The sequence below is a fragment of the Chryseotalea sp. genome (genome assembly GCF_057350905.1).
In genome coordinates this window covers 115,343-173,013 of record NZ_JBMRCF010000003.1, presented here as the reverse complement: position 1 = coordinate 173,013, position 57,671 = coordinate 115,343, and the positions used below count along the sequence as shown (strand labels likewise).

59 protein-coding genes (2 of these 59 running past the window's edge) are annotated in these 57,671 nt (G+C 40.1%); 11 read left to right on the top strand and 48 right to left on the bottom strand.

Features of this window, described 5'->3' with window-relative positions; translation table 11 throughout:
* Positions 1-1,245 carry the 5' portion of a hypothetical protein gene (locus ACO1XM_RS06585; RefSeq protein WP_486227094.1) on the bottom strand. The gene continues 636 nt to the left of window position 1, outside the view, so only the first 1,245 of its 1,881 coding nucleotides appear in the window; it begins with the start codon at positions 1,243-1,245; the stop codon falls past the left edge of the window.
* Positions 1,246-1,576: 331 nt separating this feature from the next.
* On the opposite strand from ACO1XM_RS06585, the gene ACO1XM_RS06580 reads away from it, so the two are divergent.
* Both ACO1XM_RS06580 and ACO1XM_RS06575 read left to right on the top strand, forming a co-directional pair.
* Positions 1,577-2,077, top strand: a complete 501-nt coding sequence (locus tag ACO1XM_RS06580) for a hypothetical protein (protein ID WP_486227092.1) — start codon at positions 1,577-1,579, stop codon at positions 2,075-2,077.
* Between the two features lie 5 nt (positions 2,078-2,082).
* Complete coding sequence (locus tag ACO1XM_RS06575; RefSeq protein WP_486227090.1) at positions 2,083-2,439, top strand: GerW family sporulation protein; 357 nt, start codon at positions 2,083-2,085, stop codon at positions 2,437-2,439.
* A gap of 194 nt (positions 2,440-2,633) precedes the next feature.
* Here the strand turns inward: ACO1XM_RS06575 and ACO1XM_RS06570 are convergent, their stop codons facing one another.
* From ACO1XM_RS06570 to ACO1XM_RS06480, 19 genes are all read right to left on the bottom strand, one after another.
* Positions 2,634-3,431 carry a hypothetical protein gene (locus tag ACO1XM_RS06570; protein ID WP_486227088.1) on the bottom strand — a complete coding sequence of 266 codons (798 nt, stop codon included), beginning with the start codon at positions 3,429-3,431 and terminating at the stop codon, positions 2,634-2,636.
* A 331-nt stretch (positions 3,432-3,762) separates the two neighbouring features.
* Positions 3,763-4,242, bottom strand: a complete 480-nt coding sequence (locus tag ACO1XM_RS06565) for a VOC family protein (protein WP_486227086.1) — start codon at positions 4,240-4,242, stop codon at positions 3,763-3,765.
* 325 nt (positions 4,243-4,567) lie between these two features.
* Complete coding sequence (locus ACO1XM_RS06560; RefSeq protein WP_486227084.1) at positions 4,568-5,242, bottom strand: DUF4272 domain-containing protein; 675 nt, start codon at positions 5,240-5,242, stop codon at positions 4,568-4,570.
* A gap of 194 nt (positions 5,243-5,436) precedes the next feature.
* Complete coding sequence (locus ACO1XM_RS06555) at positions 5,437-5,895, bottom strand: hypothetical protein (RefSeq protein WP_486227082.1); 459 nt, start codon at positions 5,893-5,895, stop codon at positions 5,437-5,439.
* A gap of 180 nt (positions 5,896-6,075) precedes the next feature.
* Positions 6,076-6,468, bottom strand: a complete 393-nt coding sequence (locus ACO1XM_RS06550) for a RidA family protein (protein WP_486227080.1) — start codon at positions 6,466-6,468, stop codon at positions 6,076-6,078.
* Positions 6,469-6,823: 355 nt separating this feature from the next.
* Positions 6,824-7,741: a hypothetical protein gene (locus ACO1XM_RS06545; protein ID WP_486227078.1), complete on the bottom strand. Its 918-nt coding sequence runs from the start codon at positions 7,739-7,741 to the stop codon at positions 6,824-6,826.
* Positions 7,742-8,110: 369 nt separating this feature from the next.
* Positions 8,111-9,217 carry a hypothetical protein gene (locus ACO1XM_RS06540; RefSeq protein WP_486227077.1) on the bottom strand — a complete coding sequence of 369 codons (1,107 nt, stop codon included), beginning with the start codon at positions 9,215-9,217 and terminating at the stop codon, positions 8,111-8,113.
* 100 nt (positions 9,218-9,317) lie between these two features.
* A complete protein-coding gene (locus ACO1XM_RS06535) occupies positions 9,318-9,812 on the bottom strand; it encodes a hypothetical protein (RefSeq protein ID WP_486227075.1) in 495 nt (164 codons plus the stop codon).
* 907 nt (positions 9,813-10,719) lie between these two features.
* Positions 10,720-11,559, bottom strand: coding sequence for a hypothetical protein (locus tag ACO1XM_RS06530; RefSeq protein WP_486227073.1), 840 nt, complete (start codon positions 11,557-11,559; stop codon positions 10,720-10,722).
* 462 nt (positions 11,560-12,021) lie between these two features.
* Complete coding sequence (locus tag ACO1XM_RS06525; RefSeq protein WP_486227071.1) at positions 12,022-13,005, bottom strand: hypothetical protein; 984 nt, start codon at positions 13,003-13,005, stop codon at positions 12,022-12,024.
* Positions 13,006-13,303: 298 nt separating this feature from the next.
* Entirely contained in the window at positions 13,304-13,990 is a 687-nt protein-coding gene (locus tag ACO1XM_RS06520) for a caspase family protein (RefSeq protein ID WP_486227069.1), read from the bottom strand.
* A 1-nt stretch (position 13,991) separates the two neighbouring features.
* Positions 13,992-14,330, bottom strand: coding sequence for a hypothetical protein (locus ACO1XM_RS06515; RefSeq protein WP_486227067.1), 339 nt, complete (start codon positions 14,328-14,330; stop codon positions 13,992-13,994).
* Between the two features lie 146 nt (positions 14,331-14,476).
* Positions 14,477-15,040 (bottom strand): hypothetical protein, encoded by a 564-nt coding sequence (locus ACO1XM_RS06510; RefSeq protein WP_486227065.1) that lies wholly within the window; start codon positions 15,038-15,040, stop codon positions 14,477-14,479.
* A gap of 328 nt (positions 15,041-15,368) precedes the next feature.
* Positions 15,369-15,680 (bottom strand): hypothetical protein, encoded by a 312-nt coding sequence (locus ACO1XM_RS06505; protein ID WP_486227063.1) that lies wholly within the window; start codon positions 15,678-15,680, stop codon positions 15,369-15,371.
* Between the two features lie 228 nt (positions 15,681-15,908).
* Entirely contained in the window at positions 15,909-16,457 is a 549-nt protein-coding gene (locus ACO1XM_RS06500) for a hypothetical protein (protein WP_486227061.1), read from the bottom strand.
* A gap of 79 nt (positions 16,458-16,536) precedes the next feature.
* The gene (locus ACO1XM_RS06495; RefSeq protein WP_486227059.1) at positions 16,537-17,208 is read right to left on the bottom strand and encodes a hypothetical protein; all 672 of its coding nucleotides are present in this window, start codon (positions 17,206-17,208) and stop codon (positions 16,537-16,539) included.
* A gap of 629 nt (positions 17,209-17,837) precedes the next feature.
* On the bottom strand, positions 17,838-20,192 hold the full coding sequence (locus ACO1XM_RS06490; protein WP_486227057.1) for an ABC transporter permease: 2,355 nt from the start codon (positions 20,190-20,192) through the stop codon (positions 17,838-17,840).
* A gap of 448 nt (positions 20,193-20,640) precedes the next feature.
* Entirely contained in the window at positions 20,641-21,081 is a 441-nt protein-coding gene (locus tag ACO1XM_RS06485; protein WP_486227055.1) for a nuclear transport factor 2 family protein, read from the bottom strand.
* A gap of 321 nt (positions 21,082-21,402) precedes the next feature.
* Positions 21,403-22,275 carry a helix-turn-helix transcriptional regulator gene (locus tag ACO1XM_RS06480; protein WP_486227053.1) on the bottom strand — a complete coding sequence of 291 codons (873 nt, stop codon included), beginning with the start codon at positions 22,273-22,275 and terminating at the stop codon, positions 21,403-21,405.
* Positions 22,276-22,389: 114 nt separating this feature from the next.
* Between ACO1XM_RS06480 and ACO1XM_RS06475 the strand changes: the two genes are divergently transcribed.
* Positions 22,390-22,869 carry a DinB family protein gene (locus ACO1XM_RS06475; protein WP_486227051.1) on the top strand — a complete coding sequence of 160 codons (480 nt, stop codon included), beginning with the start codon at positions 22,390-22,392 and terminating at the stop codon, positions 22,867-22,869.
* Complete coding sequence (locus tag ACO1XM_RS06470; RefSeq protein WP_486227049.1) at positions 22,866-23,378, top strand: nuclear transport factor 2 family protein; 513 nt, start codon at positions 22,866-22,868, stop codon at positions 23,376-23,378. Before ACO1XM_RS06475 ends, ACO1XM_RS06470 begins: the two co-directional genes overlap by 4 nt.
* 90 nt (positions 23,379-23,468) lie before the next feature.
* On the opposite strand, the gene ACO1XM_RS06465 is transcribed toward ACO1XM_RS06470, so the two are convergent.
* From ACO1XM_RS06465 to fabV, 11 genes are all read right to left on the bottom strand, one after another.
* Positions 23,469-24,575, bottom strand: coding sequence for a serine hydrolase domain-containing protein (locus ACO1XM_RS06465; protein ID WP_486227047.1), 1,107 nt, complete (start codon positions 24,573-24,575; stop codon positions 23,469-23,471).
* 82 nt (positions 24,576-24,657) lie between these two features.
* Positions 24,658-25,140 (bottom strand): nuclear transport factor 2 family protein, encoded by a 483-nt coding sequence (locus tag ACO1XM_RS06460; protein ID WP_486227045.1) that lies wholly within the window; start codon positions 25,138-25,140, stop codon positions 24,658-24,660.
* Positions 25,141-25,701: 561 nt separating this feature from the next.
* Complete coding sequence (locus ACO1XM_RS06455) at positions 25,702-26,733, bottom strand: hypothetical protein (protein WP_486227043.1); 1,032 nt, start codon at positions 26,731-26,733, stop codon at positions 25,702-25,704.
* Positions 26,734-27,005: 272 nt separating this feature from the next.
* On the bottom strand, positions 27,006-27,452 hold the full coding sequence (locus tag ACO1XM_RS06450; RefSeq protein ID WP_486227041.1) for a GNAT family N-acetyltransferase: 447 nt from the start codon (positions 27,450-27,452) through the stop codon (positions 27,006-27,008).
* A gap of 192 nt (positions 27,453-27,644) precedes the next feature.
* Positions 27,645-28,103, bottom strand: a complete 459-nt coding sequence (locus ACO1XM_RS06445; RefSeq protein WP_486227039.1) for a hypothetical protein — start codon at positions 28,101-28,103, stop codon at positions 27,645-27,647.
* Between the two features lie 116 nt (positions 28,104-28,219).
* Positions 28,220-28,834 carry a VOC family protein gene (locus ACO1XM_RS06440; protein WP_486227037.1) on the bottom strand — a complete coding sequence of 205 codons (615 nt, stop codon included), beginning with the start codon at positions 28,832-28,834 and terminating at the stop codon, positions 28,220-28,222.
* A gap of 4 nt (positions 28,835-28,838) precedes the next feature.
* Positions 28,839-29,363 (bottom strand): SRPBCC family protein, encoded by a 525-nt coding sequence (locus tag ACO1XM_RS06435; RefSeq protein ID WP_486227035.1) that lies wholly within the window; start codon positions 29,361-29,363, stop codon positions 28,839-28,841.
* 11 nt (positions 29,364-29,374) lie between these two features.
* Positions 29,375-29,803: a DUF1801 domain-containing protein gene (locus ACO1XM_RS06430; protein ID WP_486227033.1), complete on the bottom strand. Its 429-nt coding sequence runs from the start codon at positions 29,801-29,803 to the stop codon at positions 29,375-29,377.
* Positions 29,800-30,126 (bottom strand): ArsR/SmtB family transcription factor, encoded by a 327-nt coding sequence (locus tag ACO1XM_RS06425; RefSeq protein WP_486227031.1) that lies wholly within the window; start codon positions 30,124-30,126, stop codon positions 29,800-29,802. Before ACO1XM_RS06425 ends, ACO1XM_RS06430 begins: the two co-directional genes overlap by 4 nt.
* 254 nt (positions 30,127-30,380) lie before the next feature.
* Positions 30,381-30,878, bottom strand: a complete 498-nt coding sequence (locus tag ACO1XM_RS06420; protein WP_486227029.1) for a transposase — start codon at positions 30,876-30,878, stop codon at positions 30,381-30,383.
* Between the two features lie 550 nt (positions 30,879-31,428).
* Positions 31,429-32,622 (bottom strand): enoyl-ACP reductase FabV, encoded by a 1,194-nt coding sequence (gene fabV / locus ACO1XM_RS06415; RefSeq protein ID WP_486227098.1) that lies wholly within the window; start codon positions 32,620-32,622, stop codon positions 31,429-31,431.
* 337 nt (positions 32,623-32,959) lie between these two features.
* Here fabV and ACO1XM_RS06410 point away from each other — a divergent pair, with 337 nt between their 5' ends.
* Positions 32,960-34,822, top strand: a complete 1,863-nt coding sequence (locus ACO1XM_RS06410) for an ATP-binding protein (protein WP_486227027.1) — start codon at positions 32,960-32,962, stop codon at positions 34,820-34,822.
* Here the strand turns inward: ACO1XM_RS06410 and ACO1XM_RS06405 are convergent.
* Both ACO1XM_RS06405 and ACO1XM_RS06400 read right to left on the bottom strand, forming a co-directional pair.
* Positions 34,812-35,330, bottom strand: coding sequence for a SixA phosphatase family protein (locus ACO1XM_RS06405; RefSeq protein WP_486227025.1), 519 nt, complete (start codon positions 35,328-35,330; stop codon positions 34,812-34,814). The genes ACO1XM_RS06410 and ACO1XM_RS06405 overlap by 11 nt on opposite strands.
* A 15-nt stretch (positions 35,331-35,345) precedes the next feature.
* The gene (locus ACO1XM_RS06400) at positions 35,346-35,840 is read right to left on the bottom strand and encodes a nuclear transport factor 2 family protein (protein ID WP_486227023.1); all 495 of its coding nucleotides are present in this window, start codon (positions 35,838-35,840) and stop codon (positions 35,346-35,348) included.
* 134 nt (positions 35,841-35,974) lie between these two features.
* Here ACO1XM_RS06400 and ACO1XM_RS06395 point away from each other — a divergent pair, with 134 nt between their 5' ends.
* From ACO1XM_RS06395 to mnmA, 3 genes are all read left to right on the top strand, one after another.
* Positions 35,975-37,120 (top strand): tetratricopeptide repeat protein, encoded by a 1,146-nt coding sequence (locus ACO1XM_RS06395; protein WP_486227021.1) that lies wholly within the window; start codon positions 35,975-35,977, stop codon positions 37,118-37,120.
* 48 nt (positions 37,121-37,168) lie between these two features.
* Positions 37,169-38,377 (top strand): peroxiredoxin family protein, encoded by a 1,209-nt coding sequence (locus ACO1XM_RS06390; protein ID WP_486227019.1) that lies wholly within the window; start codon positions 37,169-37,171, stop codon positions 38,375-38,377.
* Positions 38,378-38,526: 149 nt separating this feature from the next.
* The gene (gene mnmA / locus ACO1XM_RS06385) at positions 38,527-39,717 is read left to right on the top strand and encodes a tRNA 2-thiouridine(34) synthase MnmA (RefSeq protein WP_486227017.1); all 1,191 of its coding nucleotides are present in this window, start codon (positions 38,527-38,529) and stop codon (positions 39,715-39,717) included.
* Here the strand turns inward: mnmA and ACO1XM_RS06380 are convergent.
* From ACO1XM_RS06380 to ACO1XM_RS06335, 10 genes are all read right to left on the bottom strand, one after another.
* Positions 39,714-40,085, bottom strand: a complete 372-nt coding sequence (locus ACO1XM_RS06380; RefSeq protein WP_486227015.1) for a hypothetical protein — start codon at positions 40,083-40,085, stop codon at positions 39,714-39,716. The two genes, mnmA and ACO1XM_RS06380, sit on opposite strands and share 4 nt — an antisense overlap.
* 4 nt (positions 40,086-40,089) lie before the next feature.
* A complete protein-coding gene (locus ACO1XM_RS06375; protein WP_486227013.1) occupies positions 40,090-40,779 on the bottom strand; it encodes a fibronectin type III domain-containing protein in 690 nt (229 codons plus the stop codon).
* A gap of 102 nt (positions 40,780-40,881) precedes the next feature.
* Positions 40,882-41,448, bottom strand: coding sequence for a DUF502 domain-containing protein (locus tag ACO1XM_RS06370; protein ID WP_486227011.1), 567 nt, complete (start codon positions 41,446-41,448; stop codon positions 40,882-40,884).
* Positions 41,449-41,641: 193 nt separating this feature from the next.
* Positions 41,642-42,256, bottom strand: coding sequence for an NADH:ubiquinone reductase (Na(+)-transporting) subunit E (nqrE, locus tag ACO1XM_RS06365; protein WP_486227009.1), 615 nt, complete (start codon positions 42,254-42,256; stop codon positions 41,642-41,644).
* Position 42,257: 1 nt separating this feature from the next.
* Positions 42,258-42,932, bottom strand: a complete 675-nt coding sequence (locus tag ACO1XM_RS06360; protein WP_486227007.1) for an NADH:ubiquinone reductase (Na(+)-transporting) subunit D — start codon at positions 42,930-42,932, stop codon at positions 42,258-42,260.
* Positions 42,933-42,939: 7 nt separating this feature from the next.
* Positions 42,940-43,644, bottom strand: a complete 705-nt coding sequence (gene nqrC, locus ACO1XM_RS06355) for an NADH:ubiquinone reductase (Na(+)-transporting) subunit C (RefSeq protein ID WP_486227005.1) — start codon at positions 43,642-43,644, stop codon at positions 42,940-42,942.
* Positions 43,631-44,833: an NADH:ubiquinone reductase (Na(+)-transporting) subunit B gene (locus ACO1XM_RS06350; protein ID WP_486227003.1), complete on the bottom strand. Its 1,203-nt coding sequence runs from the start codon at positions 44,831-44,833 to the stop codon at positions 43,631-43,633. The genes nqrC and ACO1XM_RS06350 overlap by 14 nt, the downstream gene beginning before the upstream one ends.
* Position 44,834: 1 nt before the next feature.
* On the bottom strand, positions 44,835-46,199 hold the full coding sequence (locus ACO1XM_RS06345) for a Na(+)-translocating NADH-quinone reductase subunit A (RefSeq protein ID WP_486227001.1): 1,365 nt from the start codon (positions 46,197-46,199) through the stop codon (positions 44,835-44,837).
* 108 nt (positions 46,200-46,307) lie between these two features.
* Positions 46,308-47,006: a (d)CMP kinase gene (gene cmk, locus ACO1XM_RS06340; protein ID WP_486226999.1), complete on the bottom strand. Its 699-nt coding sequence runs from the start codon at positions 47,004-47,006 to the stop codon at positions 46,308-46,310.
* Positions 47,007-47,153: 147 nt separating this feature from the next.
* Entirely contained in the window at positions 47,154-47,849 is a 696-nt protein-coding gene (locus tag ACO1XM_RS06335) for a hypothetical protein (RefSeq protein ID WP_486226997.1), read from the bottom strand.
* Between the two features lie 41 nt (positions 47,850-47,890).
* Here ACO1XM_RS06335 and ACO1XM_RS06330 point away from each other — a divergent pair, with 41 nt between their 5' ends.
* Positions 47,891-48,175, top strand: a complete 285-nt coding sequence (locus tag ACO1XM_RS06330) for a hypothetical protein (RefSeq protein WP_486226995.1) — start codon at positions 47,891-47,893, stop codon at positions 48,173-48,175.
* A gap of 240 nt (positions 48,176-48,415) precedes the next feature.
* Here the strand turns inward: ACO1XM_RS06330 and ACO1XM_RS06325 are convergent, their stop codons facing one another.
* The 3 genes from ACO1XM_RS06325 to ACO1XM_RS06315 all read right to left on the bottom strand — a co-directional run bounded on the left by ACO1XM_RS06325 (position 48,416) and on the right by ACO1XM_RS06315 (position 53,129).
* Positions 48,416-49,822: an MATE family efflux transporter gene (locus ACO1XM_RS06325; protein WP_486226993.1), complete on the bottom strand. Its 1,407-nt coding sequence runs from the start codon at positions 49,820-49,822 to the stop codon at positions 48,416-48,418.
* Between the two features lie 253 nt (positions 49,823-50,075).
* Positions 50,076-52,385 (bottom strand): beta strand repeat-containing protein, encoded by a 2,310-nt coding sequence (locus ACO1XM_RS06320; protein WP_486226991.1) that lies wholly within the window; start codon positions 52,383-52,385, stop codon positions 50,076-50,078.
* 36 nt (positions 52,386-52,421) lie between these two features.
* Complete coding sequence (locus tag ACO1XM_RS06315; protein WP_486226989.1) at positions 52,422-53,129, bottom strand: porin family protein; 708 nt, start codon at positions 53,127-53,129, stop codon at positions 52,422-52,424.
* Between the two features lie 288 nt (positions 53,130-53,417).
* Here ACO1XM_RS06315 and ACO1XM_RS06310 point away from each other — a divergent pair, with 288 nt between their 5' ends.
* Together ACO1XM_RS06310 and ACO1XM_RS06305 are read left to right on the top strand one after the other, a co-directional pair.
* Positions 53,418-53,993 (top strand): outer membrane beta-barrel protein, encoded by a 576-nt coding sequence (locus tag ACO1XM_RS06310; protein ID WP_486226987.1) that lies wholly within the window; start codon positions 53,418-53,420, stop codon positions 53,991-53,993.
* 72 nt (positions 53,994-54,065) lie between these two features.
* Complete coding sequence (locus ACO1XM_RS06305; protein ID WP_486226985.1) at positions 54,066-56,090, top strand: caspase family protein; 2,025 nt, start codon at positions 54,066-54,068, stop codon at positions 56,088-56,090.
* A gap of 137 nt (positions 56,091-56,227) precedes the next feature.
* Here ACO1XM_RS06305 and ACO1XM_RS06300 read toward each other — a convergent pair whose 3' ends face one another.
* Positions 56,228-56,926 carry a LytR/AlgR family response regulator transcription factor gene (locus ACO1XM_RS06300; protein WP_486226983.1) on the bottom strand — a complete coding sequence of 233 codons (699 nt, stop codon included), beginning with the start codon at positions 56,924-56,926 and terminating at the stop codon, positions 56,228-56,230.
* Positions 56,923-57,671 carry the 3' portion of a sensor histidine kinase gene (locus ACO1XM_RS06295; RefSeq protein ID WP_486226981.1) on the bottom strand. 298 nt of this gene lie beyond the right edge of the window, so 749 of the gene's 1,047 nt are visible here — the last part of the coding sequence; its start codon lies beyond the right edge, outside the window; the stop codon is at positions 56,923-56,925. Before ACO1XM_RS06295 ends, ACO1XM_RS06300 begins: the two co-directional genes overlap by 4 nt.

Genomic DNA, 57,671 nt, shown 5'->3' with positions numbered 1-57,671 from the left:
AATGGGGTCTGACCATGAATTTCCATCATCATCCGAATAAACGCAATACACTGAAAGTTCATCGCCCGTGTTCGTACCAGGTTCTCCTCGGTTGGTCCAAACCATCACTAGTCTTCCGGCATACAAACCAGCCTTGACAACAGTTAGTACAGGGTGACTATTGACACGAACAGGAAGGAGGCCATTCCATGCGGGATTAAGAGGATCGCTTCGTGTTCCCCTAACAAATCCATCTGCAAATATCCTAACCGGAGCTGTGAATGTGTTTCCACCGTCAAGTGATTTTGAAAAACCAAAATTATCTTCACCATCGTTAACAGGGCCATCGTAAACAGCCCAAACAGCAAAGATTTGTCCTTGAACACCTGTTTGAATGTTAACCCCTTGGTTCATGTCTCCCAAGTCCTGACTAATATTTAAACACTCGGTTTGAACAAGGTCTGAGCCTGAATGTGAAAGCCTTATAAAAAAAACGTCTTGAAACCCAGCATTAAACCCTGCTTCAACAAAATGAAAGAATGTAAATGCAGTGTAAATATTATCCTTGTATGGGCTCGATAAACTTTGATCGATTATAGCATGAGGTTTGTCCCATGACTTTCCATCCGTGCCTACATCGATCTCCACGCAGTTGTCCAGAGTTTTTGAAATCCATGTTGTGCCATTATCGTCTGAGTAGGAGATTCCTAGTATTACATTCTTATAAGGGCTTATTATACCGGATTCTTTCATGTAAAGCACATATAGCTTACCAAATCGATTAATCATCGCTACTGGGTCGCCCATGTTTTTCCCACCATCCAGTCCTACAAAATCATTGAGCCAAGATTGCCCCTCAGTAAAAGACTCTGCATGATTAGCACCTCGAGAATCGAGCACACCGCCATTTAGATAATAGGTTAAGCCTGAGTTAAGAACAACATCGGCACTTGCAAAAATAGACGGCTCTAGTTGAGCTACAATCTTTTTATCGGTAAGCGGAAAATCATGAGACCAGGGGAAAATCACATTGTGATCTCCAATAATCTGACTTCCCTTAAATTCAGTAGGACGAATGGGTACCATGGTGGGGTTTTGAATAACTCCTTTTGCTATTAAATCTTTCCAGTATTCAGGATTATCTATAGCCCATATTACTTTGCTTGAATCACCAATTCCAGGCGTTGTAGGCTCAATCGTCTGCGCAAATGAGACTATAGCATAGAAATGGAATAATAAGTGAATCGTATGATGTCTTGCTTTCATAGGTTGTCGGATTTTACGTATGCGCTAAAAGTAATGAGCAGAAAATAATCTTCGCATCTACCAAGGCTCTAACAGTATTCTATAAAGTTCTAGGTTAGTTATTTGAGTATTCAGATTCGGTCGAATCTTATTCAAATGCAAACTCGCTGTTTAACATGTTAGCGCAGCTAGGTCGAAGTTTAAATAAAGCGGATTTCTAATCCGTCTCTTCACACTTGCTGGTCAAATGTCCATCCATTTTCCGCATGATATAAATCAGCCTCATCCTATTCAGATGTCATTACTTCCCGTTTTTTCTCATCTTATTTTGGTATGTAAAATAAAAGGGAGTATGACTGTATTAGCCATTATACTCTTCGTTATCCTATTGATCGTTGGCTGGATTCTATTCATGCCGCTGGTGGTGGATATTGACACCACAGCCCCACGATACCGCGTATACCAGACCGGTACTTTTCAGATTTATCTTGAAAAGGATTTTCAGCCTCACCTGCACGTGTTGGGCATGGAGGTATCGTTGAAACAACAAGCAAAACAAAAAGCTGAAGTTAAAATCCATAAAAAAAACAAAACCAAAAAAATAGTGCCATCACGATTATGGGTACTGATCCGCGAGGTCTTTCAATGTATTTACCTCAAGCGATTAAGACTTACGGTAGACACGGGCGATGTTGTGTACAATGCACAACTCATACCCGCCTTTGTTTTACTCAGCGGTGGTCCTGTTCAATTGTCTGCGAACTTCGAGGGCAGGGTTGATGCTTACCTCCTGGCTGAAGTGCGTTTGTATCGTCTGGTCTGGGTTCTTCTAAAATTCTTCACTAAAAAATAAATATTATGGACATCAATTTTGAAAGCATGCTTCAACGGTTAACAGAGTTTATCCAGAAGGAAGCAAAAACAGAAACCGTGATTGGCGAGCCCTTTCAACTGGGGGGCTTTACTTGTGTTCCCGTTATCAGACTGGGTGTAGGCTTTGGCAGCGGTGGTGGCTCGGGCGACTCTGCGAAGATGGGAAAAGGTGAAGGCGGTGGTGGTGGCGCAGGCCTGGGCATTGATCCTGTGGGTTTTCTTGTTACCAGGGATGATGAGATTTCCTTCATCAGCACACACCAGAACAAAGGTTTATCTGCCATTTTTGAAAAGGTACCTGACCTGCTTGAAAAATTAATGAAGAAGAAGGAGGCAGTATAAACCTAAACCATTGTTGGTGTTGCACGCGGGAAGATGACGAGTAACACCAGCAATTTCTTCATGTCACTACCATTCATGTTAGCAAGTTTGTTGGTGAGCCTGCGCACGAGTGCTAATACACAACATGAACAAAGGCAAGGCTTACTTAGCTCTTAAATAACATCCTGTAATCATTATGGAGTTGTCGCGTAGTTTTAATTAGCCAGATTCTCCTCACAAATTCTACTTTCAAATTGAAAAATAGCATTCTTAAACCAGTTTTCAATTTCAACTCGCTCAACCACACTATACGAACCAAGCCCAATGTTTGTCTCGTTGGCCAGCCATTGTCGATTAAGCCATAATTGAGTACCATACGACCCCAGATTATCCAAGTTGTAGGTATCGTCACATCCGTAGGGTACTCCACAGCAAGATGAGTGATCTGGTCCTTGTAAATGACGTACTTCGTGAACCAGTAAATCAATGGTAGAAGAAATTCCTATCCATTGCTTTTTTATTGAAAGAAACGGATCCTTATCCAGGTTTTTAACAACAACAAATGTTTTGTTATTCTTTATTTCACAACACATACCCCCGGCATTAAGTCCTTCAATAATATTAATTCCATCAATAGAAGTCTTTATCCAATCATACAAGGTCATTTCCGTCCATGGCAATTCACCAGCATCCATTCTTTTGATAACACGAAGCGATTGCAGGATAAAAAAGGAAGTATTATAAGATGATAGATTCATCTTATCTGTAGGCGAGGTACAAGGAAATTTAGTGATTGGTACTCCGTCTACAAGAATTTCAAAATCATGCAGAACTTCATCAATCAATGGATCATTTTCAGGACAAGTGTTTAGGAAGGTTTTTATATCTGTTACATTAATTTCATCTCCAAATTTAGCAGGCACTCCATCGTCTGCAGCGCAACCAAAAGAAATAAAAATAGTGAACAGAAAACGCGGCAACTTTTCTTTAAGGTAAAACCATAGTGCTTTCATTTCCATCATTATTTACCTGATAGTAAAACCAGATTCAAATATATAAAAGTGTTTGCATTTGCTTTAAACAGCCTGATCAGGCAATCTGTAGGAAGATATAAGAGATAGTTTAAAAAATGTTCTATTAAGCTAATACTAGAACACTGCTCAAGTACATACGAAATGCTTGTGTCTGATTAGTAGTTCTGCCTAAACCATTGTTGGTGTTGCATACGGGTAGAAAGCGAGTAACACCAACATTTTCATCATATCAACACTACCATGAATGTTAGCAAGTTTGTTGGTGAGCCTGCGCACGAGTGTTAACACATAATGCTAACAAAGGCAAAGCTTACGCTTTTTCCAGTATGTCAGTAACTGTTTGATTGTGCAGTTGTTCAGCTAATCCGATAAGAAGTCCTTCTGTGCCGCGTATGTAACAAAGCCGATACACATTCTCGTAATTAACTACCTCTCCAACCAGTTCAGCTCCTTGTTTGGTAAGTCTTGATAGCAATTCATCAAGATTGTCTACCCTGAACATGATGCGGAGGTAGCCGAGTGAGTTGACAGGTGCAGTTCTATGATCTGCAATGGTGTGTGATGCAATGAATTGGGATAGTTCAAGTCGGCTGTGTCCATCAGGTGTAATCATCATGGCAATCTCCACTGACTGCTGGCCAAGTCCTGTTACGCGTCCTGCCCACTCCCCTTCAACCATCATTCTCCCTTCCAGTGTCAGTCCAATCTCTGTGAAAAAAGCAATAGCATTGTCGAGCGATGCTACAACGATGCCGACATTGTTCATTTCCATTAATCTGCTTTTTGCCATATCAAACTTGTTTCAGGGTTCTACTTGTTGGACAATTTAGTACGGCTATGTCGAACCTGCAATTAATTATCTTCTTATCTATCTCTTTGCTTTTCTAAGTCATTGTTGATGTTGCGTGCAGGAATGTTAGGAGTGCCACCAGCAATTTCTTTATGTCAATACTTTTACTATTGCCAAACTTGTTGGTGAGCTTACGCACTGATGCGGATGCGTAACACAACCAAGGGCGAGTGCGGCCACACAAACAACGGAAGTACTACTGGACGAGGTCTACACTTATCATTCTTCAGTGCTTCAGCTCAATATCTAATTGCTACGTCCTGGCTTAAGTTGATGTATCAGTATCGTCCCAGTTTTCCGTATCGCTAAATCGACTTACCCAATTAAGAACTGTGTGGCGTTCATATGAAACATGTCTGTCAATATCAGTTGTGTCCTTTTTGCCATTGAATATCAAATCACGAAAGTATGTTGTGGCTAGTTCGTTCAAAACGTTTTCTTCATAAATTTCCCCCTTGTCACGTAAGCTTAAGCTATTTAAAAATGAACCTACCTCAGCGCCAAACTCTGGCATCTTGTCCTGAAATTCCACCATTTGCTCTTCGCTTATCTCTGATATGGGTGGCTGCAGTTCATCAACTAAATTCAATACCCATGCAAGCGTATAGGCTGATTCGATTCTCCAAGAAAAACTACCTAATTCTCTGTCACCCGTAACCTTTCTCATAAATAGCGCTTGCTCCTTCGGACTTACATATGTCCAAAGTTTCTCCTTCCTTAGCCAGTCTGCTATTTTCTCCGTCTCATCCAAATTATATGCGACAAAAGCGCTTGAGTATAATATAATCATTCTAATACCTACATCGTATGCTGTGGCAAATGTTGACTCGTCAAAGTCAACGTATGAAGGTTGCCTTATTTCGTATCCTGAAATTCCCCTATCACTCAATTGCTTATCTATCCGAGCTTTTCTGTCAATAAGCACTTTATCTTTTGTCATATCAATGTACTAGCATCATTTATACATAGACTAGCGCAAGTCTTTGGTGTAGCGTGTAAGCATGTGTGAGACTTGTGCTTTGCCAAAAACAAAATTATAAAGCTTTTAGGGTTTTACTAATTATGGCACAAGTCTCGCACTAGCCAGAACTCAAACGGAAGACTTGCTCCACCTGGGATAACACCCATCGCTCTTTAATGCTTTAGCTCAATATTTAATTGCCTTCCTTCTTTCAGTGCCTTATTATCCATGGCAGTACCAATAGCAACACCTATCCCCATACCTATGGGTAAACCTATACCTATCAAGCCTAGGTTACCAATACTCATGCCGAACACAACACCCAAGGGTATACCAAATGAACTCATGCCCAGCACAAGCCAGAGTTTGCGATAATAATTTTTAGGTACAATTTTAAGTTGCTTCTCAACCTGTCTAATGATTTTTGACTCGGCTGTTTTTATCGCCTTTGTAAAACCTTTGGCCTCATCTGCTATGGCATTTAACAGCTGAGCTTCCTGACGAATAAAGTCCGTAATATTCTCCGGTAAATTTCTTTCTTCCAAGTCGCCTAACAGCGCGGTAAGTTGCTTGTATAATAAAGCTGCTTTTGAATTTGCAGCCAGGTTGGGCCTTTCAATTAATTTTATCATAGCAAGTGTAAACCTAAAAATAGTTTAAACTTTTTAATTTTTTAGTATAAAATAAACTGGAATTGTTAAGTATCAACTACTATTGCCGTAGCGCAATATGGCAGCACAGCGTATAGAGAACAAATCAAACGCATGGATTCACATACACACTTTACCTAACACAATGTATTAAGCAAAGCTTTACTCCGTTTTAATTGCCACCGCCATCACCTTTATTTTACCGCCAAAGGGTAAGGCTGCTGCCTGGTAAATTGTTCTGGCCGGTTTTTTCTCTTTCTCAAAAAGTGAATCGTAATAAGGTGTTATCGCCTCCAAATCTTTTAAGTCCAAAAAAGCCAAGTCAATAAAAACGATTTCCTCCTTTTTAAATCCGCTTTGTTTCAAGACAGCGAATAAATTTCCAAAAGCTCTTTTTGTTTGTTCCAAAATAGGACCATCAACAAAGACTCCCTGTAAATCAACAGAAAGTTGCCCGCTTATATGACAATAATTGCCTGCCACCACGGCCTGACTAATGGGTGAGGTAGTGTTGGGAATGTTCTCACCTGTTACTATAAAATTTCTGGAAGCCATATTTACAAAATCTTAATCAAATTTACTCAGTTACATCACTCGTTGTTCTACATCTCGCTGTTCGACATGTTAGCGCAGCGCATGTCGAACCCCAAATTAAACGGATTTTCAATCCGTCTCTAAAACTCCGCTAATTCCAATAATTCATTCTAATTCACCACTCGCTGTTCGACATGTTAGCGTAGCGCATGTCGAACCTTAAATAAAACGGATTTTCAATCCGTCTCTAAAACTCCACTAGTTCCAACAATCCTTTGCCATTGTTGGTGTTGTGCTTGGGAATGCGGGAAGCAGCACCAACAAAGGCAAGAGCAGCGTATCATGTTGGCAGATCTGCGTGTTGATAATCATTGCATCAATTTCTGTATCGCATCATTATTTTATGAGTATCCTGGTACTTTTTATGGTAATACAGTATTCTTTTATCGGCTGTTAATGTAGGAGCTTCAATCAGGTTTGAAAGCGTATTTGCAAACAAAACCTGAGGTGTTGAAAATTCGGAGGTTGCATTATTCCTGATCGCAACACATATTTCAAAAGTTGTGGTTGGCGTAAATACACCTTTCGGATACCGAGTGAAATATAATTCCAAGTTATCGCCAGTTATAAATGGTGCATAAAAGATATAATTAGAATTACTAATATTCTGTAGTATAGATACTTCGTTGGCAAGTCTAGAAAAAGTACCATCGCTGTTCTTTTTAGCAATCCCTAATTGAGTTTCGCAAGGTCCCACACAATTTACATTATCAAATCTTGCATTATTATAATACAAAAATTGCCCATCCTGACTAATACCATGATCCATTACGAGCCAACCAATTATATTCTTATTAAAGTCACCACGTACTCTGGCAATGTCTATAACATCTCCATTATTAAAAGTTCCAGTAAACAGATTATCTAAGTCTGTCGGGTAATCTCTGGTGGATGTCCAGTAAAAAAGACCATTAGCATCCATGTCCGCTACAGCATCTAAATGCGGAGGATTTGTTTGATTGGTACCCGAAAGTTCACCGACAAAATTAAAAGTTGAGTCATTTACTTTGCTAGCATAATACAGTCTTGTATTTATTCCATCATTCAAATTATTAAAGAAAAGATAGTCACCATCAGGCGACAGAAAGGGTTCCATGGCATCAAACAACAAACCGTTAATGGTTACTGATTTTTCAGCACCAAATGAAGGGTATTTAAGTTGATCATCATCACCTGATGAGCAAGCTAGAAGCAGTGAGGATATTGCGAGTATGGCAGGGATTTTTCTTCTCATTTACACTATTTTAAGTCTTTTTTATTAATAAAAAAAATGCATTGCCATGGTTGGGGTTTGTCCCAGGATGCGGGGAGTAGCATCAACAATTTCTTTCGCTCGCTGTTCGACATGTTAGCCACTCGCTGTTCGACATGTTAGCGCAGCCATGTCGAACCCCAAATAAAACGGATTTTCAAATCCGTCTCTAAAACCCCGTTAATTACAACTATTCTTTTCTAAATCACTACAAGCGCAAGCGTCTCACTTGTGCTTTCTTAAATTATATTTATGCTGCTGGTTTATTTGCTGTAATCCTTGCTTCAAACAAAACACTTCATAATTGCACCAGCTGGAAGCCTACCTGATCAATACTTCTCATATCAAAAATTATTTTTCCTCCTGCTTTAACAAATATAAACAATGGGGAACCTGAAGGGCTATTACAAAATATCTGTTTTGTATGGAAGACCTATTGAAATATTTATCCGAAAGACCATCATCTTCCATGTTGTCCCAATCATCCTTAAAAATATGCTCGTATTCATGCAGGATTTCCAGTAAGTATTGATTTTTGATCGAATCGTTACTTGCTTTGTATTGCTTATAGATATCTCTTGGCAAGGCAAATGGCCAACGATTCTCCTCAACAGTCCAATCCTCTGTATTTAATTGTCGGATGGTTGTCTTCTTAACCAGCATTAATTCCAAAACAACACTATCAATCGGGATCGGCACTTTACTTTTAAATCTTTCTTTTAATGCCATTGCTATCGTAGCAACCTTTCTACTTTTATTATGCCTGACATAGTCAACTGCCAAATCCGAAAAAAGTATTCCTTTTAACTTAGCCTTCTCAATTTCATCATCAACAATCTTATTATAAGGTGCCATATACCTATCCTGAGCGCTATTCAACACCTTTTGATTAATTGGTGAATTAAAAGCCAGTATTGTTGTCAACAAAATAAATAGGGCTAGTGATTTCAGAAACCAATTTCCCGACCTGTAAGAAAGCCGGATCGGCATCCAAATATTTAAGTAAAAGACCAGTGGCAATAAAAATAGCATTAATGGAAATTCTCTTGCCAGGTTTAAATCATCCTCATAGCCGGGTAAAGAAAATGGTATCCATGTTAAAAAAGATCCGGTTTTGGATACTAGATACAACAATGCCATGCTCCAAAACATAGCATATCCGCTGATGTAATTTATCCTTAAGCGCGTTCTACGACTTGAAAAGAGTCCGTGAAACCAAAACCAAATAACCAGCCCAAAACCAATGGTTGCAGAAGTAGCGGCAAAGAAAAAATTATAGATTAAAAACTCACTTTCTGTTGGAATGATCAACCCTGAGCTAAATGTAAATGCCCTTAGAATTTCTCGAAAATAAGCGAAGTAAACATATAACAAGACTGTTAGTATTACGCCAATTGCCAGCCCCAGAAAGAACCTGGTTTTGCCAATAAGTTCGATGGATAATCTCTCCTTTATCAAATGATGCGTTTCTGTAATGCGTTTTAAAAATTATGTTATGCCTGCACTGACATTAAACCAGGAATACAACTCGTGTTAACACCCACCAAGAGGCATCCATTTATTTTAACAGCAGGTATAAATCCACTAAACAAAGTGGTAAAGCTCTCAATAGAATAGGCAGTACCGTTTTTAGGTGCTTTACACCCATTACAAAAAGTATGGCCAGAACCAGCATTGCTGCAATACCAGTGAGTGCGCCAACCATTAACATTTTGATATACCCCTCTTTATTCAATTCTAATAAATAAAAGCTTATACCCACTACAGAAACAGAAGAACCTATCCACAGGACTTTAGGCACAATCATCAGCCCAAGTAGTTCAGAAAAGCCAAAGCGTTCGGCTTCAGGTTTTGGTAAATCTATAGGGCGATACGCCATTAAAAAGAAAACACAGCCGAGACACAGAAGTGACACCACGGTTACCGTTGTATCCATTTTCAGCATGGTTAAAAGTATACCAACACCCAAAGCCGTCCAACAAATTTTTTCTACGAAGGGAAGATACTTGGTAAGTTGTATAAGTAATGGAGTGCGTACTTGTTCTGAAGTCATAAGCAGTTTAACTAATCTATTTTGTAAATTTAGTTTATAATTGTAAGATGGCATAAGTCCTACACCTAGTATTTTAAACGCTCGGCACGTCTCATCCTATCGCTGTTCGACATGTTAGCGGAGCTATGTCGAACCTCAAATAAAACGGATTTGCAATCCGTCTCTAAAATTCCAATAATTCATTCTAATTCACCACAAGCGCTAGCCGCTCGCTAGTGCTTTATTCTTGATACTAAAATACTGCTTTTGCTTCAATATGTGTGACACAAGTCTTGCGCTAGCCAAGGCTCATGCGGAACACTTGCGGTAGATAGGAGATAATAGTGGCATTAAGCGTTGGACATGCATTGCACTAACATGTCGAAGAGCAAGAATTTGTTTTTTTAAAATCTTAAATACTTTGTTATCAAGAAGAGCGCTGTCAAGACAATTAGCAATGAGATTGTTAGTGCGATTATAGAATTCTTTTGTTCTCTTTTTCGGTTCTCAATTATACGATTGCGAATGAATAACAGATCTTCTTTGGATGCTTTCTGAATGTCTATATTTTGGTCCTTGAGCGTCTTTGTATAAGCCTTTTTAGCTTTGAAATAATTTAATTTTCTAAGATTCTCATTATTCTTGAGCGTCTTAATCATGTCAAACGCTTGTATTCCTCCCGACATAATTTATTAAAGTGAATTTTATTTTTTTTGTTAAGATTCGTGATCCCAAAATAACGAAATTCTTTGGCATTGTGTGCAGGCAGATGTCGAGTTGTACTTAATCCTTAACACAAAACCTATCTTGTCCTACTAACTATGGCACAAGTCTCGCGCTAGCCAAGGCTCATGCTGAAGACTTGCGCCAGATGGGTAAGACTTGCGCCAGATCTGGGAAGCAGCACCAACAAAGGCAAGATGCCATATCATCTAGTCTGTTTTCGGAATCCTCTTGCTTTTACAATCCAATTATTAAAAAGTTCCCGTGCTGCAATTCCAAACTTTGATTTGTCATTAGCTGCAATCTTGATGTAATATGAAACATAATCTGGTGGTCCAATCACAAACTTTTCATTCCAATATGCTATGGAAAAGTAAACAGATCCATTACCTAACTTAAATCCATGTACTCCAGGAATATGTGCATAAGGGAACAGGTTTATTTTTACATTCTTCTCGCGCAAAAAATTTGAATTTTCCTGAATAAACGTATTTATATCATTCAAAAACAATTTGAGACTGTTTTCCCAGTTATTATCGATATCAGGACTTGATCTTATAAACTCCACATCAAGATGATGAAGATTTAATGTCATATTTTTTAATTTATCCCTCTTCTTCCAATCAGTCAGCTTTGGAGCCACAGAAAATAATGTGTATCCTAAAATATCAATATTATTAGTTTGTCCAAATTGCCATTTTTGTTCCATCTCATCTTCAACGTCTTCGTAAATTCCAATAGTCCCCTTTGTGAAAAGATTGTTATCTAGATTCTCTTTTAGATCATCAATGTTGGAGTTTAACTTTTCAGCCCTCCTCCCGGTTTTATAAATTAACCAAAATAATACGGCTATAATCAAAGATAAGTACTGTATTAAAATTGCATGTTCACTAGTATTGGGGGGGAAGATATTTTCATGTATAATTTTTTTTACAGGATCATAATTATAAAAGAATCCCAAAAAACAACTACATATTATCAAAGCCCAATACAGAAATTGTTCTAGTTTTTCAAAGAATTTAAAAGGAGTAATTTTTTTTCTCATACACTATAGTTGTCTAGAGGGTAAAGAATCCATGATTCATATTAATCATTATACTTGTAAAATAATTTATTAATAAATAACTAAAATATTGAATTCAATTTTGCGGTCAGTAACTCGCAAGCAATGACTTTTCCACTTAAGCTATGCCGGATTATGGACTCACTCAAGTACAAAAGTTTCGTTTGTGCTTGCTTTAATCATGCTTATTATAAAGTTCATTCTACGCTTTTTCTAATCATAATGTTAGCTTCAAACAAAACACTAAATCATTATATGCTAACAATTTCACAAGCTGGAATTACTACTCAACCTGGCGCAAATCTTTGGCATTGTGTGCAAGCAGATGCGGGACTTGTGCTTAATTTAATTGATCCTAAAACCTTCCATTTGTTTCATTAAGTATGGCACAAGTCCCGCGCTAGCCAACTCTCATCCGAAAGACTTGCGCCAGATGGGTCAGTATCAGATTGAAGCATTTTTCTCTTTCGCCGCTCGAAGCATTTTTTTTGATTCCTCTACTCCTTTCTCCATCCATAATAAGGTTTCCTCAGATGGTTCTACAACTTCAGTAAGAACATTTAATAATTTTAAAAATCCCGAGTTATCCGCTGAATGTTGAATGACTAGTATTCCCTCTGGGTACCAAGATATTTCATTAATATAATTCTTGATATCTCGTTTAGATACTTTTTTTCCTAGACTTATCAAATTCTCCTTCTTTAATTGAATGCCTCGAAGAAATGAATTATACTTATTTAACGAAAATTCTTTAAGCTCTTCACTAATAGTAGGCTCTAATAAGAGTATAGACTCTTTATGAGCTATCGAATCTAAAGAAGAAGATTGCTTAATGTCATTGATCGTCACATTTTTCTTCAATCTGTATAAATTTGCAGTTGTTACTATTATAGGTATATGATGGTATATTAATTGCTCATGTGAGCTTAATTGTTCCTTCATTCCAAAAATAACCTTATCAACAATTCCATAGCTTAATTGTGCAATTGCTTGTGTAATGGACTTGGGATTTGGCCCAGATGAACATACTTCAATCCCTTTAGAGCAAAACGGGAAATTAGTGTTAAGATTAAATAATTTAAAGTAATCAGGATATGCTTCCTTAAAAAAAAAGTCATTTGTATTCAGAAATGATGTAGATCCTGTACCTCTATCACTTTCATTCAATTCCTCAGGAAGAAAAATCCAGTTAGTTGAGTTATCTCTATATTTACACTCAATCATTAATTGAAATGAATGATTTTCAATTCTTTTGCTTGCTTCAATATCGTATGAAAATTCGTTTATAATTTTATTTTCATCTGGCCTTAAATAGGATGTGTCTGGAAAAGTATAAAATCCAAAGGATTTCAGTGCTTGTTTCACTTCGTATTCAAGAGGCACTCCTGATTTTAAAAGAAATTCTTTCCAAGTCTTATCTTTAGACATATTTGTTAAATTAAATTCTTTTTCACATAATCCAAAACATGCTATACAAAATATAAGCAAATCAACTTATACCAAACCAATATAAGTATTTAGAGGAGTATGCATGTCAAAGTGTATAATTATTCCAGCCACCATTTTCTGCAGGGGATAGTAAGCGAGCAAAAGAACAAGGCAGACTCCATAAGATCAGAGTCCTAGCAGAGAAGGTGATTGGACAAAAGCACTCGACATAGGTGCGCTAACATGTCAAACAGCAGAAATCGTCAATTTCTTGTAGGTGCAGTTATGGGGTATTTTTCTAATTAATTCCAAGGATTAGTTGTTGAGATGTCAGCAGTTTTGGTTGAATAATTTCTGGATGTTGGTCTCTAAATTCTTTGGTTGTTTTTTCAGAAGCTGTAACATGTGTCCGTCCGAAATAGATAAACTCTGAATCATCTGCAAAGGCTGATTCTATAAGGTTTTTAGAATAAGCACCACCTTTAGGTGTGTCATGCGAATATTCGCCTTCAGCACAGGAATACATTTTTATTTGCTGTTGTAGAGATTCTGAAATTCTTTTCTCAAAACGTTCTCGTGTTCCAATAATACCATCAGCTTTAAACATCCTGACTTCATTTACACTTTCTGAAATAGTCTGCGATTTTGCTCTACAACAGTCTAAAATTGTTACTTGTCTTTTCGAAATATTTTCAAATCTTGATTCCGCAAATTTTTCGCCTTCGGGATTTAGTTCTACCACTGTTTCTCGTTTCATTCCACCATGTCCACTAAATACCACTACTATGTAGTCAAGATTCTGTACTTTAAGTGAATCTATTAAGGAAATCAAGTCATCCCTTTTGGGATTAAGCCGTTCAATAATTTCGTCATCATTCCATTGTCCTCCAGTAAAACTTTTAAAGTACTTTTTGTAATTTGCGAGATCAATTTTTACTCCAGGGAGACCGTCATTATTACCTACTAATAATATTTTCTTTTTCATTTTAGCTTAAGTATTCCGTTATTAATTGTTTAAACTTTTTGTCATATGAATCTACATTCTCGAAAGTGTCTAATGGATTAAGCCAATAGTCTTTATGCAGTCTTATCCAATCTTTTGCTGCTACATAATCATCAATTTTTTTCTTGTCGTAATTGAAATGTGCAGATAGTCTCGAAAAAAAGTTGAAAAGAAGTGTGCAATAGATGTCATACCGTAAATACTCGTCTTTGTCTGAGTTTTTGTTTTCGTTCCAAGTCTTAATAAAGTTTGGATTTTCTAAATGTGGGTATTGTAATGCGGTTTTCAGCAAAGTGTCAAGCTGATCGTCTAAGTACTTCATCTTATTACTCCGGTTTATATACAGTGTAATTGTTGCGGAAGTTGCGGCCGAAATGATTGTCGCAATTGCTGCAGCTGTTAATGTTAGTTCCATATTGTCGTGTCGTTTTTTAAGCTTGGCAATAAAGGTTGGCTATGCAGTTTAATTTAACCACTCGTCATTTTGTTCAACCATGTCAGGTAGCCACTTAGTCCAAGTTCTGGTGTTTCCCTATTGATTCCTTGAGTCATGGTGTCCAAATTGCTACAAATCCATACGGTGAATTTTTGAATTAGTATCAGTTCTGTTGGTGTCTGCTCGCCCAATGCAGTATTCCAAATAGTCATTAAATCTTTTATTTCCTTGTAGTCTGAATCCACAATTTTATAAGCCAATTTGTGTGAGAATTTATTCCGTAAAGTATTAAGTGATTTGATTGCTGGATAGACCAACCCAAAAACCGTTTTATTATTATTTATCAACTCCAGTTTTTGATTAAATGTCAGGCGTAACTTATTAGGTTCGGTAATTGTAGGATACGAAGTAATGATGTACTCGTCAATATAGTGTTCAATAATCAGATGACATTTTAGAATGAGTCCTAATTCATCTACCTGTTTGTTCAATAGGTCAATAATTTTGTTATTGAATTCAACTCTCTCTTTGTCCAAAGTGTCAGCCTTGTCAAAGAGATATTTGAAGTATTCTGTTTTTGTAAATTCTGAACTCATTATCCAAATTTAAATTGCCTACAACGCTTGCCTATACACAATTAATATCAAAAAAAACTATACATTTCATGAGTATATATTTAATCATCTTTGATATTCTTTGCACACAAGTTTCAGAGCCCATTCTGTATTGTTATAACTAATGTAAGTAAATTCTCTTCAATTTTCCAACCACAGAGAACAAAAATTGAGCTGATTCATGCTACCCAAAAAGCGCTAGAAGCTCTGGAAAATAAAAAAGCCGCATCGGAAAGAAGATGCAGCCCTTGGGAAAGTTAATTTGTAATTCTGTCTATTCTTTACTCGGTCTTTTTAGCATACGCCTAGCCTACCCTTGCTTATTCAATGCCTTCAGTTTTACATACACGGCCTTGGCCTGTGCTGTTACGGATGACTTGCTTTTATCAATCTTCGCTGCATGTGCGTTCATCACATCATAATAAAAATCAAAGGTTTCGTTGCTATCATCATGCAGGTCGAGACAAGTTAAAATAACATCGTCCAGGTGGGGTTGGTACCAGGAATCATCCAGGCCTAAATCCTGCAGAGTGTTAAAAAATTTACGGATTTTAAGTTCTGCAGAGATTAGTGCAATAATCAAGCGCTCGCTTGCTAAGGCAGTTTTATGTTCCTTTCCCATACTGTAAACTTACTACCTGCAAATAGGCAAAGGGTTGCCGTGGATGGCAACCCAAGTGTAATTTTCTATTACAAAAAATAGCGGATGTTCTCGGAGTAGATATCACCGATTTCTTTAAATCCAAATAGTCTCACAAAGTGAGATTAAAAATCACGCAGCGTCAAGCATTCAACATCGCTGCGCTAACATGTCGAACAGCGGGACATACACTCTGCTATCGACTGTTACTTAGTTCTTTTCTACAGAAATTGTAAGTGCATTTTTGAGTTCATTCATTAGCTTCATATAGTCTTTGCTGGCCAGCACAAGACTGTCAGGCTTTTTTCTTTTAAGTTCTTGTATTCTTTCGCTAGTAAAGTCCATTGTCATGGAGTAAACGGCTTTTGTAGTCATTATTCCTGTACTATCCGTGTTAAAGTAGCATATCGTTTCCCGTAGTTTGTACTTGCTTGAGTCCAGGGGTGATTTATTAATCACCCAGTCTACGATTGAGTCTCTTTGGTAGATTAATCTGCCATTTACAATAAGGTATTCATTTCGGCCATTCCCATAGTCTCCCGCATCATAGTCCACCAGCACTTTTGTCACCGTGCTGTCGGCATTGGTAAAAATGGATGTTGTTCCCCATACATCCCCGCCTCCAAATTTTATCTCTTTGCTTTTCTTAAGGTCTCTAAATTGATCCTCAGTTTTATTCAGGGATAAATTCGTCTGTTCAACTTTCCCTTTGCATGAAAGTAACCCTGTTAAAATAAAAAACACTAGTATCTGTCTCATGCTGTTTGTCAGTAATATATAGTACCCTGTAAGCGAATTTGCACGCCCTATACTTTGTTTGCTGCTGTACCTTTTATTGTCAGTTAATAAATTTAGTGTAATTTTTTGTCCAATAGTCAGCAAGGAATCCCCATTTGTGGTCTTCATAATTCTCTAAAACATCAATTGTGAACTTGTCTACAATTTTCTTTTCTTCATTAACTACCTTCGAAATAACAATCCCCTTTTCGCCCTCACATTCATTCCCGGCAATATTACCCAGTAAATGTGTATTGTATTTGTCTATGTAGAACAAGTCGCTGTCCCAAAAATTATCAGCGCACCCACTTCTATGATAGGAATAGTAATAATCTGTCCCATTAAGTGGTTTCGGGGCAGGGAAGTTTTCGAATCCATTTACCCTAATGAAGGCCCTCTTTTCCTTGTCAAACAAAAGTAAGTTTTGAATAGCCGGAACATTGGTCAATGGATGTACCAGGATGTCATCCAGGGAGTCACCATTAAAATCGTGAAATTCAAAGTCAAAGTAAAGATCGGCTTGATTTAATACCGTATCTCCTTTTGAGTTTAGCACAAATAGTTTGTATTGGTTCGTTCCAAAGCCTCTGTACTCCTCCCCCAGGATTGTCGTTGTATTAAAAGTGACTATCGTGCTGTCAATATCCAAATGGCTCACCGCAATCTTGTCAGTGGTATGTTTAGCATGGCATGCAAAAAGTCCAAAAAGTAATATGATGATTGATTTACTCATTGCTATTCTTTTGCTGTTTGACATCACAGCGCTAAGTTATCGAACAGTAGGCTAATTCTATGCATCAAGAGCACAGCTCATCAAGATCAGCGTCCCTGCGGAGACGCTGATTGGACAGTGAAATCCAAATAGTTTTCAAAGCGGGATTACAAATCCCCTTTCATCAACTTCGACATAGCTGCGCTAACATGTCGAACAGCAGGACGTTCACCATCGCTACGCTAACATGTCGAACAGCGGCTGAGTCTTCGTGCCAAGGGCACGCCTCATCAAGATCAGCGTCCTTGCGGAGACGCTGATTGGACAGTGAAATCCAAATAGTTTTTCAAAGCGGGATTACAAATCCCGTTTCATCAAGGTTCGACATGCGCTACGCTAACATGTCGAACAGGAGCTTCAACACAACTTCAATACAATTAAAAATGCTACTATTTCTTTTGGTTACACTGTCCCCCTCCTTGGAGGGGGGAGGGGGAGGAATTTTATACAAACCAACTACAAAACGTTAATGGCTACAACGCAACACCACAAAGGCGGAGAAGTCAAAGCAAACCTCCACCCCCTACCCCTGCCTCGCTGGAGGGGACAGTACTTCGAGTAATACACAGAGTTGATTCCAGACAAGATGCTTACTCCGAGCGCAATGATTCTGTTGGCTGCGCTAAGGCCGTTTGTAAGGATTGAAGTACCACCGCCACCATGGCTACGAATAGCGTAAGCAAACCTGCGCCCACAAAAATGATCCACGACAGTTCAATGTGGTAAGCGAAATTATTAATCCATTCGCGCAAGGCATAGTAGGCCATGGGTATAGAAAAAATAGCGGCAACACCTACAAGCTTAACAAAATCACCCGACAGCAGGGCAACCACCTGAGCACTCGAGGCGCCCAATACTTTGCGAATACCAATTTCCTTCGTTCGTTGATTGGCAGAAAAGGAAACCAGACCCAACAAACCAAGGCAGGCAATAATAACTGTAAGGCCTGTAGCAGAAGTCATGAGGGTGCCGAGCATAATCTCCGACTCATATTGTTGTTTAATACGGTCATCCAGAAAGTAATAATTGAATGGAGCCTCCGGATTCACTTTCGCCCATACTTTTTGAATGGAAGCAATCACTGCGGGACTTACCTGCATACGCACCAGCGTCAGATTCATGTCGTAGCATGGATACAAGACAAGGGGCGCTACTTTCTTATAAAGTGCTTCGTGATGAAAGTCCTGCACAACACCGGTGATGTAACCCGCTCTCCATACTTCTGCACCGCCATTGAGCGGTGGAACAAACATTGAAAAAGATTTTCCTATGGCTTCGCTGGGCTTCCATCCTAATTCGCGCACAGCCGCTTCGTTGAGTATGAAGGCTTCCTGTTCATCTTTTTTAGAATTTTCTGCAATGCTTCTTCCGGCAATTAACTTGATGCCCATGGTTTCAATAAAGCCTGGTGTTACTCCGTAATGTGTCATCTGACTTGTTGAGTCTGTAGTAAGTCCTGCTACACGGTATGGACTCATGGGCAGAAGACCAGGTAGCAGTTGCGGTACACCCGATACTTTTTCTACACCAGCCACACCCTGAAGTTCTTTCTGTACTTGCGGAAACCCATCGCCATCTAAAACAATAATCTGTTCTCTGTCGAAGCCCAGGTCTTTACTTTGTAAATAGTTAAGTTGAAGCAGCACCACTAACATGCCCGTCAGAAAAAAAGTAGAAACCATAAACTGAAATACAATCAGGCCCTTGCGCACAAACGAATTTGAATTCGGGAGACTGCCTGACCCTTTTAAGGAACTGATGGGTTTTAAGCGTGCCAGGAAGAGTGCAGGGTAAGCACCTGCACAAAAGCCAATGACGAGTATCAGTATGGCAGTACCACCAATAAATTGTGGTGTGAGTGCATCCTGCAGTTGAATAGCCTTGCCTGTAAACTGATTGAATGCCGGCATCACTAAGGTTATCATGGTGATGGCGATCACCAGGGCAGCAACAGCGGTAATCAGTGCTTCACCAAAAAACTGTTGCACCAATTGACGCTTTACTGCACCCACTACTTTTCGCATGCCTACTTCTCTGGCACGGGTAGTAGCGCGGGCAGTATTGAGATTTGTAAAATTGATACTCGCCAAAATCAAAATAAATAAGGCGGCTGTGCCCAGTACATACAAATAGGAAATATTACCGCCTGGTTTGAACTCGGCCTTCAGGCTGGAATGTAAATGAATGCTTGGCAGTGATTGAAGTGCCAGCACCACGGAAGGATCTGAAAAATTAGTTTTGAAGAGCGCCTGGACAGCACTTTGTAGTTGTTCAAGCTCAACGCCTGCTGCCGGAAGCACATAGGTGTAAAATGCAGGCATGCCCCAATTTTGATTCAGGTTATCGCCCATCACTAAATGAAGTGTAGAAAATGATATCAGACAATCGAACTTGAGGTGTGAGTTATCTGGCACATCGCTCATTACTCCAGTAACGGTTAAATCGTTCCCCCAAAATTTCATTTGAGCGCCTATGGGATCTTTCGTTCCAAAATATTTACTGGCCATGGCTTGGGTAAGCACAATGGAATTTTTATCGGTCAACGCTTTTGCAGGATTACCAGATACAAGTGGCCATGTAAAAACTGAGAACACACCTGGATCGGCAAATACAATTCCTGTTTCTACAAACACTACTTCGTTGTATCGCATTTTTGCAGGCGAAAATTGAGGCCAGAGTCGAACGGCTTGCTCAACTAAATGCGGATAGCTTGCTTTAAGTTCTGGTGCCAATGCAGGTGGCATCTTGGCCCAATCTTCTGCCACTACACGCTGAATGCGATTTGCGTTGTCGTGATAACGATCATAACTAAGTTCATGGTGGATATAAAGACCAATGAGAAAACAACTGGCAATACCTATCGCCAATCCACCAATATTAATGAATGAATGTGTTTTGCTCTTTAAGAGGTTTCGCCATCCAATTTTTAAATAACTTAGATACATACGGCTGGTGTTTTATGATTCAATGTCGTTTAGTTAAGCCTCCATATTCATCCTCTCCTTTGGAGAGGACTGGAGGTGAGGTCAATAAAAAAGACTTAACTAAACGACAATGGTTTAGTTATTCTGAATTAGCGTTAGGTTTAAATATACCTGATCTTTCCAAGAAATGTGCCACGCACAATAGGTTCAAATTGCGCTTAATTAACCGATATTATACGGATTCATGTTCGCATACGGATTAGTATGTTCGGATACGGGCAATTCCTGTATCATCACTAAAAGCCCTTGCTTACGAAATCTCACAGCCAGGATGGTGCAATAAAATTTACAATGAGGAACATGTAGACTGATCAAGATCAGCACTCATGCATAAACGCTGATTGGATAGTGAGGGCATTAAAAGCTACATACTGCATTTCTTTTTCGGCTGAAGCTGACTGCTGTAGCCTTAAGGGCAAATTACATTAGCATGCCGCGCTACTAATTTCCAGGCCCCATCCTGTTTCATCCATACATTGGTGTAGCGTCTTTTCACGATTGCTTGCGCATCATTAGTATTGTCGGAAGGCACCACAGTTTCGTTTCCCATAGAAAACACTGTATTGCCTTTGATGATGATTTGTTCTACATCGCGTGTAAAGCTTGTTCTGGATCTTCTCAGTACGGGTCTGTCTACAGTGGTTTTCCCTGCAAAGTTGATTTTATTGTCAGGTGCATTTACTACGTAGTCTTTGTCCCACAGTGTTAACAAAGTAAGTGTATCTTTTTTAAGCACAGCCGCTACTTCCATTTGTTCCAGCTTGCGAATTTCTGCGGCTATATCCGGCTGCTGGGCAAACACATTACTTGCACATAAGATGCACGACAGTGTAACAATTATCTTTTTCATTTTTACTTTGGTTTAATTTGTTTCATGTGTATGGACTAATCATTTTTTTTATCATGCTGCAACGGTATAGCTATGCGAAGGTGTTTTTCAAACTCAGCGCACCTGCGCGCGTGGCTGAGTTTCTCTGCCTCAGCCCTGCTCGGTATTCATTGAAAAGAGGAAGTTGAAGAGTAGCTTGTTTAAATATACAATAGTCTCGACATGCTAAACTATCGGGTGTCCATTAATGGGCGTTTAATTTTTGCACTTGTTGTTCATATACGCTTACTGACACTGCAATAGGCTTTAAAAGTGTCACAGACCCTATCGACCCACACGGCATTATTGCCACGCGCGCAGTCGCGGAAAATCTTTTTTTTCCTTTCGGGAGCTTAAGGGTGTTGTTTTATACTGATTGCGATAAGCGGCCGTAAAATGTTCCAGGCTATTGAAGCCGCTTTGAAAAGCAATTTCTGTAACCGACCGCTGGGTACTCTGCAATAATAATTTTGCATTGTTCAGGCGCAAGTCAGTCAGGTATTGATGTGGGGAGGTGTTCATCATACTTTTAAAAATCCGGCCGAAATGAAATACACTCACACAACAATGCTCCGCCAGTTGCTGCAGGCTTATGTTCTGCGAAAAGTTTTGAAACAGAAAATCGCGCGCCTTTTCTATAGTGCCGAGGTGATGTCGCTTTAAACTCGCTGACACGTGCTCTACTGTTTTCTTGTTGCCGAGGGTGAGCATTACTTTCTCTACCAACTGCACTACCAGATCATCCATTTGAAGGGACGAGGCTTGTTTGGCTTGCAACAGTATGCATTGATGTATAAATTCTATGTCGGCATGTGCGGTGAGCAACAAGGACTGCACATCTGTATTGGAGAAGAACCACTTCGCTTCTTCCCGAAAATGGTCTTTCACTTTTTCATAAAAGGCATCTGAGAAATTAAAGGAGGTACACAAGTCGGGGTGATTGTCGATATGGCGGATCACATACTCAATGCCCGGTTTGGAAATAAGCAGACGACCGATGTGCATCTCCTGCGCTTTTCTAAACACTTGTTGTTCGTAAAATCCACTGCGTGCAAAGCAAATAGAAAATTGTTCGCACTGCTCTACTTTAGACAGGGAACATTCCATACAGGTACATTGATAATCCCTGATCTGATAAAAATCGGACTGATGCAGTAAGTGTACTTCTGCTTGCATAATACAAATGTAAGGGATTGACTGAATTTATGGGGGCCTCTTATGAGATTAGCAAGATTTCTAAGTCGTGGGGCAAAGCACACTTTTACTTTTACAACAAACAAATAAAACAATATGAAAACACAAGAAATTGCCAATCGCCTCACAGAAATTTACCAGGGTGAACCTTGGTTTGGAGAATCCTTACAAACAAAACTTGAAACTGTATCGGCAGACATGGCTTACCGCCAGCCTGCGCCTGACAAACATTCCATTGCTGAAATTCTTAGCCACATGGCTTATTGGAGAAAATCATTTATTCATGAATTAAAGGGCGATGCAAGTGTTTCGTTTTCTGGTGACAGTGCTGACAACTGGCGCACGGTATCGGAATTAAAAAAACAAGGGTGGGAAAATCAGCTGAAGGATTTTGATGAAACACAAAAGCAGTTGATTCATCTTTTACAAAACCTGTCTGACAAAGTGGTAGACGAAGCGCTCATGAACAATCTGACAGGGCTGGTCAATCACGATATTTATCACATCGGGCAAATTGGATTTGTGAAAAGTCTGGTGAAAGATTTATCGGTTAAAACAACAAGTGCTGTCGCATGAAGAAATCACGATCTGCCATTATGCTCTTAGCCCTGAGCCTGATGTCTTCCACTACCTACACACCGAACATGCAGGATGACCTGGCGCAGCTTAAAATAATCAACGCGCGCTTCATCCATAATTTTGTAAGCAATGATGCTTTTGCCCATGCACAGATCCTACACGATAGTTTTGTACAGATTGACACCAAAGGCCTCTGGCTCAATCGTAAGGATTATCTCGAAGAATGGAAAAGCGGATTTGATCCAGAGAAATATTTGTATTGGGATTATCGCAACGAAAAGATCAGCATCATCGGCACTACTGCCCTGGTGCGTTCTGTTACCAAGTACATTATTCTGAATAATGGAAAGGAAAGCAGCGGTATGACGCTCTATACTGACACTTATGTAAAGGTAAATGGTGTTTGGAAATGCATTCAGGCGCAGCTTACTGCTGTGGCGCCAGAAAACTATCCGGGCGATGATACGATTGTGAAAAAGTATGTGAAGGGTAAAATGGTGAATTAGGAAAAAGCCCTCACTGTCCTCGCCTCGCTGGCGAGGACAGATTCCTCCCCCTACCCCCTCCCTGGAGGGGGAAAGCGATATCTATTAACGTCAGTATTTATGCAGCGACTTGAGTACGTATTCAAAAATCTTCCGACTCCTTCTATGTCCATACCCTTGTCCATATGCACTGGAGTGGAGGCTTACAACCAGATTTTCACTTGGCACAACAAACAATAGATTGCCACCATTTCCAGAAGCATACAGGCAGTCATACTTTTTGCCGTCCACTTCCCTTGTTGTGATGTACCAGAAATATCCATAAGCGTTCGCATACGGATCATCTTTTGAAATGTCGAATCGCTTCAGGCCTATTTCAAGAAGCCATGTCGGATTGATAATCTGTTTTCCCTGCCATTGACCTTTATTGATGATCAGTTGCCCCAATTTAGCAAAGTCTAATGTTGAGAGATATAAATTACCCATGGGCGCAGTACTACCGCTTGGGGCTGTGTACCAATAGTACTCTCGTATGCCAAGTGGTGTGAAAAGAGTTTCATTTGCAAAGTCAGCAAGCTTTTTACCGGATGCTTTTTCTATGATGGCACCAATCAACATGGGGCAAACATCGTTGTACACGTATCGCTCCCCTGGCGTAAAAAGCATGGGTAGAGAGATTGCAAAGTTCACCCAGTTATCTGTTGTCAGCCAGTTACCGGTAGCACCCGGAGAATGATCTGCATTGTCATCTGCGCTCAATCCCGAAGACATGGAGAGCAGGTGCTTAATTTTAATATCCTGATGTCCGTCATTCGCAGGCCGTACAAACGCAGGGCTCGGAAAGAAATCATAAATACTTTGCTCCGTACTCTTAACTAAACCTTTGTCGATGGCTATGCCTAACAGTAAAGCGGTAACACTCTTGCCTGCTGATCGGATATCGTGAATCGTTTCTCTCCAAAAAGTGTTATAGTATTCTTCAAGTACCAGGTGATTGTCCTTTAGTACAACGATCCCCCTGAAATCTTTTGCAGCGTAGGTGCTGATAAACTGATTTAACTTTTCAAGGGTATCCTTATTCATTTTAACTGAGGCCAGGTCTGCCTTGGGTAAAGCAGGCACGCGCGGTCGCATAAGATCATCCCCTGCTGCACTTTGTCCGAAGCAATTTAAGTTTAGCAGAAGTGCGGTGATCAAAAAATAAAAAATTCTATTCATCTGTCGTTAGCTTAATTTATTTGTTCGTGGCTTGTATCAACAATAAAAATACTTGTGACATGATGCTGCTTACAAACATGTTTTAATGGTCATAACTGATTACGCGGCTTATCTTCCAGGTATCATTTACATTTTTCCAAAGATGAATAAATTTAAATGTTCCATCCAGTTTTTCTTCCTTTCCCTTCTCTGTATAATAAAAACGATGGCTTCCCGTTTGTATAGCTCCAAAATCCTTGATCGGAAAAACTTCCATGCTGCCTGCCACTAATTCTCTTCGTACTTTGGTTTCGCTGCCGCAGCGTTGTATAATAGAATTTACATTCTGTGCATAATTGGTAAGCCCACCCTTGTCATGGTAAAATTCGAGGTCTTCCGTAAATAAGGATTTAGATGTGTTGACATCACATGCATTAAAAGCAGAAAACAGTATACTATCCATGGAAGTAATTTTTGCTGTCAACTGCTCGTGTGAGAGCTTGTTTTGTGCCTTTACCTGAGATGGAGACCAGAAGAGGATTGGGGCTAATAATAACATGGCTAAGGAGATGGTTCCTGGTTTCATGGGCGTAGTGGATTCAGTCTGCGCCCGTCTGACAATTATAGTGCCTTTATTAGAACGCTATTTCATAGCTTTATTCAGGCATTTTATAAATGCCCTTGTTCAAATATGAACATGCGGTGTTCGTCCGTACAGTTTTTTCTAATCATCATTTCTGAAAGGACGATGATTCATCTTTTTATTGTTAGTAGGGTTTACATCACAAGGTGTCGCGGGATTACAACGAGATTAACGTTCGACATGCGTTGCACTAATATGTCGAACAGCAGTGAAAGTAAAACCACCACCCCCTACCCCCGCCTCGCTGGCGGGGGACAGTACTTCAAATGATACGCTGGGTTAATTTTTTAGAATCACCGTCCTGTTGTAAGTAGGAAGTCCGGAAATGCAGGAGCGTCACCAGCATGCAAGGCCGGTGGGCATCACAATGTTATGTGGGGATTGTAACGCTTCATCAAGGTTCGACATGCGTTGCGCTAAAATGTCGAACAGTTAGGAGCAAGGGGTGCAAGGAGCATTACCAACAATTGTATCATATCAAGGCGCTTTAACTTGCAGAATCCTCTATTCTGATTTATCTAATGCTTTCAACGCAGCTTTTAACTCCTCCTTGCTTAGTTTATTTGTCTCCAAAACAATCTTATTATCCGATTGAATTTTCAAAGCTTCTTTTTTCCACATCATATCGCCCTCTATCTTGTCAATGATAATCAAGTCAATATTATAGCCTTTTGGTAGATTGCGGAGAATCGCCTCACCATTTTTGTCAAAATATACAGCCATCACTGAGTTTATATTACTAAAAACTAAGTAACCGAAAGGTTCGTTAAATTTCTCAAGCTTAATTTCCAGAACAACTTTTTCCTCTACTTCAAAAAATCTGTCACAATTGATCCAACCAAGGTTATTTATCTGAAATTCATAATTTTGCTGAGGCATAGCGATGGTAGAATCTATACCTATACTAAAAGTGTAATCACCTTCTATTGCAAAAGTTGTATCGGACACAAATTCCCTTAAACCATTTACGTATTTGTAAGTCGTACTTTTAATAGAATCTCTTTCGTTTGCTTTTGAGATTATTGTCTCCACTACTTCGGTTGTGTCTTGTGTTATTCCTGCATACCGCCAGTTCAATACACCATCTGTTTTTTCTCCATAGAAAAGTTCACCGTTATAAGCCCCCTTTTTATTAGGTATCGAAACCATTATTGACCTATTATCCTTTACCCTTAATTGTTTACCATCTGCTAATGCGTTAATGAAAATCATGCCCAAAGATTCAAGAAGTATTCCATCAGAGGTTGTCGTTAAATCATTCAGGATCATCGCTGATTTTTCATACACCTCTTTCATCTCAAGCTGAATGTTTTTATCGGGTGATTTTCCATCACTAAACTCAAATGTGTTTGGCTCGATGGTTATTCTGGCACCGTTTCTGGCTTCGAGTACAGCCGTTTTGTCATTGGTAATAGTGAAGTGTTGAGAGGGTTCACCAAGACTTTCAATCTCCTGGATTGCGGTTAGTTCGTTTTTTCCTGAACAGCTTATTAAAATAAAAGCAAGGCTTAGTCCGAAAAGTATGTGTCTCATCATCTGGTTTTGACCTAATAATACAATAGTGCTTCAAAAGTCACTCATCAATTGAAATTAAATTGCACTTTGGTGTATTTTGCTAAATCATAAAGTTCTTATTATGTCTTTTTAGAATCATCTGACTGTTAGTAGCGTGTGCGTGAAATGCAGGAGCGTCATCAGCATGCGGTGTATGCATAACAAGGTTGTGCGGGCTTATACTGCTTTATCATTGTTCGACATAGCTGCGCGAACATGTCGAACAGCGGTGTGAGCCTTACAGCGCTGCCGCATTACTTTACATATACATTTTTGTTATGAAGCTCCATCCACTTTGTTGGGTCTGCAATTTCGGTCCAACCAAATTGACGATACAGCGCATGTGCATCACCTGTCAGTAAAATCCATCTGCGAAGCCCTTGCAAGTTCGGATGATTCATGATAGTGGACATTAACCATTTGGAAAGTCCTTTGCCCCTGTATACTTCTGAAATATAGACATCCCCTAAATAAGCGATTGTTGAAAAATCGGAAATGACCCTTGCAAAACCTATTTGCTCTTGGTTGTGATATACACCGAAACAAAGTGAATGTTGTATGGCTGCCTCTACCCTGTCTTTAGGAATATTCAGACACCAATAGGCTTTCGTTGATAAAAATTCATGAATTGAATCTACATCCAGTTTTGCTTTATCTGTTGAAATACAAAACTCATCTTTATATATGGTTATGATGTCCAAAGGTGTGTTGTTTACTTGTTAACAATTTTAACACTTTTACTAAATTCTGGCCTTATATGTTACATGCCGGGAATGCGAAAAGTGTCACCAATAATGTTATTATACCTCAACGCACTTCATGTCGCCAAACTTGTTGGTGTGCCTAGGTGCTGGCGCATAAATAACAACAAGGTCAGTTGAATTAATGGATATTCATTCCTCTCTTAGTTTAGTGCCTAATTTATGCTTCATTGTTATGGTAAATTCTTTGATCCTATTGTCATTTACTATCTCCCTTAAGGAAAACTTGTACGACTTATCATAGCCATAATAAATCTGCAAAATCGTACCGGACTTGAGTGATGAGAAAACAAAATATCCACCGACAAGCGGAATCAAAAACGATATTGGCATTACTGCATGGCTTAAATTCAAATCATCGGCAAGAAAAGCTTTGATTAAGTTAAGCGCAAGCGAAATCCCGGGAATGATCAGCATTATCCCCATGATGAAAATGAATATCCAGTTATTTAGTTCTTTTCCTTTCCTAATTTCAGCGCTGTCTATTTCCTTGAAATGAATTGTCTTGTATGAAAATCCACTTCTTAGAAAGTGGATTCCATCCTCTGTAATTCGAAATTCTTTAGTCTCAAAAGAGTCTTTGTTCATCAAGCTGTTTGTCATTAAAACATAAGTGAAAACGCTGAGATGTTTAATTGTTGGCAACAGCAGGGGTCTCGTCTTTATATCTGAATGCTAACTTACCCTATTCACTCAATACTATTAAGTTATTTGAGTTCCGCCAATATTAATTTTTTTTGTTTAAGTGTATTTTTCATTGCCTTTTCTCTGACTTTAGGATCTTCGCTGTTGATTAGCTGAAAATACTCAACCGGAACAACCTGCCACGATAAACCATATTTGTCCTTACACCAACCGCAGTTACTCTCTTCTCCTCCATTTGCGGTCAACGCATTCCAATAGTAATCTACTTCTGCCTGGTCCTTGCAGTTAATAACAAACGATACGGATTCATTGAACTTGAAGAATGGTCCTGCAGCCAGAATACTAAATTCCACCCCGGCAATTTCCATAATGGCTGTTTCAAAGTAATCCTGACCCCCTTGTTCTTTTGCCTCAGCAGGATTTTCATAACGGTGATATTCTTTTAGTTTACCATCTTTGAAAATAGAGAGGTAGTAATCTGCTGCTGCTTTTGCATCTTTGTCAATCCAAAGAGAGGGTGTTATTTTTTGTGTAATCATATTGTTTTCCGTTGATAGTGCAAGTTTGGTAGTTGAATCCGTTTTACTGCTTTCGTGAGAATTTTGTTGAGGATTTTCACAACCCATAAGATGCACTATTACTAGTACTGTCAATAAACTAAGGTTATACTTTTTCATGGTGTTATTTTTTTAAGGTTAACAATAATTCTTCTAATTGATTTAATCCCATTGTGAAGCCTTCTTTGAAGCCCATTTCAATAGTTTGTTCAAGATCTTCCAGTTTATCAAAAGTAGAGACAATAGACACAAGTACAGAATGCTTTGTCTCGCTAAAGCTTACTTCCCATAAATTTTGCGCAAATGACGGATTGATAACACCGTGTTCATCGCAAAATCCATCCTTAGCTGTATATAATTGTTTTTCCAATATAGAAATATAGCTCAGTTTACTCCAGATTTCTTCGTCATTGAACTTTACCCTTGCTCCATTTTCATCAAGCATGGTATACAGCCAATATCCACCCTCCCGAAAATCCATATATTTTGTATAATTTCTCAAAGGTGCAGGAGCCCACCAGCGATCGAGCAGCTCGGCTGTTGTCCACGCTTGCCAGACTAAGTCAAGCTTTGCTTCAAATTCACGTTTGACGTGAATGGTCTTGTTTTCTTTGTTGACAGTGAAGTCAAATAATAAATTGCTGTTCATTTTATCTTTTATTAATTGGTTGTCTGTTTTACACCGTCTGAAATGGCTGCCTCCAATATGTCCATGTTAATAGCTGACAGTTTTTTGAACTTGATACAATATCCGGTAACACTTGCTTGTCCTATTGTTTTACCATAGGTATCGGGCAGATACTTTCTATTATCAATACCCATAACGTAGACCGAGATGCCACTAGCGTTGGAGCTGATTCCAATTTGATAAAACTCCCGGGTTGATCCTCCCTTATATTTTATGGTATATTGTCCGTATCCGATACTGGGATTTGAGACAACTTTACCCTTTTCATCTTTGCCGTCTAGAAACCACAGTTTAGATGTAGGCAAGAGCTGAAGTATGCGTTGGTGCAGAAAATCCATTTCGGTACGCTTGGGTTCGGGTAGCGAAGCGATGTAGTCTTCTATTTGTGTTGGTATATTCATTTATTTTTTTTCTTAAGGCTTACCAGTGCTTCGTCCAGTTGATTGAAACGCTTTTCCCAAATCTTGCGGAATTGGTTGAGCCATTTGTCTATTTCCTTCATTTTGTTTACTTCAAGTTGGTAATAGACTTCACGGTCTTGTTGTTTTTGCGTTACTAATTCACATGCTGTTAAAATTTGCAAGTGCTTTGAAACCGACTGTCGTGTTGTGTCAAAATGTTCGGCAATGGCGGTTGGTGTCATGGCCTGTAATGCGATAAGTGTAATAATTGCCCTTCTTGTTGGGTCCGCTATAGCCTGAAAAATATCTCGTCTTGTTTCCATTATGCAACTACATGATTGCAAATATATGTGCAATTATTTGGTTGCGCAAATTGATTTAAAAAATTCAGCCAAGAGCCCAATTTGGGGCTTTGTGATGTGTTGTTATGCTCTCAGAATAGTACTTTTTGTTAACCTGAGTCCTTAGCTTACTTGTGGGGAATCATTATTAGTCAGGCGCCAATCTTTTGTTTTGGAAAACATTCCACCTCCTCAGAGTCACCCGCAGGGGACGCTGAGGTTTCATAGCTCCATAATTATCGCCCCTGATTCAAATCTTTATAGTGAAGCACATCAAACAATCTCTGCTCTCCTGTTTCATAAAACAAAGCACTCGAGTGCTTATAATTAATAAAGTCATCTGCCAACATCCATTTTCCTGATACTGGATTACGATGTATATAATCAAGCTTTTGCTCTATCATCTTCTCATTAAAGCAAAGACGTGCATCAAAAGATACTTTAAATACCTGATGTCGCTTTCCCCTTACTCGCTCTTGCTCTTGTACACCTGATTCTAGCAGTCTCAACAAACCTGATTTACCTTTTTCTTTGAGTGAGTTAACGATAGCGTAGGCCATAAATCTTTTTCCCTCCCCAACTAATTTGTTGAGCAATGTAAGCTCGTTTGTATGATATAGTAAAACATGTAAATGATTTGGCATTATTACATAGCCTAAAACATAACACATATCCTTTCGCAGATGGGTAAACCAAGTATAAACAGCTTCATAGGCCTGTGCTTCTTCAAACAACGGAAACCAATTGTAGCAGGTAAGGGTACAAAAGTACACCTCGTGTGGTTTACTGTGTTTAGTATGTGTTGACAAAGATTAGTCGTATTGAATTAATTTTTTAAAGATATGCTTGATCCGGATGTTATAATAAATTATGTGTATTGAAGAAGGGTGAATATTCATAAGAATAAGATCAAAAAAAGTTGAAGTAGAATGAATTAACCCAATGCTCAGGTAGTTGCTATGGCTCAGAGTTCAGGCAGCAATGATAAGAGTCCCCTGCAGGTGACGCTGAGTGGGAAAATAACTCAGAGTCCCCTGCGGGTGACTCTGAGTAGGGAGAAGGTGAATATTCATAAGAATAAGATCAAAAAAAAGAGTTGAAGTAGAATGAATTAACCCAATGCTCAGGTAGTTGCTATGGCTCAGAGTTCAGGCAGCAATGATAAGAGTCCCCTGCAGGTGACGCTGAGTGGGGAAACCCTGAACGGGCAAAAAAAATCCCTTCCGGTTTTCATCGAAAGGGATTTCAAGAGTCACCCTGCGGGTGACTCTTGATCATAAAAAATTATTCTACCAATCCTGGCATGCTCACATTCTCATCGGTGTCTGCTGCATAATCAACACCAGCAACGGCAAAACCAAACAGGTTTAAGAAGTCTGCTTTGTAACCTGCCAAGTCGCCAATGGCTGGTAAGGTTTCTGTTGTTGCCTGCTCCCACAATTTGGCCACTTCACTTTGCACATCTTCTCGCATCTCCCAATCGTCTACACGTATTCTGCCCTTATCGTCTGTTGGTGCAGCACCTCCATGGTAGAGTCTGTCGGCAAACAAACGTTGCATCTGTTCTATACAACCTTCATGTATGCCTTTGGCTTTCATAATTTTGTAAAGCAAAGAAATATACAGTGGAATCACTGGTATCGCAGAACTCGCTTGTGTAACCAAAGCCTTGTTAACCGATACCAACGCCTTACCTTTAATCGCTTTCAATTTATCATTGATGGTAAAGGCTGTTGCTTCTAAATGATCTTTCGCACGACCGATGGTTCCTTTGCGGTAAACGGCTTCAGTTAAGCCTGGTCCGATATAAGAGTAAGCAATGGTCATAGCGCCTTCGCTCAACACACCTGCTGCCATCATTTGCTCCATCCACATCTGCCAGTCTTCACCACCCATAACGGTTACGGTATTGGCAATATCTTCTTCATTGGCTGGCTCGATGGAAATGTTGGTTACAACACCCGTATGGAAATCAACGGTCTTGTTACTAAAAGTCTGACCAATCGGCTTTAATACTGAACGGTGCATCACACCTGTTGTCGGATGTGTGCGCACTGGTGAAGCCAAACTGTAAATCACTAAATCAACCTGACCAAGGTCTGCCTTAATCAGGTCTATTGTTTTCTTTTTAATGTCGTTAGAGAAAGCATCGCCATTGATGCTTTTGGCATACAAGCCTGCTTTTTGTGCCTGTTGCTGAAAGGCTACACTATTGTACCATCCTGGAGAAGCGGTTTTACCAGGTGAAGGTGCTTTTTCAAAAAACACGCCAATGGTGGCTGCATCACTTCCGAAAGCAGCAGAAATGCGAGAAGCTAGTCCAAAACCGGTAGAGGCGCCAATCACCAATACTTTTTTCACACCCTTAATAGCTCCCTTGCCCTTTACATAGTTAATCTGATTAATAACATTTTGTTCGCAGCCTTTGGGGTGGGCAGTTAAGCATATAAAGCCGCGCATTCTGGGTTCAATAATCATAGCAATCTTTCGTTTATTAGTTAAACAGGGCATATAGCTGCCCCTTGAAAGCGTAAATATATCTAATTAATAACAATTCAATTACAGTAGCGTAATGGCTTTAGCTAAGTAACTCAATGCCGTTGAGTGAAGCTTTCTCGTTCATCCGCTTCGCTGGAGCGGGTGGGCGTTGAGTCTGTACCTAATTGTTCTAGGAAGGGCAGAGCCATAAAAAGCTTGACGCCAGAACCTTGGTTAGTAAATCAGTATACACAAAAGCATTTACCCAACATTTATATTAACAATCTCATAATACAAGCGAAAAATTAAAGGCATATGCTTTCCATAATTTCGCGCCATGAGCAAGCACTTTTTTAAGCTGAATACAATTTCAAAAAGGCTCTTTCTTTCCTTAGGAATTCTTATCGCAAGCATTACCGTTGTTAGCACCCTGGCCCTGGTTTTTCAGTCCAAACTCAGATCGATTCATGCCATCGAACAATCCATCAGCAACGAGCGCATCCTCATTGTCAGGTTAATTAAAACAGACCTGGATTTTCTGCGCATTGAAATACACAATAACGATTTTTTTAAAACAAGAGAAAGTCAGCTGCTAAATGAACGCAACACCATTGCCCGGCAGATAAAAGAACAGATGCGTACTCTGCGTACGTCCATGATTGCCAATGATTTCAGGATTGACCACGAATTTAAAATCATCGACAGTTTGCTTACCGAATACAACCAGACTTTTCAACAACTTACCAACCGCATACTGGTGCGTGGCTTTAAAGATTTTGGGTTAGAAGGCGAGATGCGTTTTCAGGCGCATGCCTTAGAAAAGCAACATCACATTATTTCGCTGGAAAATTTACTGATGCTGAGAAGGCATGAAAAAGATTTTATGCTGCGAAAAGAAGAGGTTTACTTGTCGCAGTTTAATAAATTAGCCAACGCACTCATCATCCAGCTTACCGAGGAAAACAAAAATACTGCCCTGCTTGAACATTATCAGGAGGCTTTCAATAGCCTGGCTTCCATCGACAAAGAAATTGGTTTTGATTCATCTATGGGCTTGCTTGGCTTACTCAATTCGCAGACCAATAGCATTTCAGCAAGGCTAGATCAGCTCATCAAACTTTCCAACCTCAGAACACAAGAGCTTGTCAACAATAGCGGCATACTTTTTTTAAGTATAGGGGTATCCACCATCCTTATTTCTTTATCCATTGTTTATTACACCGCATCACGGCTGGCGGTGCCGCTGAAAAAACTTTCTGGTTCCATGAATAAATTCATACTTCATGAAGGATTGAACGAGAAAGAGTTTAACCTCGATAATGAAACAGATGAAATCAGCCGTTTGGCACAATCTTTCATAACCATGAGCAGAAAATTAAGAACGCAGTTCAGTGACATTGAACACAAAACACAGTTGCTGGAAAAACAAAACGAAGAGCTTAAGAAACTGAATGAGGAATTAGACCGGTTTATCTATAGCGCAGCACATGATTTAAAATCTCCGCTGGCCTCCTTATCCGGTCTTGTGCACCTGGCTAAAATTGAAATCAATGCCAAATCGCACAACCATTACTTCGATATGATGTCTTCTTCTATCATTAAACTGGATAGCTTCATTAAAGACATTACTGATTATGCAAAAAACAAAAGGCAACATTTAAATATTCAGGAAGTAGATTTTGCCAAAGTGGTGGAAGACATCTTGCAAGGTCTTGAGCATCTTCCACAAGCCAATCGTATCCAATCATTTATCAGGGTAAGTGGTTCAACATTCAATACCGATAAAATGCGACTGGAGATTATCCTGAAAAACCTGATCTCGAATGCTTACCGCTACTATGCACCCAACAAGGCCAATAACTATTTGTTTATTGAAGCCAATATTCATGAAGATCAGGTGTGTATTGAAATCATGGACAACGGTATCGGTATTGGCAGATCGCACCTTCCGAAAATATTCGATATGTTCTACCGGGCGGTAGACAATGCCCACGGCTCTGGCATTGGTTTGTTTCTGGTAAAGGAAACCGTGAAAATGTTGCATGGTAAAGTAACCGTGAAATCAAGTCTTAAAAACTGGACCCGCTTTACCATTACTTTACCTAACAAGTTTGAAATAAAAAGTGCTGACCCCGAAACCAGCCAGGTGGTAATCAGAGAGGATCATACTTTACTGGAAAATACCCTGCTCAATAACTGAGTTGCAGTGTTGTTCCGTTTACGCCTTTCTCAATTACATTCACGATGAGCACGTTTTCATAATAGCTCTCATCGTAATCACCAAATTCTTTTTTACCCAACAAGGTGTTGGCGATCCACGGTATGTTGTTGGAGTGCCCCACAATCAACACTGTTTTGCCTTTGTGCTCATTTACCATCTTCACAATTTCTTCATCTTTAAAAGGCTCGTATTGTAATATAGTTTGTCCCAACTGATCTGCCAGTGGCTTTACGGTATTCAGGGTACGTTTGTAATTGGTTGAGTAGATGGCGGCAATGGGCTGTTTCTTCAACATATTGGCCAAGCGCAAAGCGCGTGCCTTCCCTACTTCACTTAGCTCTGGGTCTTTACTGCCATCGGCTGCTTTTTCTGCATGGCGAACCAGAATAAATGTTGTTACCTGTTTATCCTGTGCAAGTGCCGAATAGCTTAACACAAAAAGCAGGGCTAAAGTCAATAATAGTGGAAGTGGTGTGGTCCGTTTCATTTTTTTTATATTTAATTACTTTGAATGTTTCGCTTTAATTTCTTCCGGAATGTTGCATCCGTCTTTTCTTCGGGTGTCTGCCAGATGAAAAATCTTCCAGCCATTTTTTGTTTTGTGAAATTGAAAAGCATCTACACCGCAATGGCTGAACGTGTGATCCACATAAAAGGCATAATCACACCAGGCCTGCGCAAAGTCACCATCTACCTGAATGGTTACGTTCCAGAATTCTTCTGTCAGTTTTTCTTTGCGTGGTGTGCCAATAGATTGTAGCATGCCTTTCATAGAAGACTCTCTTCTCAACACGGGCTCGCCTACCTTATTGCGTGTTACCGTAGCCATGGTGGCCGTCTCATCAAATACACTGTGCACTTTACTACTATCGCCTTCGTACATTCCGTCAAAAAGTGTTTTAATAACAGCATTAATCGCTTGTTTATCGTCTGTTTGCGACCATGCTGCAGAGCTCACCAGCAAAAGACTCGTGGCTAATAAAAGGGTTTTTCTCATACGTTTTAATTTTTAGGCAATCTCACGGTAAATACTGGCTTTTGTTCAGGTTTTTATGCCAATGGCCTTTATCGATTTGGCTAGCTAAATATGGATAATATCTGCTATTTTTAACAATTATTACACTTAATACTATGCGTAAATCCCTCGTTATCAGCCTTTTTACCCTAAGCTGTGGTATTTTATCAGCACAAAGTCCTGTAGATAGCTTAAAGGATGTGCTGACAAGTGCCGAAGGCGAACAAAAGGTAAAGACTTTGAATGAGCTTTTCAGGGCCTATCAGGAAGCTGATCCGGTTTCTGCCTTAGGTTATACCCGCGAGGCACTTAACCTGGCCACCGAAATTGGCGATAAAAAAGGCATGGCTGCATCCTATAATAACCTGGGTGTATCATACAGGCAGCAAGGTGCTATCGACAAAGCACTGGAGTATTATATTAACTCTTTAAAAATGTATGAAGAGCTTGATAACAAAGAGGGTATTGCCACACTAAAAAACAACATTGCCAATATCTACTCCATTAAAAAAGATTTTGGACTCGCGGTAAGCTACCTGGAGCAATCGTATGCCTTGTTTACACAGCTGCAAGACAAGAAAAAAATTGTAGGCTCTATGAATAATCTGGGCAACCTGAACAGCGACTTGCAATTGTATGAGAAAGCCATGCGCTATTATTCTGAAGCCTATCAGTTAAGCCAGCAGGAAGGAATGAAGTTTGCAGACCCGCTTACCAACCTGGGCAATATCTCTTTCAAGCAGGGTAATTATCAACGCGCCATAGAATTTTATAATAAGGCACTTGATATTGAAAAAGAAAACAACAACAAACTGGGTATGCTGAGCATACTGACTAACATTGGTGCTACCTACACCAAAGCACAAAGACCTGCACCGGCTCTTGAATACCTGAAGGAAGCAGAAAAGCTTGCGGAAGAATTACAGGCTTTCAGTTATTTACCTAATATTTTAAGAAGCCATGCCGACATTCTTTACCAGCAAGGCAAATCAAAAGAAGCCTACGAAACCATTCTGAAGTACGATTCATTAAGAGAGAAAATCTACGGTGAAGAGAGTACTAAAAAAATTGCGCAAATGGAATTGGTGTTAACTTTTGCTGAAAAAGAAAGAGAACTGCAGCTACTTCAAAAAGAGGGGAAAATTCAGACCCTGGAGTTACGCAACACACGTTTGTTTATTGTCATGGTAATCCTGGCCAGCCTGATACTCATCGGAGGCTTTAACCTCTACTACATGAGCAATAAAAAGAAGCTTTTGTAAACTTTTTTTCTTCCATTTCAGTTTCGATTCAATAAATCAGCCCCGGTCATGTATCGTATAGCTCTATTTCTTGTAATTATCGCTTTTACCCTCTCTTGCAGTTCTAATGTAAAAGATCCTAGCGGCACCTGGCGCGGTGTCGTAACCATGCAGGAACAGGAGTTACCTTTTACCTTCACTTTAACAAAAGAAAAGGATCAGTATAAAGCTGTTATTCGCAATGCCGAAGAAAAACTAGTCCTTGACGATGTTCGTCTGGAGAACGACACCCTCGTTATGGTGATGCACATTTTCGATGCGCAAATACGTGCCAAAGTGCTTGACGATAAACTCAGTGGTGTCTTTATCAAAAATTATGACTTGAGCGCTACTGTTCCCTTTCAGGCTACCAAAGGAGATAATTATCGCTTTGCAAAAAAAGAAAAAGCTGCTGTTGATTTTAGTGGTAAATACAGCGTGACGTTCACCAATGAAAAAGATACCACGCTGGCTGTTGGTGTGTTTACACAAAATGAAAATGAAGTAAAGGGCACCTTCCTTACACCTACAGGCGATTACCGCTACCTGCAGGGCAATATCATTGGCGAAACAATGAAGCTGAGTGCTTTTGATGGTAACCACACCTATGTTTTTACGGCTACATTAAAGGGCGATAGTATTTTCGGTGATTATTATTCAGGCAAAACCTATCATCAGGTGTGGAAAGGTGTTAAAAATGAAAGTGCCTCACTCCCTGATCCTGAATCACTCACTTATTTAAAAGAAGGTTTCGATAAAATTGAATTCAGCTTTCCGGATGTAGAAGGCAAGCAAGTAACACCACAAGACGACAAGTATAAAAACAAGGTGGTTATCCTCCAGCTCTTCGGAACCTGGTGCCCTAATTGTATGGACGAAACAAGGTTTCTGGCAGACTGGTATACACAAAACAATAAGCGCGGTGTAGAGATTATTGGTTTAGCTTATGAAAGAAAAGATGATTTTGCATATGCCAGCGACCGCGTAATCAAGATGAAAGAAAAACTGAATGTTACTTACGACTTTGTAATAGCCGGTGTAAATGATAAAATAAAAGCCGGAGAAACCTTACCCATGCTGAATAAAGTAGCGGCCTTCCCTACTACCATTTTTATTGGTAAAGATGGAAAAGTAAAATACATCCACACAGGTTTTTCAGGGCCGGGTACAGGCATTTATTATGAGCAATTCAAAGAAAGTTTTAATCAGAAAATTAATGAACTTTTAAATGGCGGCTAGAAGCTCGAAGCTGGAGGTTAGAAGATAGAATTTAGAAGACAGAAGCTAGAAGTTTAGAAAGGGAGTTTGGAGCAAAAGCAAGTAGCTCGAGGCTCAAAGCTCGCAGCTTGTAGCTTATAGCTGTAAGCCCAAACCAAAGAAAAAAGAATATGTCATTACCAGGAGCAGGAAAACGTGTAGTTGTCGGATTATCCGGAGGGGTTGATTCCAGCGTTACGGCCTATCTGTTACAACAAGAGGGCTACGAGGTTATTGGTATGTTCATGAAGAACTGGCATGATGATTCTGTTACCATCAGCAATGAGTGCCCATGGCTGGACGACAGCAATGATGCCATGATCATTGCGCAGCAACTTAACATTCCTTTTCAAGCCATCGACTTAAGTGCAGCATACAAAGCCAGGATTGTGGACTACATGTTTGCCGAATATGAACGCGGTCGTACACCCAATCCTGATGTACTGTGCAACCGCGAAATTAAATTCGATATCTTTTTAAATGCCGCACTGAAACTCGGTGCCGATTATGTAGCAACGGGTCACTATGCGCGAAAAAGTGCTACCGTTGTAAATGGTAAAACGGTGTATCAGCTATTGGCTGGTAAGGATAATAATAAAGACCAAAGCTATTTTCTTTGTCAGCTTAAGCAGTCACAATTGGAAAAGGCGCTTTTCCCTATTGGTGAATTAACTAAGCCCGAAGTCAGGGCCATTGCTAAAGAAATTGGTTTGGCTACTGCCGAGAAAAAAGATTCGCAAGGACTTTGTTTCATTGGCAAAGTACACTTGCCTGATTTTCTACAACAACAACTCAAACCCAAACAAGGTAAGGTTATTGAAGTCCCTGCAAACGCGGAAGTCTTCAATCAGACTTTCGATGCAAATGATTTGGTTAACAGCACAAAAGCTTATTCCTTAAGCACTGATGCTGGCCGTGTGGTGGGTGAACACAAAGGCGCGCATTACTATACCATTGGTCAGCGTAAGGGCTTGAATATGGGTGGGCATGAAAAACCGCTTTTTGTCATTGGCACTAACACCCAAGACAATGTTATCTACATGGGCATGGGCGAAGATCATCCTGGTCTTTACAGAAAAGGATTGTTTATTCCCAACGCAGATGAGCATTGGATCAGGGAAGACATGGCATTATCACCAGGCGAGTCTGCGAATTACCTGGCTAGAATTCGTTACAGACAAAAACTGGAACCATGTACTTTGTTTAAAAGAGACGAAGGCCTTTACATTGTTTTTGATCAGGCACAAAGGGGCATTACACCCGGGCAATTTGCAGCCTGGTATCGTGACGAAGAATTAATCGGATCTGGTGTTATTAACTAATCTGTTAAGAATTGTATTGCCTCCTCTTCTGTATTGCAAGCCCTGAAGTTTACTTTCATAAAGTAGGTGACGCCTTTGAGCAAGCCGATTTTAGCTCCGGTAATTCCTAAAAAAGCACCCTTCGGTATAAATGGTTTAGTAGCTTGTGTAAAGGCGTAGGCAGCTTTCATGTATTCAGGAGAGCCGAAAGTTTGCACGTAGTTAGCTATAAAATAAGATTCCTTCGCTTCTGCCAATACCCATTCTGTATGTTGTTGGGTAAGTTCAATCATTTCCGCTTGTTTCAGTCCGCTGTAATCAGCCAGAATAATATCTTTCCCCTTCACGGTAATTTTTCTGAGTCGCTCGGTAGATGGAAAAAGATTCAAAGGTTCAGTTAGCTGTTGTGAAAGATAACAAATCGCCATACACCACTACAGTGCCTTCTTGATTGCTTACAAAGGCCCTGTAGTAATAGGTAGTCTGTGGCTGCAATGATGATAAGGTTGATTGGTACATTAATGGCGCTGAAGCTGTGCCAGTAACCACTACGTTGCCCTGTAAAACTGAATTGAACGGTGCGAGGGCCCACACAAAGCCATATTGTGCAGTTGTTAATTCATTTAAGTCAATCAGTTCACCATTCAGTTTTGCTGTACTGCTGGTAACCTCCGCAGCGGTAAGGGTGCGTACATAGTCGGCCGGTAAGCTGGTGGTGAATGTTGTTTCATCACCGTAATAAATATTGGTGAATCCATTGGTGGCTGCGAACGCCCTTACAAAATAGGCTGTTCCCGGACTCAGGTTAGTCATTTCATAACTGTAAGGCAACTCACCCTCAGAAGCTTCACCTACTACTATTTTACCTAGTGCTGAAATGGCATTTACACCGTTGCTTGTCGACCACAGAAATCCATATTGCGCGGGTTTAATCGGCCCCACCTCTAACAACGTTGCCTGCAATACGGCTTTGTTCAAACCAATAGCACCAACTCCACCTGTTTCTACTTTAGGTTTATCTGCTTCGTCCTGCTGGCAAGCGAATACAGCTAAGAGCACAAATAGAGAAAAGAATTTTCGCATTGTTAAATATAGTAATTTGAGTCTGGACATTCTCATGGAGCTGCTGGCATCTAGCCTCGAGTAACTAGCATCTGGCTTAGAGTTTCGAGCATCGAGCAGCATCTATTGTTGTTCTGTAAATCCTGACACGCCACCCGATACGATGTATTTCATGGCTACCGGGCCTGAAATATTGAGTGGCTTAATATTTTCTTTAGGCACAATATAATGCATACCTGAAAACGCGTAAGAATGTGGCAGATACACCGATACCATGTCGGCTAAACCAAGAGAGGATAAATCGCCTTGTGTTATAAAGCCGATCTGATACAATTGATTCTCGCTGTTGATTTTTACTAACACCGGCTTGTTGAATTTCTTTTTATCGCCCACAAAAGCATTGAGCAGATCTTTGAGTGAGGAGTAAATCAATTTCACTAAAGGGATTCTATTCATACCATGATCAAACCAGGTAGATAAAGTTTGAAAGGCCAGATTAGAGGTGAGATAACCAAAGCCAGTAATGGCCACCAGTATAATTACAAAACCCAAACCCGGATAAGGCAGGTTGAGCAAACTATCCAGCCAGCTAAACGACACATAAATAAAATAAGCCGTTGCTGTAAGTGGTACTATAAATAAGGTGCCACTAAAAAAGTAGCGAATAAATTTTCGAAAGGTGCTTTCCATAGTTATAAAAATTAGCAATCCGTTTCATCACCTTAAATCCGTCTGACCGCTGTTTATTTCAGTATTCAGCGGTCTGACGGATCGCCTTTGTTTGTTGATTCTTAGAAACAAATGGCTAAACTGATTAGCAGATTATAAAAAAAGGCTTCTGTCAACAAACAGAAGCCTCTTCATCATGTCAAAGTTTAAAAATTTATACTGTGAAACCCAGGAAGCTCAGGAATCCTAAAGACATAAGTCCTACCAATATAAATGTAATACCCAAGCCTCTAAGAGGTCCTGGCACATCTGAGTAACGCATTTTTTCGCGCACACCTGCTAAGGCAACAATGGCCAACATCCAGCCAATGCCTGAACCCACACCATACACAGTGGCTTCGGCCAAATTATAAGGACGGCTCACCATAAAAAGGGCAGCACCAAGAATTGCACAGTTTACAGCAATCAGCGGAAGGAAGATACCCAATGCACCATACAATGAAGGAGAGAAACGCTCAACCACCATTTCTGTTAACTGTACCATGGCCGCAATTACTGCAATGAAGATAATAAACTGTAGGAAGCCAAGATCGATAGTAGCGAAATCTTCGCCTAACCAGGATAATGCGCCTGCTGTCAATACATAGTTTTGAATTAACCAGTTGATGGGTACTGTAATACCCAAAACGAATACAACGGCTATACCAAGACCAAATGCTGTTTTCACTTTTTTAGATACGGCCAAAAATGAACACATACCTAAAAAGTAAGCAAAAATCATGTTGTCGATAAAAATCGAACGAACGCCAATGCTTATTAAATTTTCCATATTAATGCTCTCTGTAACCGTTAATACTTCTTTGAATCCAGATAATAACACCAATCAGAATACACGCTCCTGCTGGCAGTAACAATAAACCATTGCCTTGATAGTGCAAGCCCATCGATTCGAATACTTTCCACTCAAAAGCGAAGCCTTTAAATAAAGTACCTGAACCAAATAACTCACGCACAACGGCCATGCTGATCAGGATAAGTCCGTAACCAAAACCATTGCCCAAACCATCTAAGAAAGAAGGCCAAGGCTTATTGGCCATGGCGTATGCTTCCAGGCGGCCCATTACAATACAGTTTGTGATGATCAGACCTACGTACACAGACATGAGCTTGGACATGTCATATACATATGCTTTTAGCAACTGGTCAACCATAATTACCCAAACCGATACAATCGCCAATTGTACGATAATACGGATTCGTGAAGGAATCGTATTGCGTAACATGGAAATGAATAAGTTTGAGAAGGCTGTTACAAATGTTAAACCCAGTGACATTACGATCGCTGGCTTAATCTGAGATGTAATCGCTAACGCTGAGCAGATACCCAATACTTGTACAGTAATCGGGTTATCGATGTCTAAGGGGTTAGTTAATAATTTCTTGTTCTTCTTAGAAAAAAGTGGTTCGCTCTTAGCTACTTTCACTTCTGCAGTTTCTGTACTCATCGCTCCGTTACTTTTTATTCTTCTTCAAATAATTCTGATAGCAGACGAAATAGTCCTGCAACATATTATTAACACCTTTCGCTGTTAATGTTGCGCCTGACATGCCATCTACTTTATGTTTGTTATCTGAGTAGTCCATACCCTCACCCTTCATCATGACTACAGAGGCAACCTGATCGCCTTCAAAAATAGCTTTGCTTTTGTAACGATCCTGAATCTCATCTGAATCGATGCGGGCTCCTAAGCCAGGAGTCTCACCGGCATGAGAAAACTTCACGCCTTTAATGGTATTGAAATCCGATTCGAGGGAAACGAAGCCCCAGATATTATTCCAAAGACCATAACCATACACAGGCATAACCACCGATTCTACCTGGCCACTCTCATTAGAGAATTCGTAGACTGGCAATAATCTTTCTTCGGGAGCTTTTTTGTATTCTGATCCAACAGCAACATCCTCAGCCTTCATTCCTTCTTTCAGGTTTCCGTTATAGTCGATAACAAAAGCCTTTACGCGTTTGCCGTAAATAGTGGCTGCATCGTCACCTTCTTTCAGCTGCATTACCGTTGCCAGAATGTTTTTCTTTTGCTCTAATGCAACGTTTTCTTGTTGCTTTTCTTTCAGACCTTCTGCTGCAAAGGCGAGCAGACCACCACACACTACCGTGAGGATGGCTGCATACATTACGATATAAAGATTAGACTGTCGCACGTTTTAATCGTCTGTTTTTGTTAGCACTTACTACGAAATAATCAATGAGTGGAGCGAATACGTTCATCAACAATATCGCCAACATAATACCTTCAGGATAAGCGGGGTTAAACACGCGGATCAATACTGTGAATAAACCAATCATGAATCCATATACCCACTTACCTGTTTCAGTCTGCGCAGCCGTTACCGGATCTGTCGCCATAAACACTGCACCAAAGGCCAAACCACCGATTACCAGGTGATAATGCGCTGGCATTTCCATGTAGGGATTTACCGCCAATCCATTCAGCAATAAACCAGTAGCCCAGGCACCAGCGAATACACTTACCATAATTTTCCAGCTACCTGTTCCGGAGGCCCATAAAATAAAGGCACCAATCAGGCACATCAATGTTGAGGTCTCTCCAATACTGCCTGGCATGGCGCCAAAGAATAAGTTGCCGAAAGAGAAAATACCATCAGCCCATCCTGCACCAAAGGAATTTAAACTGGTTACCACATTAGCTCCAGATGTTACACTCTCTGCAGCGATGGCAAGTGGTGTTGCGCCCGAATAACCTGCTACTGTTTGTGCACCCTCGGGAATGTAAGCCCAAACTTCACCAGAGATTTGTGTTGGATATGCAAAGTATAAAAAGGCACGTGCAGTTAAGGCAATGTTTACCACATTCATACCGGTACCACCAAAAGCTTCTTTACCAATAATAACGGCAAAGATGGTAGCCACAGCAACTTGCCAAAGTGGAATATCCGGAGGCATTACCAAAGGAATTAACATTCCCGTTACTAAGTAACCTTCGTTCACCGGATGTCTGCGAATCATGGAGAAAATAAATTCTACACCAAGACCTACGCCATACGATACAATAACGATTGGCAGCACTTGTAAAGCACCTACCCAGAACTTGTCCATCATACTCGCTGCCTGACCAGTAGCCAAGAAATGCTGATGACCTACGTTAAAAATACCGAAGATGAGACAGGGTACCATGGCTATGATCACTGTCATCATTAAACGCTTCAAATCCACACCATCGCGAATTTGTACGCCTTTAGTACTTGCGGTAGTGTTGGGCGCAAATGCGAAAGTCTCTAACGCTTCAAAAGCATAATAGAACTTTTCGTACTTACCGCCTTTTTCGAAGTCGTGTTTTACTTTATCTAATGTGTTACGTAAAAACTTCATATTATGCGTTCGCTAATAAATCTATACCTTCTCTAACAATGCTCTGCACGTTGTGTTTGGAAACATCCACAAACTCGCATAATGCAAGGTCTTCTTCAATTACTTCGTAGATACCCAAGGCCTCCATATCATCATAGTCTTCGGCAATAATTGCTTTCAGAAGATGTGTTGGTAAAATATCCATCGGCACTACTTTCTCGAAAACGCCTGTTTGTACAAAAGCACGTGGCTCACCATGTGTATTGCTGTCTACAACCGCTTCTTTAGCACGGTTCAGGAATGAGAACAATCCCCAGGCGCGGTGGAAGCTTACTTTATTTGCAGATGGTGTGATCCAACCTAAGAATTCATGGTGATCACCTTCTGGAATAACTGTAATCATTTGATCGAAGAAGCCCATGTGACCTTCTTTACCAATGCTGGTTCCGGTTAAAACATTTCCAGACACAACACGCACATGGTCGTTCTTCAAATTATTGTTCAGGAACTTCTTCACAGAAGCACCCGTGTAAGTCTTATAATACTGAGGTTCGCTCACTTCAGATCCTGCCACGGCTACAATCTTGGCACTGTCTACAATACCATTTAAGAATAGCTTACCAATCTGGATTACACCTGCAGGATTGATTGTCCAGACAACATCACCTTTGTTGATAGGGTCGATGTGGTGAATCTGAACGCCCACGCAACCTGATGGATGCGGGCCTGAAAATTTGTTCAACTCTGCATTCTTCACCAGTGAGAAAACAGGTGATATTTCACGCTCGGAGTGAACATTTACATGAACAGCGCCTGTAGTCAGTTTCTTCAATACATCCACACCTGCCTGGAAGAATTGCTCCTGCCCTTTATAGATGAAGTTGTAGTCTGGTGCCAACGGATGTGAATCGAAGCCAGAAATAAAAATAGACTTAGGTGTTTCTGTTGGATTGGCTACCACGCCATAAGGACGTTGCACCAGGTTTACCCAAACACCACTGCTGAGCAGTTGCTCCTGTACCTTTTCTTTACCCAGACTAGCCAGGTCAGAAACAGAGTACTTATTAAATGACAAAGACTCTACCGTCTTATCAGCTAAGATCTTGATTTCAATAAGTTTACGCTTTTCGCCACGCTTAACCTCTACCACCTCACCACTTACCGGTGCTGTGAAAACAATCTTTTCATTCTTTTTGTCATGAAAAAGAGGACTTCCAGCTTTAACTGTATCGCCTTCTTTAACCATTACCTTAGGCATGTAAATGCCATGGAAATCGTCTGGTTTAATGACGAAAGTTTCTGCTTGTTCGATGTTAGAGAGCTTCAGGGCAGCTTTGCCGGCCAGATTGATATCAAAACCCTTTTTTAACCGTATGAATTTTCCCATGATGGGCAGTATTTTGGTTAGGAAAGTGGCAAAATTAGTAATTATAACGACAAACAAAAGGTATTGCTACAGAATAGCTGAACCACTTATCAACTTAAAATTTTAGCCTTAGATGTGGAGTTGGGGAGCCAGTATCCGGCTAATGGCTAAGTGCACCACAGCCTCAACTTGTTCGTCAATGGTAATGTGGGTAGTGTTAATTTCAATGGCATTATCCGCCTTTCTTAACGGGCTCTCTGCCCGTGTTGTGTCGATCTGGTCGCGCATGTGTATGTTCTCCATAACTTCCAGCAGATCAACCATTTTGTCACTTTTCAGTAACTCTTGTTGTCTTCTAAAAGCCCGTACCTGCATATCGGCAGTCATAAAAACCTTTAATTCGGCATCCGGGAAAACCACAGTGCCAATATCGCGGCCATCCATAACCACACCTTTTTCGCGACCTAATTTGCGCTGCTGGTTTACCATGGCAACCCTGACTGGCTTTAGGGCGCTTACCTGGCTCACGTTATCAGAAATACGCATTTTCCTGATCTCCTTTTCTATTTTAAGACCGTTCAGGAAAGTCTCGGTTTCCATGTCATCATTTACATGGAAGCTTATTTTTATTTTGTCCAACGCAGCCTCTATCTCCTTTGGGTTGCTCAGCGATACATAATGCTCAAGAAAGTAGTAGGTAACGGCCCTGTACATGGCGCCACTGTCTATGTACTTATAGCCCAGTATTTTAGCTACTTCTTTTGCGGTAGTGCTCTTACCACAGGCAGAATAACCATCGATAGCGATTACAATTTTTCGTAAATTCATCAGCAATCTTTTTGTGGACAAGGAATAGACTTACCTGGCTTCAGTTTTTTATTTCGTTGCGTTGAAGCACAGGCTGCTGTGCATATAATTAAGAGTATGAAGAGTATAATCCGGCTGATGCTCATCTTATAACAAATATACTAAAGCTTACTGACCTTGCTGGCGTTCGTGACTCATTTTAAAGCCTATTTTTTGCCCTCCACCTAATTCAGGCGTATGCTCAAGCTTTTGGTAGAGTGTAATGAATTTCACATCCTGGTAGGGAGGCGCCATCAAATCATTTTCTATGGCAATGGTAAGTGCAAGTTTTACAAGTAGTTGCAAATAAGCACCTGAAACAGGTGCTTCAGAAATACCATTAAACAAATTGGCAATAGGCCCCTCGCCTTCAACAAAAAATCTATTCTCGTGATTAATCATCAGCCGTGCAATAAGATAGCCCGGATCATTAACACGGTTAAACTTCAATGAGTCAGACATGAAGTTATAGATGTTAAGTTGACCAAAATATCGGTTAACTTCTTTCTCCTGGATATAAGGATCTTGCATGATGGGATGATCCGGTGCAAAGGTTACCACATTGGTGTGCAGTACAAATATCAGCAAGTCGCCAGCAAGTTTAACATGAAATTCATGTTTGCTCACCTCCTGAAATTCAATGGTTACTTCATGGTCAAGCGGATTACTTCTTTTAATCAATTCATCGACCACACATTTGGCCTCTTCCCGGAGCATCTGAAAAGTGGATAGCAGGTGCTTGTAAGTGCGCTGCTTGGCGTCCGACTTACTTTCAAGCATATTTTTAATGAAATCAAGCGGGTCTTGCTGTTCCGTTACATTCATGGTAATTTCAGGTTAGAAAAACGAAGTTAAAATTAATAATCATGGGAACCACAGAAGAACAGGAAGGATCGGCAGAAAAGTTTTTTAAAAACTTTGGTAAGCGTATGGATGAATTCTCCAAAGAGGTGCAGGAATCTGGCGGACGTGTACAAAAAGAATTAGAAAAGCGTCTGGAGGAATTGAAAGAATCGGCTGAACGTTTTAAAAAAGAAGCCGAGAATAAAGAAAAATGGAAAGAAGTTGAAGCGAGCTTGAAAAGAGCGGGGGAAGAATTAAACAAAGCAGTGAAGGCCGCTTTTAGTAAAAAGGAAAATAAGAGTAATTAATTTTATCAATTATTAGCTCACCTGCTTGCTATTAGGATCATCATCGAATAGCACCAATAACTGTGCCTCAACCACTATGTCTCTCGTCTAAAGCAATTCATTATTATTTAATAAGAAAATTTATAAAAAAAATCAGCGTCCTTTCAGAGACGCTGATTTTACAAAAAGAATTTTGAACTAACGCACTTTAACCTCACACAACTTGGCAAGTGGCTAGAAGCTCGCAGCAAGTAGCTTTTCCTATATCTTCACCAACTTCCACTTACCGCGTTTAAAAATGATAATAGCAACAATGGCGATACAGGATTCTGCAATAGAGATGGCAGCGTAAACACCCGGAGGTCCGAAATCAAAAATAATCGCTAAGGCATAGGCCAGTGGTATTTGAAAGGTCCAGAAGCCAAAGAAGTTAAGAACAGTTGGTGTGGCCGTATCACCCGCTCCGTTAAAGGCCTGACTAATCACCATGCCATAGGCATAGAAGATATAACCCAGTGAAACGATCTGTAAACACAGAATACCATTTTCTAATACTCCTTCATCACTTGTAAACAATCTTAAAATAGGATCGGCCATAGAGAAAAATAGGATTGTAACAAGGCCAAGAAAAATCATGTTAAAAAAAGCAGTGCGCCAAACAGATTTCTCTGCTCTTTCAGGTTGCCCTGCTCCGAGATTTTGTCCTACTAAAGTTGCTGCTGCATTGGCCATACCCCAAGCCGGTAAAATAGCAAATACAATCACTCTGATGGCGATGGTATAACCTGCTAATGCACTGCTACCGAAATTTGAAACGATACGCACTAAAAAAATCCAGCTGGCAGACGCAATAACAAATTGGGCAGTACCCCCCGCTGATACCTTCAACAGATTCCAAACGATATTCCATTTGATGATAAGGTTCTGCGCGTGAAGTTTAATCAGCCCTTTACCTTTTAGTAAATGATACAATTGATAAGTGACACCAATACCTCTGCCAATGTTGGTAGCAATGGCTGCACCCTCTACACCATAACCTGGAATAAAACCCCAGCCGAAAATAAAAATCGGATCAAGTAATATATTAAGACCGTTGGCTAAAATAAGTGCACGCATCGCAATAGAGGCATCACCTGCTCCTCTGAAAATAGCATTGATTAAAAAGAGCATCATGATAGTAACATTACCGCTGAACATCCAGCGCGTATAGCCAGCACCGGCAGCGATAACGCCTTCATCAGCGCCCATGAGTTTCAATAGATCGTCTGCGAAAATACCACCCACAATGCTGATGATGATGGATAAACTAAGCCCGACAAAAAGCGCCTGCACTGCGGCTACTTCGGCTGCTTTAATATCCTTCTCGCCTACCCTTCTGGCCACCATGGCTGTGGCACCCATGCTTAATCCTATTGCAATAGAATAGATGATGGTAAGCATGGATTCTGTAAGACCAATCACGGCAATGGCATTGGTATCATTTAATCTGCTTACATAAAAGACATCTACAATAGCAAAGAGTGCTTCCATACCCATCTCCACAATCATGGGTACAGAGAGTAAAAATATAGCACGGTCAATGCTGCCGGTAGTAAAGCTTTGCTCAGAACCCAAGAGGGCTTCTTTAAATAATGATAAGGCTGATTTGATTTTTGTAAAGAATGACATACATGAAGTTAATATGGTACGAATTAAATGAAGGAGAGTGACTGTTAGTGTCACTCAGTGTTTGGGCGTACCAAACAGGAAATTATAACTTCATGGGCTTTATAGCATTAAAATAATACACTCCTTACGAGTAAATTTAAAAAAGGGTTTCAGAAATTCTATCCTTTTTTTAAAAAAAGAAGCCTTAGTGTGAAAAAAAAGAACCTGGCTACTTTCGTAGCCAGGTTCAGTTTATTTAAGTAACTAATTCGAATTAGTTATTCTCTTGCTTATTACCAGTTCCGTAATAAATATCATTGATATAAGTAAGACCTGGTTTTACATCAAATTCAGAAGCACCATCGCCATTTAGGCCTTTGATTGCGCTGAAATCAACACCACCTCCTGAAGGAGAGTTTCCTTCAAGATAGCCAGTACCACCGGCAGTAACCGTGATGCCAGTGATTGCTCCGGCCGCATTTACTGTAGCCGTTGCAGTAGCACCGCCACCAACTGAAGAGCCGATTACAACGCGAGGTGCACCTGTAAAGCCAAAGCCACCATCTGTCACCGTAATGGCTGTGATCACACCGTTAGTTACCGTAGCGAAACCTTGCGCATTTTCACCAGAGTTCAATTCAATAGTAGGAGCTGAAGTATAACCTACACCACCGTTTGTGATGTTAATACCAACAACTCTGCCGTTTACAAGTACTGCTGTACCAGCAGCTCCTGTTCCACCACCACCGGTGAATACAACAGTAGGAGCATAAGCATAGCCTGATCCTTGAGAACCAATATCTGCTGACAATACAGAACCACCTGTCAGGAATACCTCTGTTGTTGCAGGCACTGTTACAGCACTTAAAGTAACTGTAGGTGTAGCGGTGTAACCCATACCAGGGTTAGTAATGTTAATACCTGTTACCTGTCTTGTAATCGGGTTAATCAAGGCTGTACCCGTTGCTCTTACACCTGTAACAATGTTTGGTGCAGAGAAAGTTACAGCAGGTGCATAAGAATAACCAGCACCAGGGTTTGTTACCTGCACATCAGAAACAGACTGACCTGAGTAGAATGCATTGGCTGTTGCGTTGACACCACCGGCTGGAGGTGCTGAGAAAGTAATTGTAGGGTTAGCAATGTAAGCTGCACCTGGGTTAGTGATAGTAACACCTGTTACACGACCGTTTACGATGGTCGCTGTACCTGTTGCAGTAACAGGCGCAGTTAAACCTGTACCTGTGGGTGCAGTGATGGTAACTGTAGGGGCGGTAACATAACCAGAACCACTGTTTGTGATAACTACTGAAGTCACTGTTCCGTCCTGAGAAAGGTTAGTTGTTGAAGCAGCTGCACCAGCACCTGATAATAGCGTAACGGTGGGTGTTCCTGTATAACCTGTTCCAGGGTTTGTTAGCGTGATGTTAGTCACACGACCATCTACCACTGTTGCTGTAGCGGCAGCACCTGTTCCACCACCACCGGTGATTTCAATCAAAGGTGTTCCGGAGTAGCCCGAACCAGCAGCAGTAACATTAATTCTGTCAAGTGTTCCAGAGGTTGTAGAAACTACTGCGTTGGCAGATGCAGGAGAAGAGAATGACTCAAAATCAATGTTTACAGTTGAGCCTGAAGGTATATCATCCGCAGCAATAGATGGACCGAACAAAGTACGCACACTTACTGTACGATCACCAGGGGTATCATCAGAGTAATCAGGGTCACCATCTTCTACAAACAATGTTTGATCAGTGGCCACATCAGAATAATTTAAGATGAGAGGTAAACCGTCAATGGCAGCAGGTACTGTAATGCTGTAGTTACCACCTGCTACTGTACCACGTGCTTCTGTCTGATAGCTGGCTTGCAGTATATTACCTACATAGATAAACTCGCAACCGCAACCGCTGGTATATTTATAGTCATCAATATCAGTAGTCAGGAATTTATCTGAAAAATCAGAACCATTGCTTGCATCAATGTTAGCAGTTACTACTGTTCCATCAGGTGCCAACTCTCTTGATTTATTTCTTAAATCTGTTTGAATAGTGGCTCTGCCGCTAATGGTAGCTGTACCTGTACCTGTAGTAGCAAATACAGGAATAATGTTACCAACGAAACTGATCGTTCCTGTTCTGGTTGAATCCTGAATGTTAACTGCAGCAATGTAGCTTACTTTAGTGAAGCCAGGAGCTTCTACCGTAATGTTTACAGCACTTCTGAAGAAACCATTAAACACCGCGATACCAGAAGCATCGGTAGTGTCCTTCATTACTTTACCGTACTGGCTGATGGTTACAATAGCACCATCAATAGCTGCTTGTGTTGCATCAGTTCTACCGTTAGCAAAAATAGAAGAAGTAGAACCATTAACGATGGTTACACCGTAGTTTACTATACCTGCATTATTGGTAAGTCGTAGTGAGTCACTGACTCTCAGTGAATCTTCAATAAATTTAAGTCTGTCTTCGCGCAGTGATTGAAGTGACGGCCCGTCATCGTCATTACAGGACCACGTGGCGATAAAGATTGACGCCAATGCTAAAGCAAATAGCAGGCGAGATACTCTATTGGTTTTCATAATTAATTGGTTGTTTAGTAAGAGTCTTTAATTGGTTTATAGATCGATCAGCTTTACACCTATATTAAAGCTGAGTGTTGACAAGTACATTTTATCGCCCCAACGTTCGTGGGTAGCTGATAAATTATAGCGGTTTGCATTATCACCTTCACTGAAAGGATTCAAATTATATTGATAACGGAACTCCATGGTTACCGGAAAACCAAAAGCTTGTAACTCTGCCACCACTGCTGCCTGCAAACCATATTGTGCTCTGTTAAAAATTGAGGTAACATTTGAGGTGCCCTGGTATTTCATTCTATCATACCCGGTTACGGTTACATTATTATTAAAGTGTTCTCTTGCATACAGTGTATAGCTAAAGAAGCCACCAATCAAAAGTTTTGGTTGCAATGGTTCTTCTGCCAAAGAAGGTAAACCTAATTCAGCCAGTATGGGTACCTGAAGGTTGTGAAAGGTAACCCTTGACTTGCTGCGAAATAATTCACCAGGCAACACAAAATAATCTTCAAGATTGGCTGCTTGCTGAAAATACAATAATTCAGCTCTTGCGTGTAGGAAGTCCGTTATTTTATACTTGGCGAATCCCCCCACATTATAAGAGGGTACAACATCGTACTCTTTTACCCCTCGTATTGAGCTAAAGTTATAACCAAGCTTGGCACCAGCCTGAATCTGCGACCATACCGGAATACAGGTAGTTAAAAAAAGAATAGCAATGATTGGGTAGGATTTAGGTTTCATAGAAGCCAACTTATTTAAGAATACAACGTAGATACGCAAAGCAAAGAATTTGGTTTTAGAATATTGTACATAATTTAATGTACACACCAACTTCACAACTACCCTACTATGCTACAATATTATGGAGATTTTTTTTATCAACGATCAACGTAAGTATTAAATATTTTATTCAGCATGTCTTGATTCTCTAATTTATTATTCGTATTATCTGAACCCATTAATGCTCTGCATGCATCGCATTATCTAAAGTCGAAACCATTTACTAATTTTATTATCAAATAAACAACCATGAAAAAAATACTAACCCTCGCCCTCTTAATACTCGCTATCGCTTCACAGGCTCAACAACAGGCTGGTGACTTATCAATTCAATTTTCCGGTAACTATAGCTCTGTCAGAACAACCACTTTTGGAGTTGATGATAAGATATATTCTGGAAACATATACCTGAAAATAGGTAAGTTCTTTACACAAAATATTGAGATGGGATTGAAACCAGCAATAAGCTTTTTTGGAGAACCCGTGCGAATTAGCGCAAATGACCCTAGTAAGACTGAGAATAAGCTCAGGGCAAATGTTGGTCTGGGGCTCTATGGTACCTACTCCTTCTTAACTGCAGATGCTAAATTTATGCCTTATGGTGGAGCGGAGATTAACTATATTCCTCTAGGAGATTACTCCAGTATGAATCTTGGTCCGTACGCAGGTTTAAAATATTTCATTACAGAAAAAATCAACCTTGATGCCAACGTCAACTACCTAATAAATCTTGCAAATAGTTATCCGACTGAAGACGAGTATTCAATAAGTCCACTATTTCAGTTGAACATTGGTATTGGTGTGATTATTGGTAAGACCGAGTAATGCTTATCAACCTGATGTTATAAAAATTAGGTGTTTTTACTCAATCATTTTATCAAGTATTCTTTTTCTATTATGGATAAGTTCAGGCTATCACTTGCTTTATTATTGCTTTCAACCATAGGTATCACCGAAACACAGGCGCAGGATATTTTTCTTACACCCTTAAGTAAGTATGCTGCATCCCCAAAGACAGGTATTGATAAACTCGCCATCTCAAATGATGGCAAACTCATCGCTTGCAGCGATACAAAAGGAAATATTATTATTTATGATACCGATAGCAATACCGTTGTACATACCCAGAAAGGGGTAGGTAAATGCCTGCTCTTGAATTTTCTTACCAACAACAATTCTCTTATTGCTGTAAAGACAGATGGTGAATTAATTGAATACGCATTAAAAGATTTTTCGAAAACAACCAGAACACAGCGCTTTAGTGAACCCATGCTGGTTACCCTTGATCCCAATCAGTTATTTGTAACCAGTCTGAGTAAAAAAGGGCTCATTGAAGTGTATGACCTGCGTGCCAACATGACGCAGGCACGCATTGCAACAGTTGGCGATGTTAAGAATCCCTTATTTATGGGCTTCGATCGTTTTGGTCAGCAACTGGCAGTAATTAATAACATCGGCAATACTTTTAGCTGGGAAGTTATCAATCAACGCTTTCTGCGCGAATTGAAATTACAAAGTGGTGAGTATGCCAACTCACGTTCTGTTATTCAGTCTGCCGCCAGTAGTCGTGGCGCAGATTTTTTTGTAGTCGGCATGCAGGAAGTTTTTATACCGAAAGGTGGGCTCAAAGCAGGACAACAGCCGGAACGCAGAAATGTACTGATCAGTTATGACTGGACTACTGGACAGGAGAACAAGAGAATTTCATTGCAATACCGCATTGATGGTATGACCATGGGACCAACTTCTTCCAGCGTTACCTATTTCTGCGAAGACACGCGCAACATTTTTCTTGTCAACCTGGATAAAGGCGAGATACGTCAGGGTACATCCATTGATGAAAAACCGAGTAGCATCTCACTTTCTGAAAATGGAAGTATTCTCGCTGTAGGTTCTGCTACAGGCAATGTGTATCTATATGATGTTATCCGCAACAATCCTGCAGAAATTAAAATTATCAACCCGCCTGTTAATAGAAACTACGGGGAGGAAACCGTGAGAAGCACCTCATTAACAGTAGAGGGTAAGATAGAGGGCCTTGATCGTATCAACTCACTATTTATTAACGATCAGAAAATTTCCCTAAACACGGATGGTACTTTCCTGGCACCAGTAGAGCTTAGCCCTGGTAAAAACAGAATCAGGGTAGCTGCACAAAGTTCATCATCGCAAGTAATTGAAAAGGATATTTATATCAACTGTGAGCCATCTGCCACAACAAAACCAACACATACAAGTTCTAGCGCCAACTACAAAAAAAGAGTTGCCCTTGTTATTGGCAATGCTGATTATAGTGCAGCAGGCAAACTGGTTAATACGGTAAATGACGCCAAGAGTATGTCGGCTACATTAAAAGAGTTAGGCTTTGAAGTAATCTTGCTTGAGAATGCCACGTATGAAAAAATGAAAAATGCCGTCTATGCTTTTGGTGATAAAATTCAGGATGTGGATGTTTCCATCTTCTTTTATGCAGGGCATGGCATGGAAGTGGATGGCGTAAACTATTTAGTGCCTGTAGATGCCGACATACAATCACACTTAGATATTAAACAAAAGTGTGTACCCCTGACTGGCGTATTAAATACCATGGAGTTTGCCAATGATGAAGGGTTAAATATGGTAATACTGGATGCTTGCCGTAACAACCCCTTCCCTGCCGGGAAAAGAGGTGGTGCCGGTCTTGCGCGTGTCAATGCACCGAGCGGTACCCTGATTGCTTACTCAACCGATCCGGGCTCTGTGGCTTCGGATGGCACAGGTACCAACGGGCTCTATACAGGTGAATTACTAAAGCAACTCAAGACTTCACAACGTATAGAGGACATATTTATGAATACCCGTAATAGTGTTGAAAGACTTTCTGAGGGGAAACAAAGACCTTGGGAGGAAGCGAGATTGAAAGGGGTATTCTATTTAAAATAAAAGATTCTTTAACCAATGATATTAAGTCCTGCTTGGAGATAATCGAAGCAGGATTTTTTTGCTATATAACGTACTTCTTCTGTGATCACAATTGTTGGTTCGTGTGGACACGAACCAAGGCCGAATCAAGATTAAGTCTAAACTCCTTTTAATAAACTCAATGCTCTTTGCTTAAAAGCTCTGCCCAGTGGTAGTTCTTTATCTCCAATGCGCACACTTTCTAAGGAGATTGTTTGTATGTTTTTTGAATTAACAATGAAAGACCTATGTATGCGCACAAAATCTGGTGGTGCTAATCTTTCTTCTAAACTGGTAATTGTTTCGCGTGTAATAATCGTTTTGTCTTTCAAAACGATTTTAACATAGTTGTCCAGGCTTTCTACATACAAAATAGTTGATCTGGTTACTTTATGTTGTACCCTGTCGGCACGAATAAAAATGGTGTCCACTCTTTCATTCGCAGTACTTAACCTATTATTTGGAAAACGCTCATAATACTTATCGACTGCTTTCAGAAATCTTTCTTGCGAAATAGGTTTTACTAAATAATCGATTGCATCTACCTCAAAAGCTTCTGGTGCATAATCGCGATAGGCCGTTGTAAAAATAACCGCTGGTTTTATTTGCAAGGCCTGAAGCAATTGCAAACCATTTAATTGGGGCATCTGAATATCTAAGAAAACTAAATCGATCTTCTCCTCGCGGAGCTTTATTCTCGCCTCCATGGCTGTTGCGCATTCTGCTGCCAGCACCAGATCCTTGCAGGTTGCAACATAACTGATCAGCAGTTTTCTTGCCAGTGGTTCATCATCAACAATAAGACAACGAATACTCATGCTCCTTTATTAAGTTGGAGGTTCACATCAAAACGATTAGATAATTCATTTTGTACAACAAGCGTAAATTTATCGCCATAAAGCAATTGCCATTGGTTTCTCAAATTCTGTAAGCCAATACCTCTTCCCGGCTGTCCCTCTCCTATTCTACTATTCGAGATAAACAGGTTAAGGTTTGCGGGTGTACTGACTATCTTTACATTTATCCACGATTGGTCAACCATGGGCATTACACCATGTTTAAAAGCGTTCTCCAGCAAAGTAAGTAGTGTCATGGGCGGTAACGACCAGTGGCTCATGTCACCTTCATCAGTAATGGATACACGTACCCTGTCTTCATAACGCAATAACTCTAAATGAATGTAGTTATTCATTTGCTCAACTTCCTTTTGTAAAGGCACTAGGCTGGTCTTACCTGAGTGTAATACATAATCTAATATTTCGCTTAAGGCCAAGATCGCTTTCGGTGTTTTGTCAGATTTTTGAGTTGATAAATAATAAAGATTGTTCAGGGTATTGAAAAGGAAATGAGGATTAAGCTGACTCTTTAAAAAACGCAATTCTGTTTCTACTTTTTCTTTCATTAAAGTATGATAATTGTCGCGCGATTTTCGCCAATAGCCAAGCAATCGTATCGCTCCAGCTAAAAAAACCACCATTAATAATGCAGATAGCAAAAAGAAAATATCGGTAGAGGCGGGATTCATATTTCTTATATGCGAATCGGCCAAAACGATAAATAGAA

What these genes read in the sequence shown, in the direction of transcription:
- ACO1XM_RS06525 (WP_486227071.1), bottom strand. Translation starts at nt 13,005, where the DNA reads ATGTCTAAAGATAAGACTTGGAAAGAATTTCTTTTAAAATCAGGAGTG.
- ACO1XM_RS06345 (WP_486227001.1), bottom strand. Translation starts at nt 46,199, where the DNA reads ATGGGAAAATTCATACGGTTAAAAAAGGGTTTTGATATCAATCTGGCC.
- ACO1XM_RS06320 (WP_486226991.1), bottom strand. Translation starts at nt 52,385, where the DNA reads ATGAAAACCAATAGAGTATCTCGCCTGCTATTTGCTTTAGCATTGGCG.
- ACO1XM_RS06575 (WP_486227090.1), top strand. Translation starts at nt 2,083, where the DNA reads ATGGACATCAATTTTGAAAGCATGCTTCAACGGTTAACAGAGTTTATC.
- ACO1XM_RS06310 (WP_486226987.1), top strand. Translation starts at nt 53,418, where the DNA reads ATGAAAAAAATACTAACCCTCGCCCTCTTAATACTCGCTATCGCTTCA.
- ACO1XM_RS06300 (WP_486226983.1), bottom strand. Translation starts at nt 56,926, where the DNA reads ATGAGTATTCGTTGTCTTATTGTTGATGATGAACCACTGGCAAGAAAA.
- ACO1XM_RS06460 (WP_486227045.1), bottom strand. Translation starts at nt 25,140, where the DNA reads ATGAAACCAGGAACCATCTCCTTAGCCATGTTATTATTAGCCCCAATC.
- ACO1XM_RS06335 (WP_486226997.1), bottom strand. Translation starts at nt 47,849, where the DNA reads ATGAATGTAACGGAACAGCAAGACCCGCTTGATTTCATTAAAAATATG.
- ACO1XM_RS06580 (WP_486227092.1), top strand. Translation starts at nt 1,577, where the DNA reads ATGACTGTATTAGCCATTATACTCTTCGTTATCCTATTGATCGTTGGC.
- fabV (WP_486227098.1), bottom strand. Translation starts at nt 32,622, where the DNA reads ATGATTATTGAACCCAGAATGCGCGGCTTTATATGCTTAACTGCCCAC.
- ACO1XM_RS06425 (WP_486227031.1), bottom strand. Translation starts at nt 30,126, where the DNA reads ATGGAAACAAGACGAGATATTTTTCAGGCTATAGCGGACCCAACAAGA.
- ACO1XM_RS06520 (WP_486227069.1), bottom strand. Translation starts at nt 13,990, where the DNA reads ATGAAAAAGAAAATATTATTAGTAGGTAATAATGACGGTCTCCCTGGA.
- ACO1XM_RS06455 (WP_486227043.1), bottom strand. Translation starts at nt 26,733, where the DNA reads ATGATGAGACACATACTTTTCGGACTAAGCCTTGCTTTTATTTTAATA.
- ACO1XM_RS06375 (WP_486227013.1), bottom strand. Translation starts at nt 40,779, where the DNA reads ATGCGAAAATTCTTTTCTCTATTTGTGCTCTTAGCTGTATTCGCTTGC.
- ACO1XM_RS06305 (WP_486226985.1), top strand. Translation starts at nt 54,066, where the DNA reads ATGGATAAGTTCAGGCTATCACTTGCTTTATTATTGCTTTCAACCATA.
- ACO1XM_RS06315 (WP_486226989.1), bottom strand. Translation starts at nt 53,129, where the DNA reads ATGAAACCTAAATCCTACCCAATCATTGCTATTCTTTTTTTAACTACC.
- ACO1XM_RS06555 (WP_486227082.1), bottom strand. Translation starts at nt 5,895, where the DNA reads ATGATAAAATTAATTGAAAGGCCCAACCTGGCTGCAAATTCAAAAGCA.
- ACO1XM_RS06495 (WP_486227059.1), bottom strand. Translation starts at nt 17,208, where the DNA reads ATGAGTAAATCAATCATCATATTACTTTTTGGACTTTTTGCATGCCAT.
- ACO1XM_RS06510 (WP_486227065.1), bottom strand. Translation starts at nt 15,040, where the DNA reads ATGAGTTCAGAATTTACAAAAACAGAATACTTCAAATATCTCTTTGAC.
- ACO1XM_RS06535 (WP_486227075.1), bottom strand. Translation starts at nt 9,812, where the DNA reads ATGACTTCAGAACAAGTACGCACTCCATTACTTATACAACTTACCAAG.
- ACO1XM_RS06500 (WP_486227061.1), bottom strand. Translation starts at nt 16,457, where the DNA reads ATGAGACAGATACTAGTGTTTTTTATTTTAACAGGGTTACTTTCATGC.
- ACO1XM_RS06565 (WP_486227086.1), bottom strand. Translation starts at nt 4,242, where the DNA reads ATGGCAAAAAGCAGATTAATGGAAATGAACAATGTCGGCATCGTTGTA.
- ACO1XM_RS06370 (WP_486227011.1), bottom strand. Translation starts at nt 41,448, where the DNA reads ATGGAAAGCACCTTTCGAAAATTTATTCGCTACTTTTTTAGTGGCACC.
- ACO1XM_RS06430 (WP_486227033.1), bottom strand. Translation starts at nt 29,803, where the DNA reads ATGAATATACCAACACAAATAGAAGACTACATCGCTTCGCTACCCGAA.
- ACO1XM_RS06530 (WP_486227073.1), bottom strand. Translation starts at nt 11,559, where the DNA reads ATGAGAAAAAAAATTACTCCTTTTAAATTCTTTGAAAAACTAGAACAA.
- ACO1XM_RS06395 (WP_486227021.1), top strand. Translation starts at nt 35,975, where the DNA reads ATGCGTAAATCCCTCGTTATCAGCCTTTTTACCCTAAGCTGTGGTATT.
- ACO1XM_RS06410 (WP_486227027.1), top strand. Translation starts at nt 32,960, where the DNA reads ATGAGCAAGCACTTTTTTAAGCTGAATACAATTTCAAAAAGGCTCTTT.
- ACO1XM_RS06400 (WP_486227023.1), bottom strand. Translation starts at nt 35,840, where the DNA reads ATGAGAAAAACCCTTTTATTAGCCACGAGTCTTTTGCTGGTGAGCTCT.
- mnmA (WP_486227017.1), top strand. Translation starts at nt 38,527, where the DNA reads ATGTCATTACCAGGAGCAGGAAAACGTGTAGTTGTCGGATTATCCGGA.
- ACO1XM_RS06325 (WP_486226993.1), bottom strand. Translation starts at nt 49,822, where the DNA reads ATGTCATTCTTTACAAAAATCAAATCAGCCTTATCATTATTTAAAGAA.
- ACO1XM_RS06470 (WP_486227049.1), top strand. Translation starts at nt 22,866, where the DNA reads ATGAAGAAATCACGATCTGCCATTATGCTCTTAGCCCTGAGCCTGATG.
- ACO1XM_RS06490 (WP_486227057.1), bottom strand. Translation starts at nt 20,192, where the DNA reads ATGTATCTAAGTTATTTAAAAATTGGATGGCGAAACCTCTTAAAGAGC.
- ACO1XM_RS06330 (WP_486226995.1), top strand. Translation starts at nt 47,891, where the DNA reads ATGGGAACCACAGAAGAACAGGAAGGATCGGCAGAAAAGTTTTTTAAA.
- ACO1XM_RS06515 (WP_486227067.1), bottom strand. Translation starts at nt 14,330, where the DNA reads ATGAAGTACTTAGACGATCAGCTTGACACTTTGCTGAAAACCGCATTA.
- ACO1XM_RS06390 (WP_486227019.1), top strand. Translation starts at nt 37,169, where the DNA reads ATGTATCGTATAGCTCTATTTCTTGTAATTATCGCTTTTACCCTCTCT.
- ACO1XM_RS06350 (WP_486227003.1), bottom strand. Translation starts at nt 44,833, where the DNA reads ATGAAGTTTTTACGTAACACATTAGATAAAGTAAAACACGACTTCGAA.
- ACO1XM_RS06480 (WP_486227053.1), bottom strand. Translation starts at nt 22,275, where the DNA reads ATGCAAGCAGAAGTACACTTACTGCATCAGTCCGATTTTTATCAGATC.
- cmk (WP_486226999.1), bottom strand. Translation starts at nt 47,006, where the DNA reads ATGAATTTACGAAAAATTGTAATCGCTATCGATGGTTATTCTGCCTGT.
- ACO1XM_RS06475 (WP_486227051.1), top strand. Translation starts at nt 22,390, where the DNA reads ATGAAAACACAAGAAATTGCCAATCGCCTCACAGAAATTTACCAGGGT.
- ACO1XM_RS06505 (WP_486227063.1), bottom strand. Translation starts at nt 15,680, where the DNA reads ATGGGAAAGGAACATAAAACTGCCTTAGCAAGCGAGCGCTTGATTATT.
- ACO1XM_RS06485 (WP_486227055.1), bottom strand. Translation starts at nt 21,081, where the DNA reads ATGAAAAAGATAATTGTTACACTGTCGTGCATCTTATGTGCAAGTAAT.
- ACO1XM_RS06465 (WP_486227047.1), bottom strand. Translation starts at nt 24,575, where the DNA reads ATGAATAGAATTTTTTATTTTTTGATCACCGCACTTCTGCTAAACTTA.
- ACO1XM_RS06550 (WP_486227080.1), bottom strand. Translation starts at nt 6,468, where the DNA reads ATGGCTTCCAGAAATTTTATAGTAACAGGTGAGAACATTCCCAACACT.
- nqrE (WP_486227009.1), bottom strand. Translation starts at nt 42,256, where the DNA reads ATGGAAAATTTAATAAGCATTGGCGTTCGTTCGATTTTTATCGACAAC.
- ACO1XM_RS06405 (WP_486227025.1), bottom strand. Translation starts at nt 35,330, where the DNA reads ATGAAACGGACCACACCACTTCCACTATTATTGACTTTAGCCCTGCTT.
- ACO1XM_RS06360 (WP_486227007.1), bottom strand. Translation starts at nt 42,932, where the DNA reads ATGAGTACAGAAACTGCAGAAGTGAAAGTAGCTAAGAGCGAACCACTT.
- ACO1XM_RS06435 (WP_486227035.1), bottom strand. Translation starts at nt 29,363, where the DNA reads ATGAACAGCAATTTATTATTTGACTTCACTGTCAACAAAGAAAACAAG.
- ACO1XM_RS06570 (WP_486227088.1), bottom strand. Translation starts at nt 3,431, where the DNA reads ATGAAAGCACTATGGTTTTACCTTAAAGAAAAGTTGCCGCGTTTTCTG.
- ACO1XM_RS06560 (WP_486227084.1), bottom strand. Translation starts at nt 5,242, where the DNA reads ATGACAAAAGATAAAGTGCTTATTGACAGAAAAGCTCGGATAGATAAG.
- ACO1XM_RS06440 (WP_486227037.1), bottom strand. Translation starts at nt 28,834, where the DNA reads ATGAAAAAGTATAACCTTAGTTTATTGACAGTACTAGTAATAGTGCAT.
- ACO1XM_RS06545 (WP_486227078.1), bottom strand. Translation starts at nt 7,741, where the DNA reads ATGAGAAGAAAAATCCCTGCCATACTCGCAATATCCTCACTGCTTCTA.